Raw genomic sequence first — 57041 nt, 5'->3', positions numbered from 1 at the left:
CGGGCGCTTGAGCGAGCCGCGTAGCAGACGGAAGGCCACGTTCTGCCAGACGGGCAGGGAATCGAACAGAGCGCCGCCCTGGAACAGCATTCCGAACCGGGCCAGAAAGGCGTCTCGGTCACCGGCCTGGGCGTCCTGCCCATCGACAAAAATCTTGCCGCTGTCGGGTTTGATCAGGCCAAGGATGCATTTCAGCGCCACGGATTTTCCGGTGCCCGAACCACCGATGATCACCATGGACGTGCCTTTGGCAATCTCGAGGTTCATGCCCCTGAGAACATGGTTGTCGCCGAAGGCCTTGTGTACGTTCTCCATTCGGATCATAGCGAGAAGAACACCCCCGTGAGAACGAAGTTGGCGGCAAGGATCAGGACTGCGGCGGCCTCGACCGAGCCCTTGGTTGCGCGGCCCACGCCTTGCGCGCCGCGTCCCGAATGCATGCCGAAATAGCAGCCCATGATGGCCGCGATCATGCCGAACGCCGCCCCTTTGACCAGCGAGGACAGGATGTCGAGCGGCTCGAGGAAATCGACCGTGTTTTTCAGATAGGCCGCCGGGTTGAAGCCGAGGTTCTGCGTCGCCACGGCATAGCCGCCTGCAATGCCGATGATGTCGCCCACGGCAACCAGAACAGGCACGGTGATCAATGCGGCCAGAACGCGTGGGGCCGCCAGGTATTTCATCGGGTGGGTCGACAGGGTAACCAGGGCGTCGATCTGCTCGGTCACCTTCATTGTGGCGATCTCGGCGGCGATCGACGAGGTGACGCGCGCCGCAATCATCAGGCCGACCATGACAGGGCCCAATTCGCGGACCATGCCGATGGCGACGATCTGGGGCACCACGGCCTCGGCGTTGAAACGCGCGCCGCCGGCGTAGATCTGAAGCGCCAGCGCGCCGCCGGTGAAAATGGTCGTCAGGCCTACGACCGGCAGCGACAGCCAGCCGATGTTCAGCAGGGCCATGCCCAGTTCACGCGGGTAGAACGGCGGCCGAAAGATGTGTGACAGAGCATCCAATGCAAACAGCGCCACGCGGCCGAACGCCGCCAGCAGGTTCAGGACCGCGCGGCCCAGTTCGCCAAGCCATGCGAGTGGATTCATTCGACATAGCCCCGCGAATAGCGGCTGCCGAGTGAGGTCAGGATCTCGTACCCGATGGTGCCCGCGGCCTCGGCCAGGTCGTCCACCGTCTGATGGCCGTTCAGAATGCGCAGACGTTCGGGTGTGTGCGGCAGGTCTGTCACGTCGACGGTGATCAGATCCATCGAGATGCGTCCGACGACGGGGCACGGCAGGTCGCCGGCAAACGTGTCGATGCCGCCACCGATGGCGCGGTGCAGCCCGTCGGCATAGCCCGCTGCCACGGTTGCGATACGCGAGGGGCGTCGGGCCTTCCACGTGTTGCCGTAGCCGACGGTTTCTCCGACTGCCAGATCGCGCACCTGTATCACCGGCAGATCGACGGTGACCACAGGTTTGGCGCCCGCAAAAGGCAAGCCGCCATACAGGCCGATGCCGGGGCGACAGAAATCAAAGTGGAATTCGGGCCCCAGCAGCAGGCCACCGGTGGCCGCCAACGAACGCGGAGCCGACACGCCGTCAGTCATCTCGCGGAAGGTTTTCAGCTGTTGCCGGTTCATGGGATGGTCCGGTTCGTCCGAACAGGCCAGGTGCGACATGACCACGACAGGGTTCAGCGCCTCGGCCCGGCTGCGCAGAGCGGCCCAGTCGGAAGGCTCCAGCCCGAGGCGGTTCATGCCACTGTCCAACTGTATCCCGAACGGATGGACCGGCAGCGCCTGCAGGTGGCGTTGGAATTGCTCGGGCGAGTTGATCAGTGGCACAAGGTCGTGATCGCGCAACAGGTCGGCGTCGCCCTCCATATGGCCTGAAAAGACGCAGATCAGCGGGCCGGGGCCAATCGCTTGACGGACGGCGGCACCCTCCTCGGCAACGGCGACAAAGAACTTGCGGACGCCTTCTTCGGCCAGCGTGTTGGCCACAGGTCCGGCGCCCAGACCATAGGCGTCGGCTTTGACCACGGCGCCGGTCTCGACATCGGTTTTTGCGTCCAGCGCCCGCCAGTTACTGGCCAGCGCATGAAGGTTGATCGTCAAACGTGCAGTACTCATGACCCGTTCATGACATTGCGCCGCACGAGGTCAAGGGGGAATGCGCTGCAAACGCGCGTAAAGTCCTTGCCATGGGCGGCTTGTAGCCGGGATGCGCAGGTCCGGACGGGCTTGAAAGCGGGCAAGACAACCCGCCAGCATTGTCCGCCTATCCGGGTCAAAACCTTTGGCTGATCCAGATCGTTCATCCGTCGCATTGGGCCGCGGGATATGGATTCGGTTCTGATGAGCTTAGTAGCCCTCGATCTGGCCACCCTGTTGCCAGGGTTTTACAAGGTTGCCAAAGCGGGTGAACTGCGCCTCGAAGGACAGCTCGACCGTGCCGATGGGGCCGTGGCGCTGCTTGCCGACGATGACCTCGGCCTTGCCGTGCAGACGCTCCATCGCCTGCTTCCACTCTTCCATCTTCTCCAACTCGTGATCGCCGGGCTTTTCGCGCTCTTTGTAGTATTCTTCGCGGAACACGAACATCACCACGTCGGCGTCCTGCTCGATCGAGCCGGATTCGCGTAGGTCGGACAGCTGCGGGCGCTTGTCGTCGCGGTTCTCGACCTGACGGGACAACTGCGACAGGGCGATTACGGGAATATTCAGCTCTTTCGCGATAGCCTTCATGCCCATCGAGATCTCGGCGATCTCGTTCACGCGGTTGTCGGACATGCCACGGCACAGCTGCAGATAGTCGATGACCAGCAGGTCCAGCCCATGCGTCCGCTTGAGCCGCCGCGCCCGGGCCGCCAACTGAGAGATCGGCAGGGCCGGCGTGTCGTCGATGTAAAGCGGACAGGCTTCCAGCGCCTTGGCCGCATCGACGAAACGGCGGAACTCGTCCTCGGTCATGTCGCCTTGGCGGATCTTGTGGCTGGAGATCTCGGACGCCTCGGCCAGAACCCGTCCGGCCAGCTGCTCAGCGCTCATTTCCAGCGAGAAGAATCCGACGACGCCGCCGTCCACCGCACCCTCGGTGCCATCGGCGCGCTGACCCCGCTTATAGGCCTTGGCCACGTTGAACGCGATGTTGGTCGCCAGCGAGGTCTTACCCATCGACGGACGCCCGGCAAGGATGATCAGGTCCGACGGGTGCAACCCGCCCAGCTGTTTGTCCAGGTCGACCAGCCCGGTCGAAATCCCGGCCATGCCGCCGCCGCGCTGATAGGCCTCGTTGGTGACATTCACCGCCTCGGTCACGGCCTTGAGGAAGGATTTGAACCCCTGTTCGGTCTGGCCCTGTTCGGACAGCTTGTAGAGCTTTTGCTCGGCCTCGACGATCTGTTCCTTGGGCTCACTGGCCACTTCGACCCGCGCGGCCTTGTCCGAGATGTCGCGGCCAAGCCGGATCAGTTCGCGCCGGATCGCCAGATCATAGATCATCTGGGCATAGTCATGCACGGCGAAGGCGCTGATCGAGGCGCCGGCCAGCTTGACCAGATAGGCCGGGCCGCCGAGTTCCTTCAAACCCTCGTCCTCGGCCATGAAGGATTTCAGCGTCACCGGCGATGCCAGCGCGTTCTTGGCGATGCGCGCGGCGGCGACCTCATAGATGCGGGCATGGACCGGGTCATAGAAATGCTCGGGCCCGATGATCGAGGCGACCCGGTCATACAGGTCGTTGTTGGTCAGGATCGCGCCCAGAAGCTGCTGTTCGGCCTCGATGGAATGCGGCATGGTCTCGGCGTTCTGAATCTGCGCCGCTGCCTGCTCGATACTGCTGATCTCGTTCATTGCTGCTCTCGCTGTCCCCATGGGACAAAGGTCATATCGCGGCCCCGTGAGTCGGGGCAAATTGTATGTTTTCTGGGGATATGCTGTGCATATCTTCCGCTCCTGCATCTTGCCGCAGGGATCGGTCATTCGTCAACATCTTGTGGATAGGTAGCAAGGCTGACGGCCAGTGTTTCCTGGCCGGCAACAATGGCTTGACAGTCAGCTCTTGTTGGCGTCCTGCCAGCCGCGCGGGTCGTTCAGGAAGGCCTCGACCCCGTCCAGCGTTTCGGCGTCTAACGTGCCCTGTGCCTTGGCCTCGGCCAGAACGTCCCACCAGGTGCACAGGTGGTGCAGTTGCACACCGTGATCGCCTAGCGTCTTTTCGGTTTCGGGGAAGATGCCATAATAGAAGATCACCGCCGTATGCCCACAGGTGGCGCCGGTTTCGCGGATTGCGTCCACGAAGGACAGTTTTGAGCCGCCGTCGGTGGTCAGGTCCTCGACCAGCAGCACGCGCTGGCCTTCGGTCATGGCCCCTTCGATCCGGGCGTTGCGGCCATAGCCCTTGGGCTTCTTACGCACATAGGTCATCGGCAGGGCCATGCGCTCGGCCACCATGGCGGCAAAGGGAATGCCCGCGGTTTCACCGCCGGCGATGTTGTCGAAGGCTTCGAACCCGGCATTCCGCATGACGGTGACCGTCAGGAAATCCATCAGGGTCGACCGGATGCGCGGGTACGAGATCAGCTTGCGGCAGTCGATATACGTGGGGCTGGGCAGGCCACTGGCCAGCGTGAACGGCTCGCGCGCGTTGAAATGCACCGCCTTGATCTCCAGCAGCATCCGCGCGGTCAGGCGGGCGATTTCCGTGCTGTCGGGAAAGGAACTGGGGATCATGGCGGGACCTCGGTGCTGAAATGACGTTGCGGGCTGATAGCCTGCCGACCGGCCCGATGTCGAGAGGGGTTGGCCCAAAAGAAAAGCGGACCTCGCAAGAGGTCCGCTTGATGCCCGGATGGGCAGTCGAGCCAGCCAAGGTGGGCTTAGCTGCTCATGTCATAGGCCCGTTCGCCGTGGACCGACAGGTCGAGCCCGTTCGTCTCGGTCTCGGCATCTACGCGAAGCGGGGTGACAAGCGCAACCACCTTGATCAGCACAAATGTGACAACTGACGTAAAGACACCCACGATCACCAGCCCGCCCAGCTGCGCGGTCCAGGCGCCCAGGCCGAAGACGGCGATCATGATGGTGCCGAAAATGCCGCCCACACCGTGCACGGCGAACACGTCCAGCGTATCGTCGATGTTCAGCACATTGCGGACCACGTTCACCGCCTCCTGGCACAGGATGCCGGCGACCGCGCCGATGATCAGTGCCTGAACCGGATCGACATAGCCCGAGGCCGGAGTGATCGAGGCCAGACCCGCGATGGTTCCGGTGACCAGACCGACCAGCGATGCCTTGCCGTACTTGATCCGCTCCCACAGCGCCCAGCTGAGCGATGCGGTGGCGGCCGAGATATGCGTGACCGTCAGCGCCATGGCCGCGCCGCCATCCGCGGCCAGCTGCGAGCCGCCGTTGAAGCCGAACCAGCCGACCCACAGCATCGCGGCCCCGATCATGACGTATCCGGGGTTGTGCGGCGGGGTGGTGCGGTTCTTGCGCGGCCCCAGAACCCACGCGATGATCAGAGCGGCCAGACCGGCGGTTTCGTGCACCACGATGCCACCGGCAAAGTCTCGGACGCCGATTTCACCCAGAATGCCGCCATCGGTCAGGATGCCACCGCCCCAGATCCAATGCACCACCGGCGCGTAGCACAGCAGCATCCAAAGGCCCGAGAAGACCAGCACGAAGCCAAAGCCCACACGTTCCACATAGGCGCCGACGATCAGGGCCGGGGTGATGATGGCAAAGGTCATCTGGAAGGCAAAGAACAGCACCTCGGGCAGGGTGCCCGACAGGCTGTCGGCATCGACGCCGTTCAGAAACGCCTTGCCCAGCCCGCCCCACAGGCCTGAACCCCCGTCACCGAAGGCGATCGAATACCCGGCGACCAGCCACAGGATGCTCATCAGGCAGGCGATCGCGAAGCAGTGCATGAAAACGCTCAGCACGTTGCGGGCGCGCACCAGCCCGCCATAGAACAGGGCCAGGCCCGGCAATGTCATGAACAGGACCAGCGCCGTTGCGACGATGATCCAGGCGGTATCGGCTCCGTTCATTGGGCCGTTCTCCTCTTTCCTGAAGCTGCGCCAAGGGGCGCGGTATGAGTGACGTGCCGTGGGTTCAATCGAACGGCAGCCGAGGAAAAAAGAGGCAGGGTGCGAAAAAGGTGCCTGTTTTGGCGCCCTTTTTCCAAGTGGTGACAAAAAGTGCGCCCTATCCGGGCAAGTGCCAAAAATTTAGGCGAGTTCGGAAAGGCCGTTTTCCAGCAGTTTCAGCGCATGATCCCTCGCCGCGCGTCGGACATTGGCGCGGCCCGCGGCGCCGAACTCGACGGTTTCGGTAAGGGTAGGGCGGCCTTTGACCGCAAGGCCGAAACAGACCCGGCCCTCGGGCTTGAACTCGGACCCGCCGGGCCCCGCGATGCCGGTGATCGAGACAGCAAGCTGCGCCTGAGAATGCGCCAGCGCACCCTCGGCCATCTCGCGGGCGACCTCTTCAGAGACGGCCCCATGGGCCGCCAGGGTCCCGGCGCGCACGCCCAGCATGTCCTGCTTGGCGGCGTTGGAATAGGTGACGAAGCCTCGGTCAACCACGGCGGAACTGCCGGGAATGTCGGTCATCGCGGCGGCGACCATGCCGCCCGTGCAACTTTCGGCGGTGGCGATCATGACGTTCAGCGCCTTGGCGCGGTCGAGCAGTTCGGCGACGGTCATAGGCCCAGTACTCCATGTGCGATCCCGGCCAGGATCAGAACGCCCACGGCCGCGAACACGCCCGCAATCACGTCGTCCAGCATCACGCCCAATGGGTCGCCGCGACGGTCGGCCCAGCCGATGGGGCCGGGTTTGGTGATGTCGAACAAGCGGAACAGCAAAAACGCGGCGACCCAGCCCGGCCACAGGGCGGTGACCGCGATGTCATGCGCCCAGGCCGGATAGGACACGGCCCAGATGGCGATGAACTGGCCCGCGACCTCGTCGATGACGATCTCCGAAGGGTCGTGATCGTCCTGCCCGGCGGTGATGACGCCCGTGGCCCAGGTGCCGGCCGCAAAGACGGCGACGGTTGCGACGGCCAGCAGCGGGAAGCCGCCCAGCACGTGCAGCGCCAAGGCCAGCGGCAGTGCGGCCAGCGAGCCCCAAGTACCGGGGGCAGGGCGCAGGTACCCGACCCCGCCCACGGTTCCGATCAGGCGCGCCAGGGTCATGTCTTCACCAGACAGGCGGTCGCGAGGGCGGCGATGCCTTCCTTGCGGCCGGTAAAGCCCAGACGCTCGGACGTGGTGGCCTTGATTGACACGCGGTCGGCGTCCAGCCCCATGATTTCGCTCATTTTCTGCCGCATCGCCGCAGCGTGCGGGCCGATCTTGGGGTATTCGCAGACCAGCGTGCAGTCGACGTTCGAGATGCGAAAGCCCATGCGCGCGGCCAGATCCACCGCATGGCGCAGAAAGATCTCGCTGGCGGCGCCCTTCCATTGCGGGTCGGACGGGGGAAAGTGCTGGCCGATATCGCCCTGCGCCAACGCGCCATAGATCGCGTCGGTGACGGCGTGCATGCCCACATCCGCGTCGGAATGGCCCTGCAGCCCCCGATCATGCGGGACCTCGACGCCGCACAGGATCACGTGATCGCCCGGCCCGAACCGGTGCACGTCATATCCGTTGCCCAGCCTTACATCCATGTCTGACCTCAATATCCTTTCGGCCCGGGCAAAATCCTCGGGCCGTGTGATTTTCAGATTGTCCGCGTCGCCCGGCACGATGGCCACGTTGATCCCGGCGGCGCGGGCAACCTCGACATCATCGGCGGCCCCACCGGGATACACCGCATGCGCGGCGACGATGGCGTCATAGCGGAACCCCTGCGGCGTCTGCGCGGCAAACAGGCCCGCGCGATCTCGGGTGCCGGTAACTTGGTCGTCGGCCCCGGTCCACAGCGCATCGGTGACCGGCAGCCCCGGCGCCGCAGCGGCGTGGGTGTCGAGGGCCGCCAGCACGTCACCAATGACCCGCGCGCTGACACAGGGCCGGGCGACGTCATGGATCAGAACCTTGCTGACGCCGCGATCGGCCAGCGCCTGCAGCCCGTTGCGCACGGACTCGGCGCGGTCGGCGCCGCCGGGCGCAAGAATCAGGCCGCTGTCGGCGAATTCCGTCCAGGCCTCGGGGTCATCGGCGGACAGGACCAGCACGACCAGCGGCACCTGCGCCTTGATCCGTTCGATCGTCCAGTCGGCCACACGCCGCCCGGACAAGGGGCGCCACTGTTTGGGCTGGCCCCCTCCGGCGCGCAGGCCGCGCCCGGCGGCGACGATGATGGCGGCGGTAGTCATGTTTGAATTTCCTACCTTCGTTTGGCTTCCGTGTTTAGGCGGCGGTGAAAGCAGAGGCAATCACTCGCGGCAAGCTGATTAAAAATTAGGCATATGATGATTTTGCGGGCTTGCTGGTCGTGGATTTGTTGTTCATATGCCCCGGATTCGATATGAAAACCGCAAATGCTCAAGGATTAGGCACGTTGACGCTGCGCATTGCCGAGAAAACTTTGACCCCGCCAGTTCTGCTGGCGCCGATGGCCGGAATCACCGACCGGCCGTTTCGTGACCTCGTCCTGCGGTTTGGCGCCGGGATGGTGGTCAGCGAGATGGTCGCCAGCCAAGAGATGGTGCAGGCCAAGCCCGGCGTGCGCGAACGGGCCGAACTGTCAGCGGATGTGGAAAACACCGCCGTACAACTGGCTGGGCGCGACGCCTATTGGATGGCCGAGGCCGCGCGGCAGGTCGCCGACCGGGGCGCGCGGGTGATCGACATCAACATGGGCTGCCCGGCCAAGAAGGTGACGAACGGCTATTCCGGCTCGGCTCTGCTGAAGACGCCCGACCATGCCCTCACCCTGATCGAGGCGGTCGTGGGCGCGGTGGAGGTGCCGGTGACGCTCAAGACCCGACTGGGCTGGGACGACACGCTGCTGAACGCGCCGGACGTGGCGCGGCGGGCGCAGGAGGCCGGCGTTCAGATGGTGACGATCCACGGGCGCACGCGCTGTCAGTTCTACAAGGGCGAGGCGGATTGGGCCGCGATCCGGGCGGTCAAAGAGGCCGTCAGCATTCCGGTCGTGGCCAATGGCGACATCACCAGCCCCGAGCGTGCGCAGACAGCGCTAGGGCAGTCGGGCGCGGATGGCGTCATGGTGGGCCGTGGCGCGCAGGGCAAACCTTGGCTGCTGGCGCAGATCGCGCACGCGCTGTGGGAAACGCCGGCGCCAGAGGTTCCCGAGGGCGACGATCTGGCCGATATGGTGCGGGCGCATTATGAAGCGATGCTGGGGTTTTATGGCGCCGATCTGGGCCTGCGTGTCGCGCGCAAGCATCTGGGCTGGTACATGGACGAGGCCAGAACGCCGGCGTCCCTGCGCCGCGCGGTCCTGACCTCGCGCGATCCGGCCGAGGTTCTGCGGCTGATCGGCGACGCGTTGACGGAAAATGCCGAGGTGGCGGCATGATTTCGGATCAGGTCGTCTGGGCTTCGCTGCCGGTTCCCGCCTTCATCATCGACCCCGAGGATCGCATCGCGGATGTCAATTCCTCGGGTGAGGGGTTCCTGAACGCTTCGCGCAAATCGGTGGTCGGGCATCCGGTCTGGGACCAGATCGCCGTGGACGCGCCGCTGGAAGAGGCGTTCACGCGCGCCCGCGCGCAGGGCACGCCGTTGTTCGTGAATGACGTGGATGTGGGTTCGGGCAATCGCGCGCCGCTGCAATGCGCGCTGCAGATCGCGCCTCTGCTGGGGCATCCGGGGTCGATGATCATGATCGTCTCGCCGCGCGAACTGGCCACCCGCATGACCCGCGGCAACACGGTCAAATCGGCGGCGCAGTCGGCGATCGGCATGGCCGAGATGCTGGCGCATGAAATCAAGAACCCGCTGGCCGGGATCACCGGTGCTGCACAGTTGCTGAGCATGAATATCGGCCCGCAAGATCTTGAGTTGACAGACCTTATCGTGGCCGAGAGTCGCCGGATCGTGAAGCTGCTTGAGCAGGTCGAGCAGTTCGGAAACCTCTCGCGGCCCGAGTTCAAGCCGGTCAACATCCACGATGTATTGGACCGCGCGCGCCGCTCGGCGCTGCTGGGCTTTGGCGCGGACATGACCATCATCGAGGACTACGACCCCTCGCTGCCTCTGGCCTATGGTGACCCGGATCAGCTGTTGCAGGTGGTTCTGAACCTGCTCAAGAACGCGTCCGAGGCCGCCGGCCCCGAGGGCGGAACGATCCGCCTGCACACCTATTTTGAACATTCCTTCCGTCTGCGGCGCAGTGATGGTTCGGGCCACTCGCTGCCGCTGCAGATCGAGATCATCGATGATGGCCCGGGTCTGCCCGAGGACATCCGTGGCGATATTTTCGACCCGTTCGTTTCCGGCAAGGAAAACGGCACCGGTCTTGGCTTGGCGCTGGTCAGCAAGATCGTGTCCGACCACGACGGTTGGATCACGGCCGAGTCGGTGCCGGGGCGGACAGTCTTCCGGCTGTCGCTGCGCCGCGCGCCACGCGACGCAGGGCAGGACAAAGAATAATCAAGGAGAACACCAGATGGATGGCACGGTACTGGTTGCAGATGATGACAGAACGATCCGGACGGTTCTGACCCAGGCTCTAACGCGGGCGGGCTGCAAGGTGCATGCGACCTCGTCCCTGACGACGCTGATGCGCTGGGTCGGCGAGGGCAAGGGCGACGTGGTGATTTCGGACGTGGTCATGCCCGATGGCAACGGGTTGGAAATGCTGCCCAAAATCGCGCAGGACCGGCCGGGCCTGCCGGTGATCGTGATCTCGGCCCAGAACACGATCATGACGGCGATCCAGGCGGCCGAGGCGGATGCCTATGACTATCTGCCCAAGCCGTTCGACCTGCCGGATCTGATGAAGCGCACCGCCCGGGCTCTGGACCGCAAGCAACGTGTTCAGATCGAACCCGCGGACACATCCGAAGACCGCCCCGACGAGCTGCCATTGGTCGGCCGGACCCCGGTGATGCAAGCCCTGTACAGATTGGTCGCCCGGGTCATGAACACCGATCTTTCGGTAATGATTTCAGGTGAAAGTGGAACGGGCAAGTCTCTGATTGCGCGGGCAATTCACGATTTCTCAGACCGGCGGACACTGCCCTTTGTGACTGCTACTGCAGCAGACCTGCGCGACCTGGAGGGTCCGGCCCGGGTCATGGCACGGGTGCGCGGCGGTACGTTGCTGATCGACGAAATTGCAGACCTGGACGATGAAATCCAGGCTCGGATCGTGCGGATGATGGACACGCCCGGCGACCACGTTCCGCGCTTCATGGCGACCAGCCAGTCGGACTTGACCGAGGCGATGGAAAGCGGGCGGGTGCGGCAGGACCTTTACTACCGCCTCTGCGGTGCCACCATCCATGTGCCAGCCCTACGCGAGCGGGTCGACGACATCCTGTTGCTGGCCGAGCATTTTCTGGCCCGCGAAGAACGCGAAAACGGCACAAAGCGGCGGTTGGGCCCTGACGCGATCGAACTTGTGCGCCGGTATTCCTGGCCCGGCAACGTGCGGCAACTGGAAAACGCTATCCGGCGGCTGAGCCTGACCAGCCGATCCGACGAAATCACCAAGTCCGAGGTCGAGGCCGTCTTGGGCAGTCAGCCCGAGGCCGAACCACTGCTGAGCGGGAGCGAACGAGAGAAGCTGTCTTCGTCGGTTGCGCGGCATCTGCGGCGCTACTTTGACCTTCATGGAAACATGCTGCCGCCACCGGGTCTGTACCAGCGCATTCTGCGCGAGGTCGAGGCTCCGCTGATCGAAATCGCGCTGGATGCGACCGGAGGAAATCAGGCAAAATGTGCCGATTTGCTGGGGATAAATCGGAATACGCTGCGCAAAAAAATCACTGATCTCGATATTCAGGTGACACGTCGGCGCAAACTGATGTAATCTCGCCACACAAACCGTGGCATCCGGGCACAGCCCCGGAAAAGACCACGACATATGGCGGTACGCCGCGAAAGCGGCACATCAGGATGAGGGCAGACGGTGGTATCCCGGGCACAGAAACGGCCGGCATTATCCCTGAATCGGTGGCGTAAGTCCCGGAAACTGCGCAATTTCGGCACCTTGGGGCTGGTTGTGTTGGGGCCGGTCCTGACCCTTGCGACCTACCTTGTAATCGGGCCGTTTGACCTGGGTGCGAATGCCCCCACGCTTCGGCTGATTCTGCTGGCAGACCTTGTCTACATTCTGGTCGTGGCGGCCCTGGTTCTGGGGCAGTTGGGCAATCTTATTGCGGCGCGCCGGGCCAAATCGGCGGGCTCTCGCCTACACCTGAGGCTGATAGGTGCGTTCACGCTGTTGGCGCTGGTGCCCACGGTGACGGTTGCGATTTTTGCCGGTCTGACCGTGAATATCGGGCTTGAGGGATGGTTCTCGGACCGGGTCAGGCAGGTGGTCGGATCTTCGCTGACGGCCGCCGAGGCCTATGAACAAGAGCACGAACAGGGTCTGACGCAGGATGCCACGGTTCTTGCGCGGTTTCTTGACAATGCACGCAAGCTGGACTTCTACATCTCGGATGCCGAGCTGCGCGAGGTGCTGGCCCAGGGGCAGGCACAGATTCAGCGCGGACTGCGCGAAGCCTACGTGATTGACGGCAGTGGTGAAATCCGGGCCCGCGGAGACAGGTCTTATCTGTTCAACTACGAACCGCCGACACCCGAGCAGTTGGAGCAGGCCCGAGAAGAGGGTCTGTTGATCATCGCGGACTGGCCCAACAACGAATTTCGCGCTCTGGTGCCGCTGCGCGCCTATCTGGACCGATACCTGTATGTCAGTCGCGCCGTAGATGGCCAGTTGTTGACCCTTTTGGATGACACCAAGGAAACCGCGCAGTTCTATCAACAGTTGGAAAACGAACGGGGCAGGGTGCTGTTCGAGTTCGGGCTGCTGTATCTGGGGTTTGCGGTAATCCTCATCTTGGCGGCCGTTTCGCTGGGTATGTGGTTCGCCGAGCGGCTCTCGCGCCCGGTTGGTCGTCTGACCACCGCCGCGCAGCGGGTCGGGGCCGGTGATCTGGACGTGCAGGTCATCGAGGAGGCCAGCGACGACGAAATCGCCATGCTGGGGCGCTATTTCAACCAGATGACCCGGCAATTGAAGGCGCAGCGGGGTACGCTGCTTGAAAACACCCGCCAGATCGAAAGCCGCCGCCGACTGTTCGACTCGGTGCTCAGCTCGGTGACTTCTGGCGTTGTCGGGGTGGATCCGGATGGTCAGGTGACATTCGTCAACCGATCGGCCGAGCGCTTGCTGGACTGGAAGGGCCATGAGCAACAATTGGCAATCGGCATCGCCGTGCCCGAGTTCCTGCCTTTGTTCGAAGCGCTGAAAGAAGGCAACCAGGAAGCAATTCAGGACGAAATCAAGGTCACCCGCAAGGGACAGCTGGAAAACCTGCTGGTCCGGATGGCAACCCGGCGCGGCGAGGACGGCAGGCTGGAAGGTTACGTGGTCGCCTTTGACGACGTGACCGATCTGGTCAGCGCCCAGCGTATGGCGGCCTGGGGTGATGTGGCCCGCCGCATCGCGCATGAGATCAAGAACCCGCTGACCCCCATTCAGCTGAGCGCCGAACGCATCCGGCGGAAGTTCGCGCGGAAACTGGATGAAGAGGACAGCGCCAGCCTTGAATCCATGACCGACGTGATCGTTCGCCAGACCAGCGATCTGCGCCGGATCGTCGACGAATTCTCGAAGTTTGCCCGAATGCCCGAGCCCGACCGGCACGAGGAAGATATCGCGGGCCTGGTGCGCGAGGCGGTTCTGCTGCAGCAGGCCGGTCAGCCAGACGTTCAGATCGACGCGGAGATCCCGGACCAGCCAGTATTGGCCGATGTGGACGCGACGATGCTGAACCAGGCGCTCACAAATCTGATCAAGAACGCCGGCGAAGCCATCGAAACCCTGAAAAAGAAGGGTCCGCCCGACAACCTCAGCCCGCAGATAAAGGTGCGCCTGTCCACGGATGACGACGGAACACTGATTACCATCGCGGACAACGGCATCGGGCTGCCCGAAGACCGGGCGCGGCTGTTCGAGCCCTATGTGACGACGCGCGACGAAGGGACTGGCCTGGGCCTGCCCATCGTCAAGAAAATTATTGAAGAACACGGCGGTACGCTGACCCTTGAGGACGCGCCCGTGTTCGACGGACAGGACCATTTTGGCGCAATGGCCGTGATCCGGTTGCCGAAGGCCAACACGGCCCCGGTCGCAGCGCCGCAAAAGCAGGCAATTAAATCCAAGACACTGAAAGCAGGCCAAAGATGAGCGACATTCTGATCGTAGATGACGAGCGCGATATTCGCGAACTGGTGTCCGACATTCTGGAGGACGAAGGATATTCCACCCGGCTGGCCGGCAACTCGGACGAGTGCATGGCCGCGATCAACGCAGAACCACCCGGGTTGTTGATCCTGGACATCTGGCTCAAGGACAGCCGCATGGATGGGATCGACATTCTGAAGGCGGTCAAACGCGACAATCCGGATGTTCCGGTGGTGATCATATCGGGGCACGGGAATATCGAAATCGCCGTCGCGGCGATCAAGCAGGGGGCATATGATTTTATCGAAAAGCCCTTCAATATCGACCAGTTGATGGTGGTGATCCGCCGCGCGATGGAAACGTCGCGCCTTCGTCGCGAGAATGCCTCGCTCAAGCGCAAGGAAGTCAGCAATTCCGACATGATCGGCAAGTCGGCTGCGTTCCGCGCGATGCTGAGCCAGTTGGACAAGGTGACCAAATCCAACGGTCGGGTCATGCTGCGTGGTCCCGCCGGATCGGGCAAGGAAATCGCCGCGCGCTACATCCATGCGCATTCGAACCGGGCGAACGCGCCCTTTGTCACGGTCAACTGCGCCGGCGTCGAACCCGAGCGCATGGAAGAAGTTCTGTTCGGCCGTGAATCCGCCGAACGCGGCGTTGAATCCGGTCTGCTCGAACAGGCCCATGGCGGTGTGGTCTATTTCGACGAGGTCGCCGACATGCCGTTGGGCACGCAGTCCAAGATCTTGCGCGTTCTCGTCGATCAGCAGTTTCAGAGGGTGGGTGGCTCGGACAACGTTCGGGTCGATCTGCGCGTGATCTCTTCCACCAACCGCGACCTTGAAACCGAGATTGCCGCGGACCGGTTCCGCGAAGAGCTGTATCACCGCCTCAACGTCGTCCCGATCGCGGTGCCGTCTTTGGAAGAACGGCGCGAGGATATTCCTGTCCTCGCCAAGCATTTCATCGAGATGTGCAACGAAACCCAGGGCCTCCCCGTGCGCGAGTTGTCTGAAGAGGCCGTGGCTCTGCTGCAGACCATGAGTTGGCCTGGCAACGTGCGCCAGTTGAAGAACTTGGTCGAGCGGGTTTTGATCCTTGGTGATGGCACCGGACCGATCGAAGCGCGGGAATTACCGAATGAAGAGGAAAAGGCCGACGATTCCGGCCGGGTCGTGCTGTCGGGCGCTTTGGCAACGCTGCCACTGCGCGAGGCACGAGAGGCGTTCGAGCGTGAGTATCTGCTGACCCAGATCAATCGCTTTGGCGGCAATATCAGCCGCACGGCCAGTTTCGTTGGAATGGAACGCAGCGCCTTGCACCGCAAGCTGAAATCGCTGGGTGTAGTCACGTCGAACAAGTCGGGCGCGCGGGTGGCGCAACTAGACGAGCCTGAACCGGCGGAATAGGGGCCGAGGCAGGTCAACGGGAGGCGCCCGGCCATGACGCTATCGATGATCCAGCAGGGATTTCCCGCCTTTGGTCGTCGTCTCAAACGGCTTCGGCGGGCCACCGGAATGAAGCAGTCGGCGCTTGCACATGTGATGCGGGTCGATCAGGCCACGGTGTCGCGCTGGGAAAACGGGGTCCAGAGCCCAAGCCCCGAACAACAGGCCGCGGTTTTCACGGCGCTTTCGGATCACCGCGCCGACGATGCAGCACTGAAGCGGCTTGTCGGCAGTTCGCAAGCCTGTCTGCATCTGGTGGACGAAGCGAGCCATGTTTGTCTGGCCTATTCACCCAGCCGCGCACGGGATTGGTCAACCAGCCAGCACTCGTTGTTGGGGGTATCGCTGTGGCAGTTTGCGACCGACGAGATCCGCCAGGCCGAAATGGAGCTGACGGACGAGGGTTGGTGGGACCTGCAGGTGCCAAATCCCAAAGCATTCATTACTTCTCAGGCCGTGCACGACCAGATCACCATCAGCGCAGGCCAAATCGTATGGGAGCGGCTGTATCTGGCCGATGGAACTCCAGTGCGCCTTGTCAGCGGCACGCGCGTACGCGCCGCATAATATATGCGTTCACCTCGCCGGAGGCCGAGGGTAGAACGCGGGTGTGAATCAATCTTTTCGCATATTCCTGCAGGTGATCCTGTTATGGGTGGCCGGACTGGGCGCGGCCACGCAGTTCGCCAAGATCGCCGTTGCCTTCGACGCGGTCGGTGCATTGTACCCAGGCTATGGGGATTCGATCGGCTGGTTGTTGTCGATCATCAGTTTGATGGGCGCCGTGCTGGGAGCCATGTCAGGCGCCATTACCGCGCAGTTCGGACCGGTCCGCCTGCTGGTGTTCGGTTTGCTGCTGGGCGGCGTTGTATCGGTGTTCCAGTCCACCATGCCCGGTTTTCAAGTGATGCTGGCCAGCCGGATCATCGAAGGCGTTTCGCATCTGGCGATCGTGGTTGCCGCTCCGACGCTGATCGCACAGATCACACGCGGATCTGCGCGCAATGCCGCCATGGTGTTGTGGAGTTCTTTCTTTGGAGTTGCCTTTGCGCTGAACGCTTGGTTCGGTCTGCCGATGATCCGGCGTTTTGGATTGGCGGACTACTTCATGGGCCACGGTTGCCTGATGGCGCTGATTGCAGGACTGGTCGCCCTGTTTCCGCCAAAGATTCCGCCCATCGCGACGGAACGGCAGGGGTGGGGGCTGGGGTCCATCCTGAAGACGCATCTTGAAACCTACCGCTCGCCCCGCATGGCAGCACCGGCGATCGGATGGTTCTTCTACACTCTGACCTTCGTGTCGTTGCTGGCGATCCTGCCCGGCCGTATGCCCGAAGATCAGTCGGTTCTTGTAGCCAGTCTGATGCCGCTGGCAGGTATCGTGCTGTCGTGGATCGCGGTACCCGTGCTCTTGACGTTCCTGACCGCGGTCACGGTTGTAAATCTTGGTTTTGCGGCCGGGATGGCTGCCCTTGCCCTGCTGTTTTTCGGAGCGCCTCTGCCCGTTGTCGGCATTGCGCTGTTTGCGGTGTTGGGCCTGGTGCAGGGCGGTAGTTTCGCGGCGGTTCCTCAACTGAATGGCTCTGCCCGGGATCAGGCGCTGAGCTATGGGGCGATGGCGCAGATGGGAAATGCGGGCAACCTGCTGGGCACACCTGTTCTGCTAGCAATCCTTTGGCGCGCTGGAGAAGGCTCGATGTTCGTGGCTGTACTTGTATTCTATGCAGCCGCCATCGCAGCACATCTGTTCCTATCACTCCGCCGGCGATCGTCACCCGACGATTTGGGCTGAGGTCAGTCGGTCAGCCCGGCAACCCCGGCGTGATGATCTGGAACGACCCGTCGTCGAATTTGACGAAGCAGGACGCCGCGCCCAATGGCGGCAGGACGGTTGTTCGGGTCGGCGGAACGCCCGATTTGACCGATTGTTTGCAGGGCGGCAGGCTGATGGGGCGGTATCCCTTCTTGGCCATGCACTGCGCCTCGACCGTGTTTCGCAGCCCCTGATTTACATCTACGGTGTAAACGCGGCCCGGCTCCCACCATCCTCCGGTGCGGTAGCATCGCCCGCGCCCGTCGCAATACGTGCGGCCCGGCCAATAGGTGGGCGGGCTTTGGCGCACCTGGTTTGCAACCGGTGCATCCTTCAGCGCCTGCACTTGGCATTCGGTCGTTTCGGCCTGCATCCGCGAGACGCTTTCGCCTTCACGATAATACATAGACAACGGCCCGCATCCGGCCAGCAGGGCAAGGGGAACAAGCAATCGAAGTACTGTTTTCATTCGCTTATCTTGCATCACACAGGCCGTCATGACAATTCGATTGACCGCTCTGTGGGCATCTGTCATTCAAAACGCTCAGGCAGAAAGGCCAAAGGCATGAAGGTCATCATTTGTGGCGCCGGCCAGGTGGGCTGGCAGATTGCTCGGCACCTTTCGGGCGAGTTGAATGACGTCACCGTTGTGGACAACAACCCTGACCTGGTACGACGGGCGACCGAGACGCTGGACGTTCAGGGCATCGCCGGCTTTGCCAGCTATCCCGACGTCCTCGAGCGGGCCGGAGCCCGTGACGCCGACATGATCATCGCCGCGACCCATTCGGACGAGGTGAACATGGTCACCTGCCAGATGGCGCACTCGGTGTTCTCGATCCAGCGCAAGATCGCGCGGTTGCGGTCGAAATCCTACCTCGAAGCGATCCATCGCGACCTGTACCGCCGCGACCATCTTCCGATCGACGTGGTGATCAGCCCCGAACGTGAAGTGGCCGCCGCAGCCATGCGCCGCCTGTCGGCGCCTGCGGCTTTTGACACAGAACTGTTCATGGATGGCAAGGCGCAGCTTCTGGGCATTCGGATCGCCGAGGATTGCCCGATCGTCAACACGCCCTTGCGCCAACTGACAGACCTGTTTTCAACGCTCAGTGCCATCGTGGTGGGTATTCGCCGGGACGGAACGCTGTTCGCGCCGGAATCCGAGGACCAATTGTTCGTCGGTGACGAATGCTATGTCTTTACCAGTGTCCAAGACGTTGATCGTACGATGGAAGTCTTTGGTAAATCACAGAAAAAGCAGGATCGCGTGGTCATTGTGGGTGGCGGCAACGTCGGCCTCGAAGTCGCCCGGACGCTGGAAGAACGCGAGGGCCGCATCCGTGCAAAGGTTATCGAACGTGACCGGCGCTGTGCGGAACTGGCCGCCGAGTCACTGGAGCGTACGATTGTTCTGAACGGCGATGGTCTGGATTCCGCGCTGTTGAGCGAAGCGGGGATCGAGCGCGCGGACGCTATGCTGGCCGTCACCGATGACGACCGGACCAACATGCTGGCTGCGGTCCGGGCCAAGGCCGAAGGTTGCCCGCTGGCGATTGCGCTGATCAACGACCCCAGCATGGTGGCCCTGATGGGGCCGTTGGGGATTGACGCCTATATCAACCCGCGGGCCACGACCGTCAGTTCGATCCTGCGCCATATCCGGCATGGTCGGGTGCGACAGGTCTATTCGATCGGCGATGCCGAGGCCGAAGTGATCGAGGCTGAAGTGCTGTCGACCTCGCCAATGGCCGGGCAGAAACTGCGGGACATCGACTTTCCCGAAGGCGTCCTGGTCGGCGCGGTGCGCAAGGGCGACGAGGTCCTGCGGCCCACTGGCAGTCTGCGGATTGATGAAAAGGACGTGGTTGCGATTTTCGCAATGGCCAATGATGTACCCGAGGTCGAACGCCTGATGCAGGTTTCGATCGACTTTTTCTGATGGCTGTCGCCCGCGCACCCAAAATCAGCGTTATTCGGCGGCTGCCGCTGTTTCTGTTGATCACGGCGGTTGTGTCCCTGGCCATGTGGATCCCGGCAATCTACGCCCTTGCCTTGGATGACCACCCCACGTCGCGGTCGTTCTTCTATTCGGGTTTGGTGGGGCTGTTCCTGGTCACGATCGTTGGCCTGGCGACGGCCAGCCGGCAGCCGCGGCGCGGAACCTTGGGGCAGTTGGCGGTCCTGCTGGGCTCGCTGACGGTATTGCCGCTGTTTCTGGCCGTTCCGGTCCATGACGCGTTGGGGAACACGACCTTTCTGAACGCCTATTTTGACATGGTCAGCGCCATCACCACCACCGGAGCGGACCTGTTTCCCGATCCCGAGCGCCTGTCGGCGCCGGTTCACCTGTGGCGGGCACTCGTCGGCTGGATGGGTGGGCTGCTGATGTGGATTTCGGCGGCTGCGATCCTGGCGCCTCTGTCGTTGGGCGGGTTCGAGATTACCGCGCGCGGACAGCCGGGCCGCCCGGTTTCTGGCGTAGCCCAGAGCGAAAAGGTCGACCCGCGGGGGCGACTGCTCCGTGTGACGGCGACATTGACCCCGGTTTACGCCAGCCTCACAGCGGTAATCTGGGTCTTGCTGTTGATCGCCGGAGAAAAGGGCCTGACGGCCATCTGCCACGCAATGTCGGTGATGGCGACGTCCGGCATATCGCCAGTGGGCGGGTTGGAAGGGTCCACCGCCGGGATCACCGGCGAGGCCATCCTGTTTCTGTTCCTGTTCTTTGCCTTGTCCCGCCTGACCTTCTCAAAGGACACCGCAACAACCGGCTATTCCCGGCTGGACCACGATCCGGAATTTCGGATCGGCCTGATGATCGTCGTCGGCGTGGCGGCATTGTTGGTCTTCCGAGTGCTGGCCGGGGTTGCCGAGATCGGCGGGCAGGTGACGGGCCTGCAAACGCTGAACGTCATCTGGGGCATGTTGTTCACGGTGATGTCGTTCCTGACGACGGCCGGGTTCGAAAGCGCTTATTGGAACGACGCGCAACAGTTGTCCGGTCTGGGAACACCGGGGCTTGTGCTGATGGGGCTTGCGCTTATCGGGGGCGGAGTCGCCACCACCGCCGGCGGGGTCAAGCTGTTGCGGGTTTATGCGCTTTACCTGAATGGCGCGCGTGAACTGGACAGGCTGATCCACCCGTCATCGGTCAGCGGGGCGGGCGGTGGCAACCGCCGCATCCAAAGCCAGGGCGCGTTCATCGCGTGGGTCTTTCTGATGATGTTCGCGCTGACGCTCGCGTTACTTGATGTCGTTCTGGCTGCCGAGGGGGTTGGGTTTGAACGCGCCATGGTGCTGAGCGTCGCGGTGCTGAGCACGACCGGTCCGTTGATCGAACTGGCCACCGATCTGCCGATCCGTCTGATCGATCTGTCGGCCGGAGCCAAGCTGACCATGTGCGCCGGGATGGTGATCGGCCGGCTGGAGACTCTGGCGATCATCGCGTTGATCACTCCGGCCCTGTGGCGGGATTGAACCGGCAATTCGGGCCTTCACGTTACTGCCTGATTTTTCATCTGGAATATCTCTGCGCGTCACTCCATACTCGCGCGGAGGGAGCGCGTTGGTCCGCAGCGCGTAAGCAAGAACAACGGCGAGATAACAAAATATGGCTTCGGACAGACAGAATCTTCAGGATGCCTTCCTGAACAATGTACGGAAAGCAAAGGTTCCCGTTACAATTTTCCTGATCAACGGCGTGAAATTGCAGGGTGTCATCACCTGGTTCGACAATTTCTGCGTATTGTTGCGCCGCGACGGACAGTCGCAGCTTGTCTACAAGCACGCGATCTCGACCATCATGCCGTCGCAGCCGATCAACCTGTATGAGGGCGAAGACGCCTCTTGATGGAACATGACCGGAGGCGCACCCGGGCTTGGGTGCTGCATCCCGATATCAAGTCAGATGACCAGCGCCGCGACCCCGTTCCGGCGCTGGAAGAGGCGGTGGCTCTGGCTGCCGCCTTGCCCGATCTGGATGTGATCGGGTCCGAGATCGTGCGCCTGCCGCGGGCGCAGCCCGGCCTGCTGTTCGGCAGCGGCAAGATCGAGGAACTGGGCGCGCGTTTTGCGGAAAACGAGATCGAGCTGGTTCTGATCGACGGGCCGGTCACCCCGGTTCAGCAGCGCAACCTGGAGAAAGCGTGGAAGGTCAAGATCCTCGACCGGACGGGGTTGATTCTGGAAATCTTCTCGGACCGCGCCCGCACGCGCGAGGGTGTGCTGCAGGTCGAGATGGCCGCGCTGAGCTATCAGCGGACGCGGCTAGTGCGAGCCTGGACCCACCTGGAACGTCAGCGCGGTGGGCTGGGCTTTGTCGGCGGACCGGGGGAAACCCAGATCGAGGCCGACCGGCGTGCGATCGACGATCAACTGGTGCGGCTGCGTCGTCAGCTGCAGAAGGTCGTGAAGACACGGACGCTCCACCGGGCCGCGCGGGCCAAGGTGCCCTATCCGATCGTGGCGCTGGTCGGCTATACCAACGCGGGCAAATCTACGCTGTTCAATCGCCTGACCGGGGCTGAAGTCATGGCCAAGGACATGCTGTTTGCCACGCTGGATCCGACCATGCGCCGGATCGAACTGCCCGACGGACCCGAAGTGATCCTGTCGGACACGGTGGGGTTCATCTCGAACCTGCCGACCGAACTGGTCGCGGCCTTCCGCGCCACGCTTGAAGAGGTTCTGGCCGCCGACCTGATCGTGCATGTGCGCGACATCAGTCATGCCGAGACCGAAGAGCAGGCCGAGGATGTGCGCACGATCATGGCCTCGCTGGGTGTGGACGATACCCGCCCTCAGCTTGAAGTCTGGAACAAGATCGACCTGCTGTCCGACGAAGACCGGCAGGCCGTGCAGGCCCGGGCCGAGCGCGATCCGGCGGTGTTCCCGATCTCGGCCGTGACCGGTGAGGGCATCGATCTGCCGCTGACCGAGATCGCCACGACCCTGCGGGGCGTGCGCCGGGAGGAGATTCTGAAACTGGGGTTTGCCGACGGCAACAAACGCGCCTGGCTATTCCGGCAGGACGTGGTGCGCGGCGAAAAACAGACCGAGGACGGGTTCGAAATCACCGTTCTGTGGACCGACAAGCAGGCCAATCAGTTCGCGGGCCTCTGACGGTCAGGCCCCTTCGATCTGGCGGTGATGGTCGTCGGCATCGAACCAGCCCAACGACGACCGGATTTTGTACTCTGCATCCAGCTCCCATTCTTCCCAGCCGCGCGTGATCACCGCATTGCCGGTCCGGGCGTGGTGCCCTTCAAGGGTCCACACGAAAATGGCGTGGGGACCGGCCCATCGCAGCATGTCGCAGCGCACCTCAAGATCGGGAAAGTCGGTATGAAACCCGCGCGCCATGTCGGCGATGGCTGCCCGCCCGACAATGGGGTCGCCGCGATTGATCGTGATCTGCCCGTCCGACGTAAAGAATTCGGCCACGGCATCGGCGTCACCCGAGCTCCAGGCGATGGCATAGTCGCGGGCTAGATTGTTCAGGGTATCGCGCAAACTGGCCATGATTTTCCCCCTCGCGCTGCAGTCCGGGCGCATCGGAATGGTAGGCCAAGCCACGGGGCCGCGTCCACGGGGCGGCAAAAAAGGGGCGGGGGTCCGCCGAAAACCTGCCTATTGCGGCATCAGATGGGTGGTCCCGACGGCGGCGGCGCGGGCCAGATCCAGGTCCAGCGACATGGGAATGTACTCACCCCGGCGCCACAGTTGCGCCTGATCGTCATAATAGCGCGACAGGAAGTGGCCCGATTGCCCGGTGGCCGTGATGAAGACCGAACTGTCGGGGTCGGCAAAGTCATAGACCCCGCGATAGCCCGCGCCGTGCACGTTCTGGAACGGGTCCGGCCCTTCGCCCGAGGTGCGTCCGCGCTGCAGGGTGTTGTCGCCGCCGCTGGTCGATTGGCGGATGTTGACGAAATAGCGCAGCACCGGAACCTCGCCCAGCACCGGGTGGTCATGGGTGGCTTGGTGGGCATCGCCCCAGCGCAGGGATTCCAGTTGGCTGCCATAACGCTCGGAAATCCAGACCAGTGCATCGTCCAGGGCCAGCCGGGCCATGTCGGTGCAGCTTTCCACCGGTGCGCTCTGCCGGACGTCGCACCAGGCCGAGGCCCCGTCGATGTCGCGGAATACGCGTTCGATGAACAGTGGCTCGACATGTTTGAATTCTTTGGCCAGCGGCCCGAGGTCATCGGCGATCAGGCGTTTTTGCAGCGCGCGGACCCAGGCCGCGTAGATCAGCGGCTCGGGCAGGTGCTCGTTCATCTCGCCGTTCCATTCGGCCAGCAGGGTCAGGGCGATCTGGCGCTGGCGTTCGGGGGTGCCTTCGGGCGCGGCCTCGCCTGTAAACCACAGGTCGGCCCCGATCAGCGGCAGCAGCGACCGCGCGGTGAAGCTGACCGTGTCCAGCTGCGCCTCGATGAAGCTGTCGCGGGTGTGCACCTCGCGGGATTGCATCAGGAATTCCCAGCGATGGACGCGCTGCGTATCGCCCCATTCATAGGACACATGCAGGGGGAAGGGCCGGTCGATGATCTTGTTGTTGGTGTTGCCCAGAACGCCGCCGGCGGGGGCCACGAATTCGGGGTTGTCGGAATAGGGCAGACGCCCCTGCCAGCGGTTTGCCGCGATCCAGCCCGGGGTCGGGATGCGCCCCCGGCTCTGGTTGTTGAGGTCGCGGCTGGGCATGGCGCCGATGAGTTTCATGCCGACGGTCGTCTTGTCGACCACCGACAGGTTTTGCGACGGCGCGATGAACCGCTCGGCAGCTTCGATCGCTTCACGCACGGTATCCGCGCTCATCAGCGCCATCGACGCGCTGATCGAGGTGTCGCGCGGGCTGAGCGCCGTCCAGGACAGCGAGGCGACATGCCCCGGCGGTGTGATGGTTTCCAGGTTGTAATGGGTGCCGGGCAGGACGGGGCCGTTCTCGGTCCAGCGCAGGGTTAGGGTGATCGGGGGGGCGTCCTTGATCTCGATGATTGAGGGGCGCGACTTGAAGGGTTTGAAACCGTCGGGCGTCAGGTATTCCTCGGGGTTGTCGGGATTCACTCGTTCGATATGCACGTCCTGATCGTCCAGATAGGACGAGGTCAGGCCCCATCCCAACCGGTCACTGCGGCCGGACATAACCGCCGGAATGCCGGGGATGGTGGCGCCGATCACGCCGCCCTTGGCCAGTTCAAGACGCGCCAGATACCAGATCCCCGGCGCAGTCAGGCCCAGATGCGGATCGTTGGCCAACAGAGTTCCACCGGTGGCCGAACGCGAAGGAGCCGCAGACCATGCATTCGAGGCACCCGCCAACCCGCGCTGCGAGACCGGGTTCAGCCATGAGGCCGCGGGTTCCGAGTTGGCGGCATAGCGGGGCAGGTCGGGAAACAACGCCGCATATTCGGGCAGCGCTGCAATGCCCGCGCCAGGCACGTCGGGCAGTATATCTGACAGCCGCTGCGGATCGTTCAGCATCAACGAGGTGCGCGCCCGCAGCACTTCGTCCTGCAAATGCCCGGACAGCTGAACCGCCATCAGCTTGATCATGGCTATGCTGTCACCCGGTTGCCAAGGAGCAACCGGTGCGTTGAACAAAAACATTTCGGGCGCGCCGCGGCCCAAGGCGTTTTCGTTGATTTCGTCCAGCCGCGCATTGACACCCGCGGCATAGGCGCGAAGAGCGGCCTTGGTGTAATCGTCCTGAACCTCGAAGGACTGATGCGCCAGCCCGTAAAGATCCAGCCGACGCATGAGCTTGTCGATATGCACGGTCCGTTGGCCAAAAACCTCGGACAGGCGCCCCTGCACGGTCCGGCGCATGACCGTCATCTGCCACAACCGGTCCTGGGCATGCGCATAGCCCAGACCGAAGAACACGTCGGGGTCGGTCTGCCCCAGAATGTGAGGCACGTTGGCGGTGTCGCGCACGATCTCGACTGGGGCATTCAAGCCTTTGACCCGCAGCGTTTGGTCGTAGTCAGGCAGCGACTGGTTGGCCAGGAAATACACCAGACCGATCGCCGCGAGGGTCAGCAGGACCAGACCCGAGGCGATACGCATCAACCAGCGAAAGACGACACCCATCAGCAGCGCACCATTTGAATTTGCAGATCAGGCGAAGGTTAATTCATGGCTCTGGCGACCGAAAGAGGCCGCGCCGCGGAATCTGCGTCTGAAACGAAAAACTCCGCCACGGCATTGGCCAGTGACGGAGTTTTCTTGAGGGGGGTCAGGGGGTCAGGGAATAATGCGCGTGTATTTGATGCCCTCGACCGTTGCGCCCAATTGCAACCCAGCCTGACCGAAGACCGCCGCCAGCACGGGTTTGCGCAGGGTGGTCAGGTCGGTCGACAACTGGTCCGCTTGGTCGCTGACGACATATCCAATGTCCGCGCCGGCGGTCCATCCGCTTGAGCGGCGGAAATCGTTCAGGGCGTCCTCGGTCATGAAGAACAGGACATGGGCGTATTGCTGGGCGCCAATCTGCAGCCCGGCGGTGCCTTTGACAGCCGAGTAGTAGTCGACCGTCGCGCCATTGATGCGCAAGGCGCCTTTTCCGTAGCCACCGCCAAAGACGAAGCCCGCCTCGGTGATCAGCGGCATGACCAGCATCCCGTTGGCCTTGTTGGCGATTTCCTGGGTGTTCGGGTAGCGGGTATACATCTCGGTCAGCGTGGCATCGACGCGGGCATCGATCGTTGCCGCGTTCGAGTTTCCGACGCCGTTGCCGCAAGCGGCGGTCAGGGTCAGTCCGGCCATGCCAAAGGCAAAGCCGCGACGGCTCAGTCGTGGTGTGTTGGAACTGCTCATGTTTCTTTTTCTCTGTCGATGTGCCTGAAAAGCCGGGTGGTCCCGGTCTTGTGTGCAAGAATACGCCGAACGGCGTCGGGTGTCACGGGAAAACCGGCAGGCCAAGGCCGGCCGATCGGCGAAAAATCGCGGAGTCCCGCGGGATTAGCCGTGCAGAAGCCGGGCGACCTGCGGTGCGAAATAGGTCAGGATGCCGTCACAGCCTGCGCGTTTGAAGGCCAGCAGGCTTTCCAGCATCACCTTTTCGCCGTCGATCCACCCGTTCTGCGCTGCGGCCTGGATCATCGCGTATTCACCCGACACCTGATAGGCATAGGTGGGTGCGCCGAACGTGTCTTTGACCCGCCTGCAGATGTCCAGATAGGGCATGCCGGGCTTGATCATAACCATGTCGGCGCCCTCGGTCAGGTCGCGTTCGATCACGCGCAGCGCCTCGTTCGAGTTGGCCGGGTCCATCTGATAGGTCTTCTTGTCGCCGGTCAACGCGCCCGAGGCGCCCACCGCATCGCGGAAAGGTCCGTAGAAGGCGCTGGCATACTTCGCGGCATAGCTGAGGATCATGACGTCGTGATGGCCGGCGGCCTCGAGTGCCTGGCGCATCGCGCCGATCCGGCCGTCCATCATGTCGGACGGGCCGATGATGTTGGCTCCGGCCTCGGCCTGGGCCAGCGTCATCTTGACCAGCGCCTCGACCGTTTCGTCATTCACGATCTTGCCGTCCACCACGTATCCGTCGTGGCCGTTGATGTTGTAGGGGTCCAGCGCCACGTCGGTCATCACCGCGATCTCGGGCGCGGCCTGCTTGATCGCGCGGATGGCGCGGTTCGACAGGTTGTCGGGGTTCCACGCCTCGGCACAATCCTGCGTCTTGAGGCTGGGATCGGTGTAGGGAAACAGGCAGATCGCCGGGATGCCCATAGCCTGCGCCTCGGCTGCGGCCCTGGCGATCAGATCGACCGAGCGGCGCACCACGCCGGGCATCGAGGGCACGGGCTCTTCGATGCCCTCGCCGTCGCGCACGAAAACCGGCCAGATCAGGTCATCCACGGTCAGGGTGTTCTCGCGCACCAAGCCCCGGATCGCCTCGGACTGGCGGGCGCGACGAAAGCGGCCGTGGGGGTAGGGAGCGATTGTCGGTTTCATGGCGCGTTCTCCTTGAACAGTCGCGCATTGGGTGGCATGAATTTGCGCAGGTCTCAAGGGTACCAATGGCCGCGCCGTTGCGATAGAACCGCCTGAGAATTTTGAACAATGAGGCAAGTTTGGACTGGTACTCCACGATCTTCGAGCTCATCGACATGCGCAGTTTCTCGAATCTGTGGTACTGGATCGCGCTTGCGGTGCTGTGGTCGACAGCCAGCCATTGGGTGATGGGCGTTCCCTATGATCTGGTCGTGCGCGCCCGCCGCGTCGGAGGCCAGGCCGAGACCGACCTGCTGGACATCGTGCGGATCAACACCAATCGCATCCTCTACATTGCCGACGTTTCGGGGGTCGTAATCTTGGCGCTGTGCTGTTTCCTGTTCGCAGGGCTGGCGACGCTTGGGTTTTACTATCAGGTCGAGTTCGCCCAGGCCGTGTTCCTGCTGTTGTTCCCGATGGTTCTTGTCGGCGCAAACAGCCTGCGGGTGGCCCGGAACCTGCGGCGGCAGGAGTTGACGATTGAAGCTGTGTCCAAGGCGCTGCATCGATGCCGGCTGGCGACGCAGGTCATCGGCATGTTTGCGATACTGGTCACTTCAATGTGGGGCATGTATCAGAACCTTTCGATAGGCGTTCTAGGATAGCAGATTCAGAAAGGCAGCGTAATGAAGGCTCCGAACCACGTGACAGTCGGCGGCGCCCCCGAGGGGTTTGACGCGCAGCTGGTGCTGAACGAGGTTGCCCGCTCGGGCGGGCCGGTTCTGCATGTGGCGCGCGACGACAAACGTGCCGAGGCGATGCGCGCCGCGCTGCGTTTCTTTGCGCCCGACATGCCGGTGATCCTGTTTCCCGGCTGGGATTGTCTGCCTTTTGACCGGGTGTCGCCCAACCCCGACATCGCGGCGGCGCGGGTGGCGACCCTGGCGGCACTGGTGCACCAGATGCCCGAGCGGTTCGTTCTGCTGACCACGCTGAACGCGGCCACCCAGCGCGTGCCGGCGCGCGACGTGCTGCGGCAGGCGGCGTTCACCGCTCGGGTCGGCCAGCGCATCGACGAGGCCGCGCTGCGCGATTTTCTGGTGCGTATGGGTTTCAGCCAAAGCCCCACGGTGATGGAGCCCGGCGACTATGCCGTGCGCGGCGGGATCATCGACATCTTCCCGCCGGGCGAGGCAGGGCCGGTGCGGCTGGACCTGTTCGGAGACGTGCTGGACGGCGCGCGCCGGTTCGATCCGGCCACTCAGCGCACCACCGAAAAGCTTGATCTGGTCGAATTGGCCCCGGTTTCCGAGGTGATCCTGGACGAGGCCGCCATCACCCGGTTCCGTCAGAACTATCGCATCGAATTCGGTGCGGCCGGCACGGATGATCCGCTGTACGAGGCGGTCAGCGCCGGGCGCAAGCATCAGGGCATGGAGCACTGGCTGCCCCTGTTCCACGAAAAGCTGGAAACGTTGTTCGACTACCTGCCGGACGCGACGATCACGCTGGACGATCAGGTCACGCCCGCCCGTCTGGCCCGGTGGGACAGCATCGCCGATCAATACGAAACCCGGCGTCTGGCGCTCGAGAACCGCTCGCGGATGGATTCGGTCTATAAACCCACGCCGCCGGGCCTGCTGTATCTGGATGATGACGCCTGGACCCAGGCGGTGGCGCAGCGGCGGGTGCTGCAGTTCAGCCCCCTTCCGCAGGCCAGTGGCCCGGGGGTGATCGATGCGGGCGGTCGGATCGGGCGCAACTTTGCCCCCGAGCGGCAGCAGGAAAGCATCAGCCTGTTCGGCGCGCTGGCCAGCCACATCAAGAACAAGCTGGAGAAGGGGCCGGTTCTGGTCGCGTCCTATTCCGAGGGCGCGCGCGAACGCCTGACCGGATTGATCGAGGATGAGGGCTTGGCCGAGGCGATTCATGTGCCCGACGGCTCGCGCATCGGCAAGCGCGGTTTACACCTTGCGGTTTGGGCGCTGGAGCACGGCTTCGAGACGCCCGACATGACGGTGATTTCGGAACAGGATGTGCTGGGCGACCGGCTGATCCGCCAACCCAAGAAACGCCGCAAGGCCGAGAATTTCCTGACCGAGACCCAATCGCTCAGCCCCGGCGATCTGGTGGTGCATGTCGATCACGGCATCGGCCGTTATATGGGCATGGAAGTCGTGACCGCCCTCGGCGCCGCGCATGAATGCCTGCTGCTGGAATATGCCGAAGGCGCCAAGCTGTACCTGCCGGTCGAAAACATCGAGCTGCTGTCGAAATACGGGCACGAGGAAGGTTTGCTCGACAAGCTGGGCGGTGGCGCGTGGCAGGCCAAGAAGGCCAAGCTCAAGGAACGCATCCGCGAGATGGCCGACCGGCTGATCCGCATTGCCGCCGAACGTGCCTTGCGCAAGGCCCCGATCATGGACCCGCCGCCCCACGCGTGGGAGGAGTTCAGCGCCCGCTTTCCCTATCAGGAGACCGAGGACCAGTTGCGCGCCATCGCCGACGTGATGGAGGACCTGCACTCGGGCACGCCGATGGATCGCCTGATCTGCGGCGATGTAGGCTTTGGCAAGACCGAGGTTGCCATGCGTGCGGCCTTTGTTGCGACCATGTCCGGCCTGCAGGTGGCGGTGATTGCTCCCACAACATTGCTGGCGCGCCAGCACGCCGCCAGCTTCAAGGACCGGTTCCGGGGCTTCCCGCTGGAAGTCCGGCAATTGTCGCGCTTCGTCTCGGCCAAAGAGGCGCAGCAGACCCGCGAGGGGCTGGCCAGGGGCACGGTCGATATCGTGATCGGCACCCATGCGCTGCTGGCCAAGGGCATCCGGTTCCAGAACCTCGGGCTGTTGATCATCGACGAAGAACAACATTTCGGCGTGGCCCACAAGGAACGGCTGAAGCAGTTGCGCTCGGACGTGCATGTGCTGACGCTGACCGCTACGCCGATCCCGCGCACGCTGCAACTGAGCCTGACCGGCGTGCGCGACCTGTCGATCATCGGCACACCGCCCGTCGATCGCCTGGCGATCCGCACCTATGTCAGCGAGTTCGACGCCGTCACCATCCGCGAGGCGCTGCTGCGCGAGCACTATCGCGGCGGGCAGAGTTTCTATGTGGTGCCGCGCATCTCAGACCTGCCCGAGATCGAGGAATTCCTGAAAGAACAGCTGCCCGAACTGACCTATGTGGTGGCCCACGGCCAGATGGCGGCGGGCGAGTTGGACGACCGGATGAATGCCTTCTACGACGGCAAGTATGACATCCTGCTGGCCACCACGATCGTCGAAAGCGGGCTGGACATTCCCACCGCCAACACGATGGTCGTGCACCGGGCCGATATGTTCGGGCTGGCGCAGCTTTATCAGATCCGGGGCCGGGTGGGGCGGTCCAAGACCCGCGCCTATGCCTATCTGACCACCAAGCCGCGCGCGCGGCTGACGCCGGCCGCCGAAAAGCGGCTGCGGGTTCTGGGTTCGCTCGATACGCTGGGGGCGGGGTTCACGCTGGCCAGCCAGGACCTGGACATTCGCGGCGCGGGCAACCTGCTGGGCGAGGAACAGTCGGGCCAGATGCGCGACGTGGGTTATGAACTGTATCAGTCGATGCTGGAAGAGGCGATCGCCAAGATCAAGGCCGGCGAGATGGAGGGGCTGAGCGAGGCCGACGACCAATGGGCGCCGCAGATCAACCTGGGCGTTCCGGTGCTGATTCCCGAAGACTATGTGCCCGATCTGGACGTGCGGCTGGGCCTCTATCGCCGCCTGTCGTCATTGTCGACCAAGGTCGAGCTCGAGGGCTTTGCCGCCGAACTGATCGACCGGTTCGGCCCTCTGCCGAAAGAGGTGAACACGCTGCTTTTGGTCGTGCGGATCAAGGCCATGTGCAAACGCGCCGGCATTGCCAAGCTGGACGGCGGACCGAAAGGGGCGACGATCCAGTTCCACAATGACAAGTTTGCCTCGCCGCAAGGTCTGGTCGAGTTCATCCAGAACCAGCGCGGGCTGGCCAAGGTCAAGGACAACAAGATCGTGGTGCGGCGCGACTGGAAGAAGGACAGCGACAAGATCAAGGGCGCCTTTGCCATCGCCCGCGATCTGGCCGAGAAGGTCGCCGCCGAGAAAAAGAAGAAGGCCAGCGCCTGAGGGCGCGGCCTAGTCCCCGGCCACGAATGTACACAGCTGCCAGTTGCCGCTGTCCGATTTCACGAAGGCCGCGCGATAGCCGACCATCGACCACAGGAAATCGGAATAGATATAGCCGCGCGTTCCGTCGGTCAGGATGACGCCCTGATATTCGGCCTCTTCCAGATAGTCGGGAACGATCACCACCTCGTGGCTGATCAGGTCCAGATTGGGCGCGCCGCGGTTGGGGGCCTGGCGCAGGGTGACATCCTGACCGGTCACGAAATAGGCGGTGAACGGATCCAGCTTCGCTGGCAGGGTAAGCCGCCACTGGTGCGGCATCCAGAATTCGCCATCCTCGTCGAAATAGCCGGGCTGGGCCAGCGTGGTCTCGAGGTCGCGCCAGTAGTCCGCGCGCATTATGTCAGCGTGGCGGCGGTCGGATTCGGGCAGGGTCTCGGGATCGACCGTCAGGTTGGCGCGGAACGTCTCGGGGCCGTCCTCGTCGCTGTGGCTGGTGTAGATCTCGGGGCAGGTGGCGGCCATCACGCCCTCGAGGTCGCGGGCGGCGACCTTGGCGCGCAGGTCCGCACGAAAGGCTTCAAGCGCCGGGTCCTGGCTGGCCTCGTCCACAGGCGGAAAGGTCTGACGGTCGGCCCAGGCGGGACCGCAGCACAGCGCGATCAGCGCAGCGTTCAACAGTTTCATTCAGCGGCTCTCATCGCGGCCTGGGCGCAGAAGCACGAGGCGCCGACGCTGCGGTCGGCCCTCGCCAGGGCCAAGTCAAGTCGTTGTCGGATCAGCTGCAATTCCTCTACCGCGCCACGCGCCTTGAGGCAATCGTGCAAACCCTTGAGGCTCCAGACATTGTCGGGATGGATCGAGGCGCGGCTGAGGGTGCCGCCCAGACCCAGATCCTCGCGATAGACAGCTTCGGCCTCCGCCACGTGGCCCTGTTCGAACAGCAGCGCCCCCAGCGCGTGACGGGTGGGCTGCATCCAGCCCCAGGGCTCGTCATAGGGCAGATTGTCGTCCAACTCGACCGAGCGGCGCAGGTGGGCGAAGGCCGAGTCGAAATTGCCTTTGCGGTACTCGATCTCGCCCCGCAGCATCTCGCGCGCGATCTCCAGCAAGTCGATCACGCGGTTGTTGTGCAGCAGGCGGGTTTCCGGCACGCGGTCTTTGGCGGCGAGGAACAGCCGTTCTTCGGCCTCGGCCGCGACCACGTCGCCTGTGGCGGCATGGGCGATGGCGCGGGCGTAATGCGTGGTGGCCGTCACCGTCAGATACAGGTCGGGATCGGGGGGCAATGGCAGGGCCTTGGCTTCTTCCCACCGGCCAAAGCGGATCAGGATATGCGGCCCCATGGCCATGTAGCTTTCGAAGTAATCCGCCATCGGCGGGCTTTCGATGCGCAGCATTTCCTCGGGCGTGGTGTCCCACAGGCCCTTGTTGGCGCGCAGGGCGGGCTCCATCTGGCCCAGGAACAACGCGCCATAGATGACGAAGTGGTAATTGTGCTGGCGATAGCCGGTATAGATGTTGAACGCGCCTTCGCGCTGGTAATATTTCAGATCGGCGATTACCGCCTGTTCGTTCCAGTGGACGACGTTCTGATAGTGGCCGCACAGCACGTCGATATGGGTGGGCATGTGCACCAGATGCCCGGCATCCGGCACCAACGTGCGCAGCACGTCACCAGCCTTCAGCGCCTTTTCCGGCGTGGGCGACATCTCCATCAGGTGCACATAAAGGTGCAGCAGGCCCGGATGCGACATCGCCGCCGGATCGTTGGCCATGGCCCATTCCAACGCCTCCTGCGCCTCAGGCGTGGCGGCGCCCTCGGCGGGCTGGCCTGTCCTGAGGTCCCACATCTGCCAGGGGGTCAGATTCAGCAGCGACTCGACATAGATGGTGCGCAGGTCCAGATGGTCGGGCTGGGCCGCGAAGGCGGCGCGCATGGCGTCGGCGAAGTCGTGGTCCCAGCTGTGCATGTCGGGCGCCGGGTCGCGCTGGGGATAGCGGGCAGGCAGGGCCCGTATCAGTTCGCGTTCGACGGGCGTGCAGCGATCCAGCAGGGCCAGTGCGCACTGGGTTGCGTCATAGGCGCAGTTCAGGGCCTTGGACTTACCGCGGTCGTCCAGCAGATCCCAGGGCAGGTTGTAGTTGGGCCCGGCAGCATAGGCCACGCCCCAATGGGCCATGGCGCAGTCCGGGTCATGCTCCAGCGCGCGCTGGAAGCACACGACCGCCTCTTCGTGGTTGTAGCCGTAGGTCCAGACAAGGCCCCGGTTGAACCAAAGCTGCGCCTGATCCGAGGACGTGGTGACGGGGCAGCCATGCGTGCCCAGATCGTAATAGTCGCTCATGCCGAACCCTCCCTGACTGGGGTGAGCCTAGCGCAGTTCGGGTGCGCTGCACAGGTCAGGCGGGGACGCGGTCTTCGATCCGGCCCATGTGGACCATAAGTCCGAAGGCCAGCACGCACATGGTCAGGATGCCGATGGTCAACGGCCCCAGCGTACCGTCGAACAGCAGCCCCACCGGTGCGGCGATCGCGGCGGCCAGCACGGTCGAGATCGACCCGATGACCGAGGCCGCCATGCCCGCGATATGGCCCATCGGCTCCATCGCGATGGCATTCAGGTTGCCCATGGTGACCCCGGCCATGAAAAAGACCGTGGTCTGCCAGAACACGAACAGCGCAAACGAGGCCTGCGACGACAGGTTCGACATGTTGAGGGCAATCACCAGAGAGGTGATCAGGATCTGTCCGGCCAGCGCCCAGGTCACCATCCGGCGCATCCCCACGCGCACCACGACGGCCGCGTTCAGCAAGCTGGCCGAGCCGGACATCAGCGCTACGAACCCGAACCAGAAAGGGAAGCTGTCGGCGCGGTCGTGGATCACGTCATAGACCGGCTGCACCATGGTCAGCATGGTGAACAGCATGCCCATGCACAGGGTCTGAACAAAGATCGACAGGCGCACGGTGGGGTGGGCGAACATCTCTTTCACGGCACCGACCATCAGCGGCAGGCGGAACGGGCGGCGATTTTCTGGCGCGAGGGACTCCGGCAGTCGGAACCCCATCCAGACAATGATGACCAGCGCGAACAGGATGAACGACATGAACACGCCGCGCCAACCGGCAAAGGCGATCACGGCGGCTCCGGCCATGGGCGCGATGGCGGGCACCAGGGTGAAGATCATCATCGCGATGGACACGATCCGCGCCATTTCCCGGCCCGAGAACAGATCGCGGATGATCGCCATCGCGACCACGCGGGGCCCGGCGGCCCCCAGTCCCTGAACCACCCGGGCAGCCAGAACCAACTCCAGCGATGAACTGGCCCAGGCCACGGCCGATGCCAGAATATAGACTGCTGCTCCGGCAAAGATCACTGGCCTGCGCCCTACGGCATCCGAGATCGGGCCGGTGAAGAACGTTCCGATCCCCATTCCCAGAACAAAGCTGGTCAGGATCAACTGCGCCCGGTTCACGTCATCAGGGCTGAGCTGCGCGCCGATCTCGGGCAGGGCAGGCAGCATTGAATCAATCGAAAATGCGATCGTGGCAAACATCATCGCGATCAGCGCGATGAATTCGGCCTTGGAAATACGGTCAGCCATGCGGGGACTCCTTGCCCAAACGCGCTAACACGACAGGGCAAGGTGGGCTAGGTGCAATCGCGCACAGAACTCTGTGCTATTCTGCAGAGGAAGGCTCAAGCTGAGACATGATTTCGCCGATCACTTGCGCCCACAATTCCGGTGGTTGCGCCCCAGGGACCGCGTGCTGGTTGTCGACGATGAAGGTGGGGACCGAGTTTACGCCCTTCTCACGCGAGTGCGTATCCCGCTGACGAATGTCGTCCCGGTCGGCGTCGGATTTCAGCAGCTTCAGAACAACTGCGGCGTCCATGCCCACGCTGTCGGCGATGTCGGCCAAAACCTCGTGGTCGCCGATGTCGCGGCCCTGCACGAAATACGCAGTGAACAGCGCATCCACCACCTGGTTCTGCTTGCCCTCGATCCCTGCCCAATGGATCAGGCGATGGGCGTCCAGCGTGTTCGGAGTGCGTTTCATGGCCTCGAAATCGATGTTCAGGCCGGCCTTTTCGGCATGCTCCACCACCGGCGCATAGGCTTTGACCGCACCTTCCTTGCCACCGAACTTGCGTTCCAGATATTCGCGCCGGTCCATGCCGCCTTCGGGCATGTCGGGGTTCAGCTGAAACGGATGCCACTCGATCACGAAAGGATGGTCCGGGACCGAGGCCAGCGCCTTGTCCAGGTTGGTCTTGCCGATATAGCACCACGGGCAGATCGGGTCGGACAGGATATCAAGCTTGACGGTCTGGGTCATTCTTCGGGTGCCTTGAAATAGGCCGGCAATGCGCGGCGCAGGAGTTTTCCGTTGCCCCCGGTGGGCAGTTCGGGAAGATGGATGAAGGCGCGGGGCTGCTTGTAGCGCGCCAGGTTGGCCTCGACATAAGCGCGCAGGGCGGTTTCGTCCAGTTTTTCCGGCCCGGAATAGAAGGCGGCGATCACGAAAGTGTCCGGTTTGACCTCGACCGCCGCCGCGCCGACCTGAGAGATTCCGGGAAAGCGCGACAAAACGGATTCGACCTCAACCGGGGACACGCGATAGCCGCCGGCATTCATCATGTCGTCGTCGCGCCCCAGATAGGTGATCTGCCCATCCACGGCCATCGCCCCCTGATCGCCGGTCAGGAACCAGTCGCCCTGCATGCGCGCGCGGGCCTCGTCCGGGGCGTTGAGGTAGGTCAGCATCAGCCCCGGGTCTGAGCGGTGAATGGCGATGGTGCCTTCCTGCCCCTGCGGAACCGGCCCGTCAGGCCCAAGGATCTCCACGCGGCGCCCCGGTTGCGGCTGGCCCAGCGCATCGCCGCGCGCGGGGTGGGATGGGCTGGATGAGATGAAGGTCGAACATTCCGACATGCCGTAGGCCTCGTACAGCTCGGTCCCGGTGGCCTGAACCCAGCGTTCGTGCAGGGCGCGCGACAGTTTCTCGCCGGCGCTCAGGCCGTGGCGCAGATCGGGCAGGGGCAGCGTGTCCGCCGCGTTCAGCATCTTGCGGTACACGCCGGGGGCGGCCGCAAAGATCGAGGCGCGGTGGCGGCGCAGCAATCCGGGCAGGGCGGCCGGGTCGGTTCCGGGTTCGGGGATCAGCGCGGTGGCGCCGATGGTCCACGGGTCCATCAGGCCGGTGCCCAGCGTGTAGGTCCAGTTGAACGCGCCCGCGTGGCACAGGCGGTCGGCCTCACGCAGGCCGTACCAGCCATCGACCATCATCTGCCGCGCCCAGATCGCCCGATGCGCATGGGCCACGGCGCGTGGTTTGCCCGAGGTGCCCGAGGTATAGACGACATAGGCCATGCGTTCCGGATCGCCCATGTCGAACGACGCGGGCGGCAGGTTGCGCATGGCGGCAAGGTCGGTCAGGCCGATCTGGTTGGGATGCGTGGCGCAGTTCACGGACGGATCGCGCAGAATGGCGGCTGGAGACAGTTCCCGGATCATCCGCTCCGTTTCCGGCTCGGTCAGTTGCGAGGAGGTCGGCACCGGGACCAGCCCGACCGCGATCGCGCCCAGATAGGCGATGGGAAAATCGACCGTATTGCCCAGACGCATCAGAACGATGTCGCCGGGCACGAGCCCCGCGCGCAGCAGCCCGGTTCCGGTGCCCAGAACCGCGGATTTCAGTTGCGCATAGCTCCAGTCGTCCGAGCCGTCGGCGCGCAGCACGGACAGCGCCACCTTGTCCGGAGTGGCATCGGCGCGGCGCAGTACGTGGGCGGCCAGGTTGAACGGCGCGGGGCAGGGCGGCGGCGGCCCCTGATCGAAGATCGACAACATGCGCCTTGGCTATTGCCCTTTGTCACGCGTTGCAAGCGCGCGGCGCTGGCCCTATAGAATGACGCATGACGAGCAAAGACCACAAATCCATCGTACGCATCGCCCGCGACAACGGTTCCCGCACCGAACTGGAACCGGTGGATCTAGGTGCCCGCGTGCGTGAACTGCGCAAGGCACGGAAATGGACCCTCGAGCAGGCGGCGAACCAGGCCGGGTTGGCTCGGTCCACGCTCAGCAAGATCGAGAATGGCCAAATGTCGCCGACCTATGACGCGCTAAAGAAGCTGGCGATCGGTCTCGAAATCTCTGTGCCGCAGTTGTTCACCCCGCCCGAGCGGGATCAGGTTATCGGTCGCATGGCAGTGACCAAGATGGGTGAAGGCACCGCGCACGCCACAACGACCTACGAGCACGAGTTGCTGGCCGAAACGCTGACCAAGAAGCAGATGCTGCCCTATCGGGCCCGCGTGCGCGCCCGGTCAATGGACGAGTTCGACGGCTGGGTGCGTCACGATGGCGAAGAATTCCTGTATGTGTTGACCGGCGTGATCCGCCTGTACACCGAGTTTTATGAACCGGTTGAGATGCGTCGGGGCGACAGCGCCTATTACGACGGCAGCATGGGGCACAACGTGATCTCGGTAAGCGATGAGGACGCGACCATCCTGTGGGTCACGTCGCTGGCCTAACGCCGGGCAAGCTCGCGGTTCAGGCCTTCGGTGTAAAGGAAATCCTCGACCTCTTCATGGGCCTCGTTCACCGTCAGGTGGTGCCGCTCGGCCAGATAGGCCTCAAAGCGTTTCCTGTCCGTCCTCACGCGCGCCATATCCTGATCGCGCAGGTTCGGAAAACGGCGCTTGGCACGTGCGTAGGACGCGCTCCAGTCTTGTGTCAAATCAGTCCAGTTCAACATCTGCGAGCCTTCCGTGGTTCGGGTTTCAGGACTGCTCTTCCCCATACCAGCGTACGGAGCGCGCAGCCCGCGCGAAGACATGACAAAATGTCGCAGGTCAGGGCGCTGGAAAATCAAAGCGGTTTTTCACGCCGTGCTCGGCTCGTTTTCCCACTCTCTGTCGGTTTTGGCGATCGTTCAAATTCTCGCACTCTGGACTGCGTGGAATACAGGGCTTTGATCTATCTAAGAAATCTTTTTTCGGTGCGGGTGTCCGTTGCGTCGATCGTCACTTGGATTGCGAGATGTTGTGGTGACAAGCGCTCCACCCGCAACAAGTAGTCAGGTGCTCTAGAAATAGCGGGCAGCGGGATGGTTTGATCGCTTTTTGGTGTTTGGTCACATGTGCCGAAAATTGCCGACGCCCGCGCGGCGTCCGATCCGTGAAGTGCTTCTCTTGAAATGGGCAGGGGCACAAGCCCCTGCCGGTTGCCTGCTACTCCTCGTACCACCAGACGTCGGGCATGAACTGCGGTCCGTCACCATAGATTGGCAAGATCTGAGGATGCTTCATTTCCTTCACATGGGCGATGCGGCCAACATCAAAGCTCCAGATTGGAATGACATACCGTCCGGCGGTCAGAACCCTGTCAAGCGCGCGGGTGGCGGCCACGAAATCCTCACGGCTTTCCGAGGCCAGCATCGCATCGATCAGCCCATCCACTGCCGGAGAGGTGACCCCCATCAGGTTGCGTGTCCCTGAAGCATCCGCGCCTTCGCTGCCCCAGTAGAGGCGTTGTTCGTTGCCCGGCGACAGCGACAGCGCGCGGCGGAACGGGGTCATGTCGAAATCCAGCTCGGACACCCGCTGGGTGTATTGTGCGTCATCCACCTTGTCGACGGTCAGCTCGATCCCCAGCCGTTCCAGCGCGCGGGCATACATCTCGGCGATCGCATCCACGTTCTGAACCACATTCAAGCTTCCCTGACTGATGACCAGGGTTATCTTGAGGGGCTCTCCCGCTGCGTTCTTCAGCACGCCGTCCTGGATTGTCCATCCGGCTTGCTCCAGCAGATCAGCCGCCTTGCGGATGTCCCTTCGGTTGCGAACCGAGTCGTCGCCCTCGGGCAGAACATACCCTTCCAAGGTTCCCGGCAGCAGATCAGCCGCGTAGGGTTGCAACATCTCAGCCACCCGACCGGTTGCCGGTCCGGGTTGCATCGCCAGTTCAGACCCCGAGAAATACGAGGTGATCCGAGGCTGAGCACCGCCCGTGATCGTGCCGTTGATGAATTCAAAATTGAACGCAAGGGTCAGCGCCTCGCGCACGCGCCAATCGTCAAAAGGCGCTTTGCGCGTGTTCATGACCAGACCTGTCATGCCCGAGGGCTTTTTATGCGGAATCTCGGTTTTGATGACATCGCCGCGCTGAACGGCCGGGAAATCGTATTGCGTGGCCCATTTGTCGGCGTTGAACTCGCGGACGGCCGACAGCGCGCCGGCCTTGAAGGCCTCGAACAGAACCGTCTGGTCGCCGTAGAACTCCAACCGCATCTCGTCGAAATTCATGGTACCCCGGCGGAACGGGACATCGTTGCCCCAATAATCCGGATTGCGTTTGAGGTTCACGAAACGCCCGGCCTCGTAGTCATCGATGACATAGGGGCCGGTGCCGATCGGGACATCTTGCAGCGCTGCCTCGGCGAAATCCTTGCCCTCCCATTGGGCCTTCTTGAGGATCGGCCGCAGCCCTGCGATCAGGGCCAGCTCGCGGTCTGGCTCGTTGAAGATGATCCGGACCGAGCGTGGTCCGGTCTGCTGAATGCTGTCGATCTTGGACCACAAACCGCGATAGCGCAGATGCCCCTGCGTTCCGAGGGTCTCGTAAGACCAGATCACATCATCAACCGTGACCGGCGATCCGTCAGAGAATCGGGCAGTCTCGCGCAGGGTGAATTCGACCCAGGATCGGTCCGGTGCGGTGTCGATTGATTCGGCCAAAAGCCCGTAAAGAGTGAAAGGTTCGTCCCAGGAACGGCCCATCAACCCCTCGTGGGTCCAAAATCTCAGCTGCCACGGGGCGGTGCCTTTTTGCACAAACGGGTTAAGACTGTTATAGCCGCCGGTGTTGCCGAACACGACCTTGCCGCCCTTCGGCGCGTCGGGGTTGGCATAAGGCAGCGACACAAAATCCGGTGGTAGGGCCGGGTCTCCATACATAGCTATGCCATGGGTCGATTCTGCTTGCGCTAACGTGGCGACAACCGAGGCAGCGATTCCCGCGATCAACGGGCGGATGGGACGGAGAATATCGGGGCTCATTTTGGAAACAATCCTGCTCTGGCCTTATTTTGTTGGGATTCACCGTACCGATGATTTTTCTTATTATCAAACTTTTAGCTTGGATGACGGCGCGGAATTGCTTATAAAGGTTCCACTGCTCGATAGGTTTCTTGCCTGTATGAAACCTGCCTCAATAACTTAACGCCCGCTTCGTGCGGGCGTTTTTTTCTGCCTCGAGCTCCGTGATTCCAGCCCATAAATCGACCGTATCCGCAACCGGGTCTTTCCCGTTTATTTTGCAGGTGCAGCATGGCACTGTGTCTCCAAATCATGAGTCTGTGGGAGACCCCAAATGAACCTGTCGGGAAAAACAGCAATCATCACCGGATCGAACTCGGGCATCGGGTTGGGCATCGCGCGCGAATTGGCCAAGGCGGGGGCCGACGTGGTTCTGAACTCGTTCACTGATCGCGATGAAGATCATGCGCTGGCGGCCGAGATCAGCAAGGAAACCGGAACCAACGCGCGCTACATCAAGGCCGACATGTCCAAGGGCGAGGAGTGCCGCGCGCTGATCGAACAGGCCGGAGCCTGCGACATCCTGGTCAACAACGCAGGCATTCAGCACGTCGCGCCGATCGACCAGTTCCCGGTCGAGAAATGGGACGCGATCATCGCCATCAACATGAATTCGGCCTTTCACACGATGGCGGCGGCGCTCCCGATGATGCGCAAGGCCGGGTGGGGGCGGATCGTCAATATCGCCTCGGCGCATGGGCTGACTGCATCGCCCTACAAGGCGGCTTATGTGGCGGCCAAGCACGGGGTCGTCGGCATGACCAAGACCGTTGCGCTGGAAACCGCGCAGGAGCCGATCACCTGCAACGCCATCTGTCCGGGCTATGTGCTGACACCGCTGGTCGAGGCGCAGATCCCCGACACGATGAAGGAATACAACATGAGCCGCGAGGACGTAATCAAGAACGTCATGCTCGAACGGCAACCCTCGAAAGAGTTCGCGACCGTCGAACAGCTGGGCGGAACCACCGTGTTCCTGTGCTCGGACGCCGCGGCCCAGATCACCGGCACCACGATCTCGGTCGACGGCGGCTGGACCGCGTTGTGATCCGCGGCGCGCGCCGGGGCCGGCCGATATGGTGAAGCGCATCAATCTGGCCCTGCAGGGCGGCGGCGCGCATGGCGCATTTACGTGGGGCGTGCTGGACCGTCTGCTCGACGACGAAGACATCGAGGTTGCGGCGATCACCGGAACCTCGGCCGGGGCGCTGAACGGAGCCGCGTTCAAGGCCGGCATGGTTCATGCCGGTCGCGATGGCGCGCGCGAGACCCTGAACGCCCTGTGGGAGAGGATGGGTGCCGTGGGCGACATGCGCATCGCCAACTGGCTGGCCGGGATGGAACCCGCCCAGATCGCGCATGCGATGGAGTATTCCCTGCCGTTCTCGGTGGCCGATACCTGGTCGCGGATGGTATCGCCCTATGCCTATGGGCCGTTCTACCGCAATCCGCTGGCCCCGGTGGTCCAGGCGTTTGATTTTGGCGAGGTCTGCGCCGATCAGGGGCCGCGTCTGTTCGTCTGCGCCACCTGCGTGCGCAGCGGCAAGATCCGGGTGTTCACGGGCGATGAGGTGACGACTGATGCGATCCTCGCCTCGGCCTGCCTGCCGAACCTGTTCCAAGCGGTTGAAATCCACGACCCCGAATCCGACCGGACCGAAGCCTATTGGGATGGCGGCTATACCGGCAACCCGGCGCTGTTTCCGCTGTTCAACGCGGGCCTGCCCGAGGATGTGGTGATCGTGAACATCAACCCGTTGGAGCGGGACGAGGTTCCCAAGACCCCGCAGCAGATTCAGAACCGGATCAACGAGATCAGCTTCAATTCGTCCCTTCTGCGCGAGCTGCGGGCGATCAACTTCGTGCAGCGCCTGCTGGCCGACGGCAAGTTGAAAGCGGGCGAGATGAGCCGGGTTTTCGTGCACATGATTGCAGATGACGCGCTGATGAACAGCCTGTCGGTGGCGACCAAGACAGTGCCCAACCCGGTGGTTCTGCACAGCCTGAAACAGGCGGGACGGGCCGCGGCCGACCAGTTTCTGGCCGATCACAAACCCGATCTGGGTGCGCGAAGCTCCGTTGATCTACCCGCGATGTTCGGCTGATCACTCGGGCGGCTGCGTGGGGTCTTTCTGGTTCGGATAGACCAGCCCGGCCGAGATCACCAGTTTGGCGGCATCCTCGATCGTCATGTCCAGCAGGATCACGTCTTCCTCGGGGAAGAACAGCAGAAAACCCGAGGTTGGGTTCGGCGTGGTTGGGATGAACACGCTCAGCAGGCCGCCGCCGGTTTCGGCGCGTTTGTTGATCTCGCCCTTTGCCTCGGTCGAGACGAAGCCGATGGCCCAGATGCCCCGGCGAGGATACTGGACCAGGCAGGCCTTCTCGAACGACCGCTCGGTCTGGGCAAAGACGGTTTCCGATATCTGCTTGATCCCGGAATAGATCGACCGGACGACGGGCATCCGGTTGACCAGGCTTTCGGCAAAATGGATCAGTGACCGGCCCAGGATACCTTTGGCGATCCAGCCGACCAGAACCGTGAAGATCAGGAAGAACAGGACGCCCACGCCGCGCAGGTTGATACCCACATATTGTTCGGGGCGGAACTGGTGCGGGATCAGGGGCAGGACCGCGCTGTCGATCCAGCCGACCACCGACAGGATCAGCCACAGCGTCAGCCAGACCGGTGCGATGACGACGATACCCGTCAGAAACGACGCGCGTAGCCGCGACAGCAGGCCGGGGCGGCGGTGGGGTTCTTCATCAAACGGTGTGTTCATCGCGGTTCCGAGCGGTTTGCCGGACTAGTTAATCAGTCCGGCGCCTTGGTACAATAGGTCCGTTTGACGCTTAGTCAGCCTGAGCCTTCAAAGACTTGGCTATACCAGCCGCAAGGCGCGCATTGTTGCGCACCAGGGCGATATTGGCGATCAGGGATCGGCCCTCGGTCCGCTCGTAGATGCGCTGCAGCAGATAGGGCGTGACGGCCTTGCCGGTAATGCGATGCGCTTCGGCGTCCTGCTGGGCCGAGGCGATGATCGGGTCAAGTTCCTCGGACGGGATCTGATCGGCCAACGGGATCGGATTGGCCACCAGCTGCCCGCCTGGCAAACCCAGAGCGCGGCGCGTCGCATGGGCCTTGGCGATCTGCTCGGCCGTGTCCATCCGCAAGGGCGCGGCGAAGGGCGACTTGGCCGACCAGAAGGCCGGGAATTCATCCTGGGCATGGGCGATGACCGGCACGCCCAGCGTCTCCAGCACTTCGAGCGTTTTTGCGAGATCAAGGATCGCCTTGGCCCCGGCGGCCACGACTGTGACCGGGGTCTGCGCCAGTTCGTGCAGGTCGGCCGAGATGTCAAAGCTGGTTTCCGCGCCGCGATGCACCCCGCCGATGCCGCCGGTGGCAAAGACCTCGATCCCTGCGAAATGGGCGGCGATCATCGTGGCGGCAACGGTGGTGGCCCCGGTCCCGCCCGAAGCGATGCAGGCTGCCATATCCGCGCGCGAAATCTTGGCCACGCCCTGCGCCTGTCCCAAATCCTTCAACTGATCGGGTTCCAGCCCCACATGCAGCCGGCCGTCGATCACCGCGATCGTTGCCGGAACGGCGCCCGCGTCGCGGATGTCCTGCTCGACCTGGGCCGCCACCTCGATGTTCTGAGGGTAGGGCATGCCGTGGGTGATGATGGTGCTTTCCAGGGCAACGATGGGGGATCCGTCGTCCTTGGCCGCGCGGACTTCGGCGGAATACTGGATGTCGATCACAGGGGGGTCTCTCCGGATACATAGGTTGCGGCGGCATGCAAGGCGCGGGTCAGCGCCTCGTCAATGCTGGCGCCATTGGCTTCGGCGGCGATATGGGCCGCCATGAACGTGTCGCCCGCACCGGTCACGCGCGTGACCAGAACCGACGGGGGTTTCTGGGTGATCACCGCCTGGGCACTGGCCACGGTGGCCGAGTTGCCCCCGTCGGTCACCAGCGCACGCAGCGCGCCCCGGTCCAGCAGAGCGCGGGCGGCGGTTTCGGAATCGGCGAACTCGCGCTGGCACAGCAGCCCGGCTTCTTCGAGGTTCACATACAGCGTGGCCCGGCCGTGCTTGAGGAAAGGCAGCAGCCGCTCGGCCTTACCGGGCGACGCCGGGGCCACGCGCAGGTCGGCACGGGCGAAGGCCGGGCTGACGGCGATTTCTTCCAGAAGGTCCAGCGTCAGGTTGCCGTCCAGTGCGATCTGCCCTTCGAACGGGGTGTTTTCATACCCCAGCGGGCCATGGATCAGCGGGCGCAGGATCTTGGCACCGGCAGCCTCGAGAGAATGGGCGTCGGCGATAGCGGCGATCAGGCCGTTTGCGCCTTCGACCGCCATGTAACGGTCGGTGGGCAGGTCCTGCGAGCGGTAGACATGTGTCGTGTTCATGCCCAGCCGCTTGCAGGCATGAACCAGCTCGTCGCCCTCGGGGTCGCTGCCGATTGCGGTCAGCAGGGTCGGGGTCATGCCAAAGCGCACAAGGGTCATGGCGATGTTCATCGCCACGCCACCGGGCAGGCGCGTGATACGGCCGGGCACGTCCGAACCCTGCCGCATGTGGCTGGCGGATCGTCCGATCACGTCCCACAGGACGGACCCGATACACAGGATGTCGCTGTTCTGAGTCATTTCCTCGTCATGCCGCAGGTGCAGGGCGCGCGCAAGCCGGAAGCTGCCCGGGCTGGGTCCACGTCGGCGATTTGGCTTGCCAATTGTTTGGAAGGACGAAACACTCGGACCCAGTGTTTTTTGGTTCTTTTGGATATTTTCGGATGGGTCTCAATATCCGTTTGCTGACCTTCCTGCGGTTTCGCGCCTGGATCATTGCGCCATTACTGGCATGTATTTTTTTGGCAATGCCAGCATGGGCGCAACAGAGCGGACGGACAATCGTTGACTTTCAGGTCCGGGACGGTCGGCTTCTGGTCGAAATCGCTCTGAACGCCGAGGCCGTTCTGTCCGGGGTCGATCCGCAAGAGGTCGCGAAGGGCGGCGACGGCGGGAGCGCGCAATACGCGCAGTTGCGCCGTCTGGTCTCTTCCGAGCTTGAGGAACACGTCCACGATTTTGTAACGGATTGGAAGCAATCCTTGCAGATCGACGTGAACGGGCCGGTTGCATTGTCCTATGAAGGCGCAAGTATTCCAGTGGTCGGCAACCCGGACGTGCCGCGGATTTCCCGAGTGCTGTTGGCCGGTCCTCTGCCACCCGATGCAAGCAGTCTGCGCCTGACCTGGCCTGAAGGAATCGGCCCCGTGGTCTTGCGCCAGCAAGGGGTCGAGGCGCCTTATACCGGGTTTCTGAGCGGCGGCGAGGTCAGTCCTCGCATTCCCTTGGCAGGCGGGGCCGGGCTGGGGGCGCAGCAAGCGGCCGAGGCTTTTTTCCGGGCCGGGCTGCTGCATGTCGCGGGCGCGGGGGCACAGCTTCTGGCGCTGGCCTCGGTGCTGGTTTTCTTGTCACTGAAGTTGCGCCCGGTCCTTGTTCAACTTGCCGCGCTGGGGCTGGGCGTTCTGGTGACGCTGCCGCTTGGGATGTTCGACGTGTTGAGTGCGAGGCCGTTCCTGCCGTGGCCGGTCGTGCCGGCTGCCATCGCCTTGTTGGCGCTTTGGAACCTCGTCACCGACCGGTTGGGGGTCTGGCGCGTGCTGTTCCTTTTGGCGGCCGGTGCAGTCCTTGGCCTGACACTGTCAGCAGCATCGTCGCACCTTGGTGTGCCGCCGCACCATGTCGCGCCGGCAGTGCTGGGTTTTGCCGCTGGCATCCTGTTGGCGCTGAGCGGAGTCGCGATCCTGATCCTCGCCACCCTGACCGTGCTCTTGCCGGATTCGCCCAGGCTGCGCGGCCGTATTTCCACAGTCGCCTCGCTGTTGTTGGCGGGCTTGGGTCTGTACTGGGCGGTTATGTCCTAACCGCCGGTATTCATCGGCGCGATCAGCGTGTTCAGGGCGCTTAGCGGGTCCTCTGCGGCCCAGATCTCGTCTCCGATACCGAAGAAGTCGGTACATTCAGCCAGTTCGGCAACCAGTTCGGGTGTCAGGCCGCCTTCGGCGACAACCGGAACCTCGATCATCTCGGACCACCATTGGAACAGATCACGCTCGGCGCGGGTCCCTTTGCCCAACGACACGTCCCCCACGGGCCCAAAGGCCACATAGTCGGCCCCGGCTTCGCCCGCGGTCATCCCGTCATGGCGCGAGGTTTCGCAGAAGCTGCCGACGATGGCATCCGCACCCAGCTCTTTGCGCGCGGCCCGGACCGAGCGGGCCGCATCCTCCAGATGCACCCCGTCCAGCCCCAGCCGTTGCGCCAGCAGGACATGGTTCGAGATCACCAGCGCCACGTCGCGCGCATGGGCCACCTCGCGGCAGGCGTCGGCCGCGCGGGCGATGGCGTCCTCGTCGCTGCCGGCCAGCGCCAGCCGGATGCAGGCGATCTCGGTCCCGTCCAGAACGCGGGCCAGCCGGTCGGGAAAGGTGGCCGGGTCGATGGTCGGCGGGGTGATCAGATAGATCTGAGGCTGCTCGGGGGTGTCCATTGGCGGATCCTTCGCGGTTGGTCTTTGGCGCGGTTTAGCCGATTGCGGCGGCGAAGCAAACTTTATTGCCCGCAGACCGCGTGATTTGCAATCGGGCAGGGCGGCCGGGCTTGCCCTGTGCCAGCGGCGGCAGTATGGCAGGCGCAACTTTCGGAGATCAGGATGCCCAGCGACAGACCCCAGCCCTCATTCGTGCTTGTCCGCCCGCAGATGGGCGAAAACATCGGCGCCGCGGCGCGGGCGATGTGGAATTTCGGTCTGGACCGTATGCGCATCGTCGCCCCGCGCGACGGCTGGCCCAACCCCAAGGCCGTGGCCATGTCGAGCGGTGCCGGGCGGCTGCTGGACGAGGCGCAGCTGTTCGACGATCTGGCCGGCGCGTTGGGCGACCGCACATATGTGTTTGCCACCACCGCCCGTCAGCGCGGCCTGACCAAACCCGTCTACAGCCCCGAACGCGCCATGCAGATCGCGGCCCAGAAGGTGGCGGCGGGCGAAAAGGTGGCCGTGCTGTTCGGGCCCGAGCGGGCCGGTTTGGAGAATGAAGACATCGCCAAGGCCAATGCGATCATCTCGGTGCCTGTGAACCCCGAGTACGCCTCGCTGAACCTGGGGCAGTGCGTGTTGCTGACCGCATATGAGTGGATGCGCCAGACCGGCGACGTGGTGCACGCGGCCACCGATCTGGGCAAAGGCGACTGGGCCACGGGAATCGAAGTCGAGAAGCTGGTCGAACACTACGAACAGCGGCTGGACGAGGCCGGGTTCTTCTACCCGCCGGAAAAGGCCGAAGGGATGAAGGTGAACCTGCGCAACCTGTGGTCGCGCATGCGCATGACGCGGGCCGATGTGCAGATGCTGCACGGGATCATGCGTCAGATGGTCCGCTGGAAGGACAAGGGCTGAGGCTGGACCTTCCCGGGCACTGGCCCTAGCTTGCGGGAAAATCAAGGACATGAGGACGGCATGAGCGGCAAGCGCAGCATCTTCGAAGAAGTCTCGGGTGAACAAAAGCAGGAAACGGTCCAGCCAGGCATGATCGACCGCGGCCGGGGCGGCGCACGCAAGGCCATCCGTGTCTGGCTGATGATCCTGTTCGTGCTTGTCGTCGTGATGATCGCGGTGGGCGGGCTGACCCGCCTGACCGACAGCGGCCTGTCGATCACCGAATGGCGCCCGGTCACCGGGGCGATCCCGCCGATGTCCGAGGCGGACTGGCAGGCCGAGTTCGACAAGTACAAACAGATCGACCAGTGGCGGATCATGAACCAGTGGATGGAGTTGGAGGACTTCAAAACCATCTACTGGTGGGAATGGGGTCACCGGCAGCTGGGCCGTGTGATCGGCCTGGTCTGGGCGCTTGGGTTCTTTGGCTTTCTGGTGCTTCGCAAGATCCCCGCAGGCTGGACCGGGCGCCTTGCGATCCCCGGACTGCTGGGCGGCGTTCAGGGCGCCGTCGGTTGGTGGATGGTGGCCTCGGGCGTGACGCAGGGCGAGGGGATGACCGCCGTTGCCAGCTATCGCCTGGCCACCCATCTTGGCCTCGCGTTCGTGATCCTGGGCTTTCTGGCCTGGTACATCTTCATGCTGGGGCGCGAGGAACGCGACCTGATGCAGGCCCGCCGCGCGAAAGAGGCGCGGCTGTTCTCCCTGTCGACCGGGCTGCTGCACTTTGCCTTTCTGCAGATTCTGATCGGCGCATTGGTGGCGGGCATCGACGCCGGCCGGTCCTATACCGACTGGCCGCTAATCGGCGGGCAACTGCTGCCGCCGGACGCCACCGCGCTTGAACCGATGTGGCGCAACTTTTTCGAAAGTCCGGGGCTGGTGCAGTTCATCCACCGCTGCGTTGGCTATGTACTGTTCGCCTTTGGCATCTTCGTCTGGCGGCGCGGCAGCAGCAGCGCCCACCCGCAGACCCGGTTCGCCTTCAACGCCATGTTCGCGGCGCTGTCGCTGCAGGTGGTCGTGGGCATCCTCACCGTGGTCTATGGCGCGCCCTGGCAGATCGCCATCTTCCACCAGTTCATGGCCGTGGTCGTCTGGACCCTGATCCTGCGCGCCCGATTCCTGACCGCCTATCCCATCGCAACCTCGCTGCGCGGAGCTTGACCCAATGACTGCATTCAACGACCTGATGGCCTTTCAGCGCGAAACCTCGGCACTGGCACAGATCGCCGGGCGCCTGGGCTGGGATCAGGAGACTGTCATGCCGCGCGGGGCCGGCAACCAGCGCGCCGAGGAGATGGCCGCAATCGAATCCGTCCTGCATGCGCGCCGTTCGGATCCGCGCGTGGCCGAGTGGCTTGAGAACGCCCATGCCGACACCGAGGTTGATCAGGCGCAGCTGCGCGAAATCCGTCGCACATACGAGCGCACGGTCAAGGTGCCCGCTGATCTGGCCACGGCCATCGCCCGCGTGACATCGGCCGCGCAGGGTAAGTGGGCACAGGCCCGCGCCGACGAGGATGTTGCCGCGTTTCTTCCGGTTTTGGAGGAAGTCGTGGCTCTGCGGCGCGAGGAAGGGGCGGCTCTGGCGCAAGGCGGCGATGTCTATGACGCGCTGGTCGAGGATTACGAGCCCTACACGACCGCTGCACAGATCGGTGCGATCTTCGACGCCATGCGCCCACGCCTGGTTGCGCTGCGTGCGGCTGTTCTGGACCGGCCGTCCCCGGCGGGGGTAACCGGCACGTTCGACGAAGCGGCGCAGATGAAGTTGACGCAAAAGCTGGCGGAGACTTTCGGCTACGACTTGAACCGGGGGCGGGTGGACAAGGCCGTACACCCGTTCTGTTCCGGCAGCAGCGATGACGTGCGCGTCACCACGCGGACCAGCGAAACCGACCCGTTCAACTGTTTCTATTCGACCATCCATGAGGTCGGGCACGCCTGCTATGAGCAGGGCATCGACCCGGCCTACGCGCTGACACCGCTGGGCCAGGGCGTGTCAATGGGCGTTCATGAAAGCCAGAGCCGCATCTATGAAAATCAGCTGGGCCGCTCGCGCGCCTTCACGGGCTGGCTGTTCCGGCAGATGATGGACACCTTCGGTGATTTCGGCATAGCAGATGAAGATGCCTTCTATGCCGCCGTAAACCGGGTGCACAACGGATACATCCGAACCGAAGCGGACGAGGTTCAGTACAATCTGCACGTAATGCTGCGGTTCGATCTGGAGCGCGCACTTATGTCGGGCGAACTGCAGGTGAAGGACCTCGAGGCCGCGTGGAACGACCGCTTCCATGCCGATTTCGGCTATGCGGTCGACAAGCCTTCGAACGGGTGTCTGCAGGACGTGCATTGGTCGGTCGGTCTGTTTGGCTACTTCCCGACCTATTCGCTGGGCAATGTGTACGCAGGCTGTCTGTATCAGGCTCTCCGAGCGGCAGTTCCAAGCTTGGACGATCAACTGGCGCAGGGCGATACCGCCACTGCAACCGGCTGGCTGCGCGAGCATGTTCAGCAGCATGGCGGTCTGTATGCCCCACGCGACGTCATCCGCCGCGCCAGCGGCATGGAGCCCGGACCCGAGCCGTTGTTGGCTTATCTCGAAGACAAATTCGGCACGCTCTACGGTCTATGACCTGGAAAGATGACCGCTATGGGTATGATAGGGGTCATCTAGCTGCGGTGTGCATCAGGCACCCAGTCTTCCAGAGGCCGGTTCCAGAACCGGTTCGGGTTGTCTTCGTCCTGCCCGCGGATGTGCAGCGTTCGAAAACACGGGTGCAGAAGGATCACCGGTTCTTCATAGGGATGGGCCGCGTAGATTGCGCGCAGCACCTTCGAACGCACGCCGTCCGACACATCCAGAAAGAACGAGACTTCGACGCAGGGAACATCCACCGTGTCGCAGGTGACGGCATTGCGTCCGGTCCCGAGTGACCGAAAGCTCTGCGTTCCGGGCGTCGACCGGAAGGTGACGTGATCATAGTCCCCGTAAACCAGGTTGGCTTCGGCCAGAACAGCATCAATCACCGCCTGCGCGCGGTCCTCGGGAACCTGAACGATCACGCGCCAACCTTCGTCTGTCAGATATCGTTCGGTGTCCTGTGGTTTTTGGGTCATTCCAGTCTCCTAACCAAGCAACGTCAGAATGACCGGGTTTGCATCTTAAGTGTGACTTATCGCTTCGCCATCGACCGAACCGACGACCCGAGGCAATCAAGCGCGGAGTCCGACAAGCCGAAATGGCGAGTCAGTGCGATCTTGCCTTCCGGCGTGATGGTCAGGGCGCGACTGGACCTTTGGCGCGTCAGCCATTTGTCTTTCAGAGCTTTTTCCAGAATCGCGATTCCCAAGGAACCTGAGATGTGATTTCGGCGTTCCGTCCAGTCCAGACAGAATTTGGCGACCGGCCGGTGGGCGCTGACCCGCGGTGGGTCCAGGTCGAGATCGGTCAGAAACGCGTGATATCGCGGACCCGGCGCCAGTGCCCCATGTGCCAGTTGCAGAACGCCCGTATCCAGCAGGTTGTCCGTGATCCACACACCGAGACGCCCGGCAAGATGGTTATAGCAGCAACGGGCCAACAGAACGCCCGAGTCCGGTTTCGCGGCCCGCCGGACATGATCGCTGGGGGTTAGCGTGGACAGCTTTTCCAAAGCCGATGCGACCTGTGCGCTTGCGATCCGGTGATAGACATGCCTGCCGCTGCGTATCGAAGTGGTCAGGCCGGCCCGCTCCAACTGCTTGAGATGGGCCGTTGCAGTTGGTGGCGTTATGTTGGCTGCGCAGGACAACTCTTTGTTGGTGAACGCCCGCCCGTCCATCAGTTCGCACAGGATGCGTGCGCGGGTTGGGTCGGCGAGGGCGGCGCCGATGATGTCCAGTCTGGGTTCGGGTCTCATTGGATGAGCCTATCGCAAAACCCGGCTTGACCCCAGAAAGAACGCTTCGACATTCGCCGAAACGAAAAGGAGCGGCTGCTGTTGCAGAGCCGCTCCGTCGTCGTTGAAATGAGGGCCGCCGATCAGAGGCGGCCATCCTTACGTTTCGCTATCGTCTTCCTCGTCACCCTGGTCTGCGATCCAAGCGACGCTGACGACTTCCTCGCCTTTGCCGGTGTTGAACACCTTGACCCCGCCCGCACTGCGGGACCGGAACGATATACCGTCGACCGGAACCCGGATCGACTGCCCCTTGGACGTGGCCAGCATGATCTGGTCGTCGATTTCGACGGGGAACGAGGCCACCAGCGGGCCGCCCCGCATCGCCTTGTCCATCGCCATCACGCCCATTCCACCGCGGCCGCGCACCGGGTAGTCATGCGACGAGCTGAGCTTGCCCGACCCGCCGGCCGTGATAGTCAGGATAAGGTTTTCCGCCGCAGACATCTCGGCATAGCGCTCCTGAGGCAGGATGCTGTCTGCGTTGCCTTCGTCTTCGTCGGTTTCGGTCTCTTCGGTGACGCCTGCCATCAGGCGGCGCATCTTCAGGTAGGCGGCGCGCTCGTCTGCCGTGGCCTCGAAGTGGCGAATGACGGACATCGAGACGACTCGATCGCCATTCGTCAGTTTGATGCCGCGCACACCGGTCGATTTGCGGCCCTTGAACACGCGCACGGCAGTGGTCGGGAAGCGGATTGCCCGGCCGGAATTGGTGACCAGCATCACGTCGTCATCCTCGGAACAGATGCGCGCGTTGACCAGTTCCACACCCTCGGGCAGATCCATCGCGATCTTGCCGTTGCGCTTGACGTTGGTGAAATCGCTCAGCGCGTTTCGGCGCACGTCACCGGCACTGGTGGCGAAGACGATCTGCAGGTTTTCCCATTCTTCATCCGGCACATCGACCGGCATGATCGCCGCAATCGAAACACCCGTGGGAATCGGCAGGATGTTGACGATGGCCTTGCCCTTGCCGGTTCGCCCAGATTGAGGCAAGCGCCATGTCTTGAGCTTGTAGACCATCCCATCGGTGGTGAAGAACAGCAGTTGCGTATGCGTGTTCGCCACGAACAGATTGGTTACGACGTCCTCTTCCTTGGTCTGCATCCCCGACAGACCCTTGCCGCCGCGCTTCTGCGCGCGGAAGTCGGCCAGCGGCGTACGCTTGATGTAGCCGCCCGAGGTCACGGTGACGACCATGTCCTCGCGTTCGATCAGGTCCTCGTCTTCCATATCGCCGGACCAGTCGACGATTTCAGTGCGGCGCGGCACTGCGAACTGCTCTCGAACCTCGCGCAGCTCGTCGGCGATGATGCTCATGATGCGCTCGCGCGAGGACAGAATGTCCAGGTATTCCTTGATCTTGGCGGCCAGGTCTTCCAGCTCGTCCGTGACCTCTTTGACACCAATCTGGGTCAGGCGTTGCAGGCGCAGATCAAGGATCGCGCGGGCCTGAACCTCGGTCAGGTTGTAGGTGCCGTCGTCGTTCATCTTTGACAGCGGATCGTCGATCAGCCGCAGATAGCTCTCGATCTCGGCTGCGGGCCAGCGGCGGGTCATCAGCTTTTCGCGCGCCTCTGCCGCGTCGGCCGAAGACCGGATCGTGGCAACGACCTCGTCCACGTTCGAGACCGCCACGGCCAGACCGCACAGGATATGGCTGCGTTCCCGTGCCTTGCGCAGGTCGTATGCGGTGCGGCGGGCAACGACATCTTCGCGGAAGTCGATGAAGCTGGTCAGGAACCGGCGCAGGGTCAGCTGCTCGGGGCGGCCGCCATTCAGCGCCAGCATGTTGCAGCCGAACGAGGTCTGCATCGGCGTGAACCGGTACAGCTGGTTCAGCACCACCTCGGGCGTTGCGTCGCGCTTCAGCTCGACCACCACCCGCACGCCGTTGCGGTCGGATTCGTCCTGAACGTGGCTGACGCCTTCGATGCGCTTTTCGCGCACGGCTTCGGCGATCTTCTCGATCATCGAGGCCTTGTTCACCTGATAGGGGATCTCGTCCACGATGATGGCATAGCGGTCCTTGCGCAATTCCTCGACGCGGGTCTTGGCGCGGATGATGACGCTGCCACGGCCTTCCAGATAGGCCTTGCGCGCGCCGGACCGGCCCAGCATCACCCCGCCGGTGGGGAAATCCGGGCCGGGGATGTATTCGATCAGCTGTTCGCTGGTCAGGTCCGGGTCTTCGATCAGCGCCAGCGTCGCGTCGACCACTTCACCCAGGTTATGCGGCGGGATGTTGGTGGCCATACCCACCGCGATGCCGCCGGCACCGTTGACCAGCATGTTCGGGAACCGCGCGGGCAGGACGGTTGGCTCCTTGTCCTTGCCGTCGTAGTTGTCCTGGAAATCTACCGTCTCTTTCTCAATATCCGCCAGCAGCGCGGCGGCGGGCTTGTCCATGCGGACTTCGGTGTAGCGCATGGCCGCCGGGTTGTCGCCGTCCATCGAACCGAAGTTGCCCTGACCATCCAGCAGCGGCAGCGACATCGAGAAATCCTGCGCCATCCGCACCAGCGCGTCATAGATCGCGCTGTCCCCGTGCGGGTGGTATTTACCCATGACGTCGCCCACCGGACGGGCCGATTTGCGGTAAGCTTTGTCGTGGGTGTTTCCGGTCTCGTGCATCGCATAGAGGATGCGCCGATGCACCGGTTTCAAGCCGTCGCGCAGATCGGGGATCGCACGGGACACGATGACCGACATGGCATAGTCCAGATAGGACGTCCGCATCTCGGATTCGATGGATACCGTCGGGCCGTCGTAAACCGGGCGCTCGGGCGGGGTTTCATCCATGTTTTCGGGGATTTCTGGCGTATCGCTCACGTAAACTGCCCGTTTATTGTGCTGGGTCTATATCTTGTGGATGCATCTTATCAGACCCGGCACATAGGGTGCAAGCAAGCAACCCGGAAGTGGCCAGAAACCGCGGTGTTTTTCGGGTAACACATTGTTTTAATACGGATTGAAAAGGAATCATGTTACCCTGAAGGGACCTTTGAGGAAATCTGGAGGTCTGAATGGAGAAAAACGAAACTGAATTGATGCTGAAGGGGTATGGCCTGACAACGGCTGAAATCTTCTATCGCATGCCGGATTACATCCATGTTCTGAACACGTTCATCTGGCAGGATTACGACTTGGCGCCGGATCATCCCAAGCTGTTCAATTTCATCGAGTTCTGGCAGCGCGAAATCGAAGGTCCGCTGCATTCGGTGCGCTTTACCCACCGCAAGATGATCGCGCCCGGAGAATGGCGAAATGTCGTCGGAGAATACCGGCTGAACTAGTGTTTCGGCCCGGTTGCGCTCAAGGCCAATGCGCCTTGATCCGGCCCATGGATCATCGAAGGAATGCCGACCTGCGTTTCGGCGCAGGTTACTCACTCTCATAATTTCAAAACACAACCAGATCTTGGCAATCCGTTGACGGTGGACGCGCTGAGCGGTTGAATATTCTTGTGCGTTTCGGTGGCGGTCCGGTGCGGCGCACACGATTGGTACAGATTGGAAAACCAGAGAAAGTCCACGATATGATTGCGCTAACATTGGACATGCCGGCGCTGGCGCGTTAAGGACGGCTCATGGTTTCTCGCGTTATACCCGTCGACCCATTTGATCTGGTCATTTTTGGTGGCACCGGGGATCTGGCGCAGCGCAAGATTTTGCCTGCCTTGTTTCGCCGTTATTGCGCGGGACAGTGGAATGACGATGTTCGGATAATCGCCGCAGCAAGGTCCGCACATGATCAGGCGGGCTATCGTGCGATCGTGGCCGAGTCGCTGGCCCAGCACGCACCTCGTCAAGCGTCGGATCCCGGCAACCTTGATGGGTTCCTGAACCGGCTGCAGTATCTGCGGTTGGATGCCAGCTCTGATGATGGGTGGAAAAACCTTTCAGGTCAGTTGACGGATTCGCGGATCCGCGCCTTCTATTTCTCGGTCGGACCCGGATTGTTCGCCCCGTTGGCGGAGAAAATCCGCCAGCACGGTCTGGCTAACGAGCAGACGAGGATCGTCGTCGAAAAGCCGTTCGGTCACGACCTGGACAGCGCGCGGGCATTGAATTCCACGCTGGCCTCGTATTTCAGCGAAAACCAAGTCTACCGGATCGATCATTATCTGGGCAAGGAAACCGTCCAGAACCTGATGGCCGTCCGGTTCGGCAACATGCTGTTCGAGCCGCTGTGGAACAGCCAGTATGTCGACCATATCCAGATCACCGTCGCCGAGACCGTCGGCGTGGATGGTCGCGAAGAGTATTACGAGCGCGCGGGGGCCATGCGCGACATGGTGCAAAACCATCTGATGCAGCTGTTATGCCTGATCGCGATGGAACCGCCTGCCAAGTTCGATTCGGACGCCGTGCGCGATGAAAAGCTCAAGGTAATCCGCGCGCTGGACCCGGTGCAGCCGCACCATATCGTGCGTGGGCAGTATTCGGGTGGTCCCGACGGGCCGGGCTACCGCGAAGCGGTGGGCAATCCGCGCTCGACCACCGAAAGCTATGTTGCGCTGCGTGCGCATGTCAGCAATTGGCGGTGGGCGGGAACTCCGTTCTACCTGCGCACCGGCAAGCGGTTGGTGGCCCGGTCCTCGGTCATCAACGTGATCTTCAAGGACGCTCCGCATTCGATCTTCGGGGCCGAGGCCGGGCGGCATGCCAACACGCTGTCGATCCGGCTGCAGCCGAACGAAGGCATCACGCTGAAAGTCACGATCAAAGAGCCGGGGCAGGGCGGAATGCGTTTGATCGACGTCC

The 57041-nt window shown here is 63.0% G+C and carries 50 protein-coding genes (2 of these 50 only partly in view); 22 read left to right on the top strand and 28 right to left on the bottom strand.

What is annotated here, in order from left to right:
* The 9 genes from ACR0EF_RS06765 to ACR0EF_RS06725 all read right to left on the bottom strand — a co-directional run.
* Positions 1–324 carry the start of an ABC transporter ATP-binding protein gene (locus ACR0EF_RS06765; protein WP_170372445.1) on the bottom strand. It extends 423 nt beyond the left edge of the window, so the window shows 324 of its 747 coding nt (coding positions 1–324); it begins with the start codon at positions 322–324; its stop codon lies beyond the left edge, outside the window.
* On the bottom strand, positions 321–1103 hold the full coding sequence (locus ACR0EF_RS06760) for an MlaE family ABC transporter permease (RefSeq protein ID WP_170338351.1): 783 nt from the start codon (positions 1101–1103) through the stop codon (positions 321–323). The genes ACR0EF_RS06765 and ACR0EF_RS06760 overlap by 4 nt, the downstream gene beginning before the upstream one ends.
* Positions 1100–2134, bottom strand: a complete 1035-nt coding sequence (gene alr, locus ACR0EF_RS06755; protein ID WP_170372447.1) for an alanine racemase — start codon at positions 2132–2134, stop codon at positions 1100–1102. Before alr ends, ACR0EF_RS06760 begins: the two co-directional genes overlap by 4 nt.
* Positions 2135–2365: 231 nt before the next feature.
* A complete protein-coding gene (locus ACR0EF_RS06750; protein ID WP_170338856.1) occupies positions 2366–3856 on the bottom strand; it encodes a replicative DNA helicase in 1491 nt (496 codons plus the stop codon).
* A 201-nt stretch (positions 3857–4057) separates the two neighbouring features.
* Positions 4058–4735 carry an orotate phosphoribosyltransferase gene (locus ACR0EF_RS06745; RefSeq protein WP_170372449.1) on the bottom strand — a complete coding sequence of 226 codons (678 nt, stop codon included), beginning with the start codon at positions 4733–4735 and terminating at the stop codon, positions 4058–4060.
* Between the two features lie 146 nt (positions 4736–4881).
* Positions 4882–6063, bottom strand: coding sequence for an ammonium transporter (locus tag ACR0EF_RS06740; protein ID WP_170372451.1), 1182 nt, complete (start codon positions 6061–6063; stop codon positions 4882–4884).
* 180 nt (positions 6064–6243) lie between these two features.
* Positions 6244–6720 carry a CinA family protein gene (locus ACR0EF_RS06735; protein WP_170372453.1) on the bottom strand — a complete coding sequence of 159 codons (477 nt, stop codon included), beginning with the start codon at positions 6718–6720 and terminating at the stop codon, positions 6244–6246.
* Entirely contained in the window at positions 6717–7214 is a 498-nt protein-coding gene (locus ACR0EF_RS06730; protein WP_093962244.1) for a phosphatidylglycerophosphatase A family protein, read from the bottom strand. The genes ACR0EF_RS06735 and ACR0EF_RS06730 overlap by 4 nt, the downstream gene beginning before the upstream one ends.
* Positions 7211–8341, bottom strand: coding sequence for a bifunctional 2-C-methyl-D-erythritol 4-phosphate cytidylyltransferase/2-C-methyl-D-erythritol 2,4-cyclodiphosphate synthase (locus ACR0EF_RS06725; protein ID WP_170372454.1), 1131 nt, complete (start codon positions 8339–8341; stop codon positions 7211–7213). The genes ACR0EF_RS06730 and ACR0EF_RS06725 overlap by 4 nt, the downstream gene beginning before the upstream one ends.
* Before the next feature lie 152 nt (positions 8342–8493).
* Between ACR0EF_RS06725 and dusB the strand changes: the two genes are divergently transcribed.
* The 7 genes from dusB (at position 8494) to ACR0EF_RS06690 (ending at position 17595) form a co-directional block, all read left to right on the top strand.
* On the top strand, positions 8494–9510 hold the full coding sequence (dusB, locus tag ACR0EF_RS06720; protein ID WP_170372456.1) for a tRNA dihydrouridine synthase DusB: 1017 nt from the start codon (positions 8494–8496) through the stop codon (positions 9508–9510).
* Positions 9507–10586, top strand: coding sequence for a two-component system sensor histidine kinase NtrB (locus tag ACR0EF_RS06715; protein ID WP_170370567.1), 1080 nt, complete (start codon positions 9507–9509; stop codon positions 10584–10586). Before dusB ends, ACR0EF_RS06715 begins: the two co-directional genes overlap by 4 nt.
* Positions 10587–10602: 16 nt before the next feature.
* Positions 10603–11970, top strand: coding sequence for a response regulator (locus tag ACR0EF_RS06710; RefSeq protein ID WP_170338872.1), 1368 nt, complete (start codon positions 10603–10605; stop codon positions 11968–11970).
* 99 nt (positions 11971–12069) lie between these two features.
* Positions 12070–14358 (top strand): sensor histidine kinase NtrY-like, encoded by a 2289-nt coding sequence (locus ACR0EF_RS06705; RefSeq protein WP_170372458.1) that lies wholly within the window; start codon positions 12070–12072, stop codon positions 14356–14358.
* The gene (ntrX, locus tag ACR0EF_RS06700) at positions 14355–15764 is read left to right on the top strand and encodes a nitrogen assimilation response regulator NtrX (protein ID WP_170338876.1); all 1410 of its coding nucleotides are present in this window, start codon (positions 14355–14357) and stop codon (positions 15762–15764) included. Before ACR0EF_RS06705 ends, ntrX begins: the two co-directional genes overlap by 4 nt.
* 33 nt (positions 15765–15797) lie before the next feature.
* Entirely contained in the window at positions 15798–16370 is a 573-nt protein-coding gene (locus ACR0EF_RS06695) for a helix-turn-helix domain-containing protein (RefSeq protein WP_254433953.1), read from the top strand.
* A 43-nt stretch (positions 16371–16413) separates the two neighbouring features.
* On the top strand, positions 16414–17595 hold the full coding sequence (locus tag ACR0EF_RS06690) for an MFS transporter (RefSeq protein ID WP_170370565.1): 1182 nt from the start codon (positions 16414–16416) through the stop codon (positions 17593–17595).
* A gap of 10 nt (positions 17596–17605) precedes the next feature.
* On the opposite strand, the gene ACR0EF_RS06685 is transcribed toward ACR0EF_RS06690, so the two are convergent.
* Positions 17606–18085, bottom strand: a complete 480-nt coding sequence (locus ACR0EF_RS06685) for a hypothetical protein (RefSeq protein WP_170372460.1) — start codon at positions 18083–18085, stop codon at positions 17606–17608.
* A gap of 96 nt (positions 18086–18181) precedes the next feature.
* On the opposite strand from ACR0EF_RS06685, the gene trkA reads away from it, so the two are divergent.
* The 4 genes from trkA (at position 18182) to hflX (ending at position 22740) form a co-directional block, all read left to right on the top strand.
* Positions 18182–19558 carry a Trk system potassium transporter TrkA gene (trkA, locus tag ACR0EF_RS06680; protein WP_093962234.1) on the top strand — a complete coding sequence of 459 codons (1377 nt, stop codon included), beginning with the start codon at positions 18182–18184 and terminating at the stop codon, positions 19556–19558.
* On the top strand, positions 19558–21096 hold the full coding sequence (locus tag ACR0EF_RS06675; protein ID WP_170359012.1) for a TrkH family potassium uptake protein: 1539 nt from the start codon (positions 19558–19560) through the stop codon (positions 21094–21096). The genes trkA and ACR0EF_RS06675 overlap by 1 nt, the downstream gene beginning before the upstream one ends.
* A 133-nt stretch (positions 21097–21229) precedes the next feature.
* On the top strand, positions 21230–21469 hold the full coding sequence (gene hfq / locus ACR0EF_RS06670) for an RNA chaperone Hfq (RefSeq protein ID WP_005982826.1): 240 nt from the start codon (positions 21230–21232) through the stop codon (positions 21467–21469).
* Entirely contained in the window at positions 21469–22740 is a 1272-nt protein-coding gene (hflX, locus tag ACR0EF_RS06665) for a GTPase HflX (protein WP_170372462.1), read from the top strand. The genes hfq and hflX overlap by 1 nt, the downstream gene beginning before the upstream one ends.
* Before the next feature lie 3 nt (positions 22741–22743).
* Here the strand turns inward: hflX and ACR0EF_RS06660 are convergent, their stop codons facing one another.
* From ACR0EF_RS06660 to hemB, 4 genes are all read right to left on the bottom strand, one after another.
* Positions 22744–23139 (bottom strand): nuclear transport factor 2 family protein, encoded by a 396-nt coding sequence (locus ACR0EF_RS06660; RefSeq protein ID WP_170370563.1) that lies wholly within the window; start codon positions 23137–23139, stop codon positions 22744–22746.
* Between the two features lie 108 nt (positions 23140–23247).
* Positions 23248–25710 carry a penicillin acylase family protein gene (locus ACR0EF_RS06655; RefSeq protein WP_170370562.1) on the bottom strand — a complete coding sequence of 821 codons (2463 nt, stop codon included), beginning with the start codon at positions 25708–25710 and terminating at the stop codon, positions 23248–23250.
* A gap of 153 nt (positions 25711–25863) precedes the next feature.
* Positions 25864–26436 (bottom strand): lipid-binding SYLF domain-containing protein, encoded by a 573-nt coding sequence (locus ACR0EF_RS06650; protein WP_093962230.1) that lies wholly within the window; start codon positions 26434–26436, stop codon positions 25864–25866.
* Between the two features lie 144 nt (positions 26437–26580).
* On the bottom strand, positions 26581–27579 hold the full coding sequence (gene hemB, locus ACR0EF_RS06645; protein WP_170372464.1) for a porphobilinogen synthase: 999 nt from the start codon (positions 27577–27579) through the stop codon (positions 26581–26583).
* A gap of 119 nt (positions 27580–27698) precedes the next feature.
* On the opposite strand from hemB, the gene ACR0EF_RS06640 reads away from it, so the two are divergent.
* Both ACR0EF_RS06640 and mfd read left to right on the top strand, forming a co-directional pair.
* The gene (locus ACR0EF_RS06640; protein ID WP_170338382.1) at positions 27699–28223 is read left to right on the top strand and encodes a component of SufBCD complex; all 525 of its coding nucleotides are present in this window, start codon (positions 27699–27701) and stop codon (positions 28221–28223) included.
* A 21-nt stretch (positions 28224–28244) separates the two neighbouring features.
* The gene (gene mfd, locus ACR0EF_RS06635) at positions 28245–31703 is read left to right on the top strand and encodes a transcription-repair coupling factor (protein WP_170372466.1); all 3459 of its coding nucleotides are present in this window, start codon (positions 28245–28247) and stop codon (positions 31701–31703) included.
* A gap of 9 nt (positions 31704–31712) precedes the next feature.
* Here mfd and ACR0EF_RS06630 read toward each other — a convergent pair whose 3' ends face one another.
* From ACR0EF_RS06630 to ACR0EF_RS06610, 5 genes are all read right to left on the bottom strand, one after another.
* Complete coding sequence (locus ACR0EF_RS06630; protein WP_170372468.1) at positions 31713–32390, bottom strand: SH3 domain-containing protein; 678 nt, start codon at positions 32388–32390, stop codon at positions 31713–31715.
* On the bottom strand, positions 32387–34051 hold the full coding sequence (locus tag ACR0EF_RS06625; protein ID WP_170372470.1) for a tetratricopeptide repeat protein: 1665 nt from the start codon (positions 34049–34051) through the stop codon (positions 32387–32389). Before ACR0EF_RS06625 ends, ACR0EF_RS06630 begins: the two co-directional genes overlap by 4 nt.
* Positions 34052–34106: 55 nt before the next feature.
* Positions 34107–35315, bottom strand: coding sequence for a multidrug effflux MFS transporter (locus ACR0EF_RS06620; RefSeq protein ID WP_170366080.1), 1209 nt, complete (start codon positions 35313–35315; stop codon positions 34107–34109).
* A gap of 76 nt (positions 35316–35391) precedes the next feature.
* The gene (locus tag ACR0EF_RS06615; protein ID WP_170370557.1) at positions 35392–36051 is read right to left on the bottom strand and encodes a DsbA family oxidoreductase; all 660 of its coding nucleotides are present in this window, start codon (positions 36049–36051) and stop codon (positions 35392–35394) included.
* The gene (locus tag ACR0EF_RS06610; protein WP_170338907.1) at positions 36048–37565 is read right to left on the bottom strand and encodes a class I adenylate-forming enzyme family protein; all 1518 of its coding nucleotides are present in this window, start codon (positions 37563–37565) and stop codon (positions 36048–36050) included. Before ACR0EF_RS06610 ends, ACR0EF_RS06615 begins: the two co-directional genes overlap by 4 nt.
* Before the next feature lie 65 nt (positions 37566–37630).
* On the opposite strand from ACR0EF_RS06610, the gene ACR0EF_RS06605 reads away from it, so the two are divergent.
* Entirely contained in the window at positions 37631–38254 is a 624-nt protein-coding gene (locus ACR0EF_RS06605) for a helix-turn-helix domain-containing protein (protein ID WP_093962221.1), read from the top strand.
* Here ACR0EF_RS06605 and ACR0EF_RS06600 read toward each other — a convergent pair.
* Both ACR0EF_RS06600 and ACR0EF_RS06595 read right to left on the bottom strand, forming a co-directional pair.
* Positions 38251–38523, bottom strand: coding sequence for a hypothetical protein (locus ACR0EF_RS06600; protein WP_480771321.1), 273 nt, complete (start codon positions 38521–38523; stop codon positions 38251–38253). The two genes, ACR0EF_RS06605 and ACR0EF_RS06600, sit on opposite strands and share 4 nt — an antisense overlap.
* 430 nt (positions 38524–38953) lie before the next feature.
* Positions 38954–40780 carry an extracellular solute-binding protein gene (locus tag ACR0EF_RS06595; protein ID WP_170372472.1) on the bottom strand — a complete coding sequence of 609 codons (1827 nt, stop codon included), beginning with the start codon at positions 40778–40780 and terminating at the stop codon, positions 38954–38956.
* A gap of 313 nt (positions 40781–41093) precedes the next feature.
* On the opposite strand from ACR0EF_RS06595, the gene ACR0EF_RS06590 reads away from it, so the two are divergent.
* Both ACR0EF_RS06590 and ACR0EF_RS06585 read left to right on the top strand, forming a co-directional pair.
* Positions 41094–41867 carry a 3-hydroxybutyrate dehydrogenase gene (locus tag ACR0EF_RS06590; RefSeq protein ID WP_170363363.1) on the top strand — a complete coding sequence of 258 codons (774 nt, stop codon included), beginning with the start codon at positions 41094–41096 and terminating at the stop codon, positions 41865–41867.
* Positions 41868–41895: 28 nt separating this feature from the next.
* The gene (locus ACR0EF_RS06585) at positions 41896–42924 is read left to right on the top strand and encodes a patatin-like phospholipase family protein (protein ID WP_170372476.1); all 1029 of its coding nucleotides are present in this window, start codon (positions 41896–41898) and stop codon (positions 42922–42924) included.
* Here ACR0EF_RS06585 and ACR0EF_RS06580 read toward each other — a convergent pair whose 3' ends face one another.
* From ACR0EF_RS06580 to ACR0EF_RS06570, 3 genes are all read right to left on the bottom strand, one after another.
* Positions 42925–43602, bottom strand: a complete 678-nt coding sequence (locus tag ACR0EF_RS06580) for a DUF502 domain-containing protein (RefSeq protein WP_149774457.1) — start codon at positions 43600–43602, stop codon at positions 42925–42927. It abuts the gene before it with no gap.
* Positions 43603–43672: 70 nt separating this feature from the next.
* Positions 43673–44587, bottom strand: coding sequence for a pseudouridine-5'-phosphate glycosidase (locus ACR0EF_RS06575; RefSeq protein ID WP_170372478.1), 915 nt, complete (start codon positions 44585–44587; stop codon positions 43673–43675).
* Positions 44584–45477 carry a PfkB family carbohydrate kinase gene (locus ACR0EF_RS06570; RefSeq protein WP_170370550.1) on the bottom strand — a complete coding sequence of 298 codons (894 nt, stop codon included), beginning with the start codon at positions 45475–45477 and terminating at the stop codon, positions 44584–44586. The genes ACR0EF_RS06575 and ACR0EF_RS06570 overlap by 4 nt, the downstream gene beginning before the upstream one ends.
* A gap of 227 nt (positions 45478–45704) precedes the next feature.
* Here ACR0EF_RS06570 and ACR0EF_RS06565 point away from each other — a divergent pair, with 227 nt between their 5' ends.
* Positions 45705–46757 carry a HupE/UreJ family protein gene (locus ACR0EF_RS06565; protein WP_170372479.1) on the top strand — a complete coding sequence of 351 codons (1053 nt, stop codon included), beginning with the start codon at positions 45705–45707 and terminating at the stop codon, positions 46755–46757.
* Here ACR0EF_RS06565 and ACR0EF_RS06560 read toward each other — a convergent pair.
* Positions 46754–47383, bottom strand: a complete 630-nt coding sequence (locus ACR0EF_RS06560) for a thiamine phosphate synthase (RefSeq protein ID WP_170366065.1) — start codon at positions 47381–47383, stop codon at positions 46754–46756. The genes ACR0EF_RS06565 and ACR0EF_RS06560 overlap by 4 nt on opposite strands.
* Positions 47384–47545: 162 nt before the next feature.
* On the opposite strand from ACR0EF_RS06560, the gene ACR0EF_RS06555 reads away from it, so the two are divergent.
* The 3 genes from ACR0EF_RS06555 to ACR0EF_RS06545 are packed head-to-tail and all read left to right on the top strand — an operon-like array spanning position 47546 to position 50969.
* Positions 47546–48289 (top strand): RNA methyltransferase, encoded by a 744-nt coding sequence (locus ACR0EF_RS06555; protein ID WP_170370548.1) that lies wholly within the window; start codon positions 47546–47548, stop codon positions 48287–48289.
* Positions 48290–48349: 60 nt separating this feature from the next.
* Entirely contained in the window at positions 48350–49495 is a 1146-nt protein-coding gene (gene ctaA / locus ACR0EF_RS06550; RefSeq protein ID WP_170372484.1) for a heme A synthase, read from the top strand.
* A 4-nt stretch (positions 49496–49499) separates the two neighbouring features.
* Positions 49500–50969 carry a carboxypeptidase M32 gene (locus ACR0EF_RS06545; RefSeq protein WP_170372486.1) on the top strand — a complete coding sequence of 490 codons (1470 nt, stop codon included), beginning with the start codon at positions 49500–49502 and terminating at the stop codon, positions 50967–50969.
* Positions 50970–51007: 38 nt separating this feature from the next.
* Here ACR0EF_RS06545 and ACR0EF_RS06540 read toward each other — a convergent pair whose 3' ends face one another.
* The 3 genes from ACR0EF_RS06540 to gyrA form a co-directional block, all read right to left on the bottom strand.
* Positions 51008–51454 (bottom strand): YqfO family protein, encoded by a 447-nt coding sequence (locus ACR0EF_RS06540; RefSeq protein ID WP_170372488.1) that lies wholly within the window; start codon positions 51452–51454, stop codon positions 51008–51010.
* A gap of 56 nt (positions 51455–51510) precedes the next feature.
* Positions 51511–52236, bottom strand: a complete 726-nt coding sequence (locus ACR0EF_RS06535) for an ArsR/SmtB family transcription factor (RefSeq protein WP_170372490.1) — start codon at positions 52234–52236, stop codon at positions 51511–51513.
* A gap of 138 nt (positions 52237–52374) precedes the next feature.
* A complete protein-coding gene (gene gyrA, locus ACR0EF_RS06530; protein WP_170370970.1) occupies positions 52375–55077 on the bottom strand; it encodes a DNA gyrase subunit A in 2703 nt (900 codons plus the stop codon).
* Between the two features lie 224 nt (positions 55078–55301).
* On the opposite strand from gyrA, the gene ACR0EF_RS06525 reads away from it, so the two are divergent.
* Entirely contained in the window at positions 55302–55571 is a 270-nt protein-coding gene (locus tag ACR0EF_RS06525; RefSeq protein ID WP_093962206.1) for an usg protein, read from the top strand.
* A gap of 293 nt (positions 55572–55864) precedes the next feature.
* Positions 55865–57041, top strand: partial view of a glucose-6-phosphate dehydrogenase gene (zwf, locus tag ACR0EF_RS06520; RefSeq protein ID WP_170372492.1) — the 5' portion only. It continues 278 nt past the right edge of the window; 1177 of the gene's 1455 nt are visible here — the first part of the coding sequence; it begins with the start codon at positions 55865–55867; its stop codon lies off the right edge, out of view.

It is taken from the genome of Ruegeria sp. CG8, from assembly GCF_056537165.1.
Note: the sequence above shows the minus strand (reverse complement) of the source record. Positions and strands in the feature narration are given on the sequence as shown.

What these genes read in the sequence shown, in the direction of transcription:
- ACR0EF_RS06760 (WP_170338351.1), bottom strand. Translation starts at nt 1,103, where the DNA reads ATGAATCCACTCGCATGGCTTGGCGAACTGGGCCGCGCGGTCCTGAAC.
- alr (WP_170372447.1), bottom strand. Translation starts at nt 2,134, where the DNA reads ATGAGTACTGCACGTTTGACGATCAACCTTCATGCGCTGGCCAGTAAC.
- ACR0EF_RS06750 (WP_170338856.1), bottom strand. Translation starts at nt 3,856, where the DNA reads ATGAACGAGATCAGCAGTATCGAGCAGGCAGCGGCGCAGATTCAGAAC.
- ACR0EF_RS06745 (WP_170372449.1), bottom strand. Translation starts at nt 4,735, where the DNA reads ATGATCCCCAGTTCCTTTCCCGACAGCACGGAAATCGCCCGCCTGACC.
- ACR0EF_RS06740 (WP_170372451.1), bottom strand. Translation starts at nt 6,063, where the DNA reads ATGAACGGAGCCGATACCGCCTGGATCATCGTCGCAACGGCGCTGGTC.
- ACR0EF_RS06735 (WP_170372453.1), bottom strand. Translation starts at nt 6,720, where the DNA reads ATGACCGTCGCCGAACTGCTCGACCGCGCCAAGGCGCTGAACGTCATG.
- ACR0EF_RS06730 (WP_093962244.1), bottom strand. Translation starts at nt 7,214, where the DNA reads ATGACCCTGGCGCGCCTGATCGGAACCGTGGGCGGGGTCGGGTACCTG.
- ACR0EF_RS06725 (WP_170372454.1), bottom strand. Translation starts at nt 8,341, where the DNA reads ATGACTACCGCCGCCATCATCGTCGCCGCCGGGCGCGGCCTGCGCGCC.
- dusB (WP_170372456.1), top strand. Translation starts at nt 8,494, where the DNA reads ATGAAAACCGCAAATGCTCAAGGATTAGGCACGTTGACGCTGCGCATT.
- ACR0EF_RS06715 (WP_170370567.1), top strand. Translation starts at nt 9,507, where the DNA reads ATGATTTCGGATCAGGTCGTCTGGGCTTCGCTGCCGGTTCCCGCCTTC.
- ACR0EF_RS06710 (WP_170338872.1), top strand. Translation starts at nt 10,603, where the DNA reads ATGGATGGCACGGTACTGGTTGCAGATGATGACAGAACGATCCGGACG.
- ntrX (WP_170338876.1), top strand. Translation starts at nt 14,355, where the DNA reads ATGAGCGACATTCTGATCGTAGATGACGAGCGCGATATTCGCGAACTG.
- ACR0EF_RS06695 (WP_254433953.1), top strand. Translation starts at nt 15,798, where the DNA reads ATGACGCTATCGATGATCCAGCAGGGATTTCCCGCCTTTGGTCGTCGT.
- ACR0EF_RS06685 (WP_170372460.1), bottom strand. Translation starts at nt 18,085, where the DNA reads ATGAAAACAGTACTTCGATTGCTTGTTCCCCTTGCCCTGCTGGCCGGA.
- trkA (WP_093962234.1), top strand. Translation starts at nt 18,182, where the DNA reads ATGAAGGTCATCATTTGTGGCGCCGGCCAGGTGGGCTGGCAGATTGCT.
- ACR0EF_RS06675 (WP_170359012.1), top strand. Translation starts at nt 19,558, where the DNA reads ATGGCTGTCGCCCGCGCACCCAAAATCAGCGTTATTCGGCGGCTGCCG.
- hfq (WP_005982826.1), top strand. Translation starts at nt 21,230, where the DNA reads ATGGCTTCGGACAGACAGAATCTTCAGGATGCCTTCCTGAACAATGTA.
- hflX (WP_170372462.1), top strand. Translation starts at nt 21,469, where the DNA reads ATGGAACATGACCGGAGGCGCACCCGGGCTTGGGTGCTGCATCCCGAT.
- ACR0EF_RS06660 (WP_170370563.1), bottom strand. Translation starts at nt 23,139, where the DNA reads ATGGCCAGTTTGCGCGATACCCTGAACAATCTAGCCCGCGACTATGCC.
- ACR0EF_RS06655 (WP_170370562.1), bottom strand. Translation starts at nt 25,710, where the DNA reads ATGGGTGTCGTCTTTCGCTGGTTGATGCGTATCGCCTCGGGTCTGGTC.
- ACR0EF_RS06650 (WP_093962230.1), bottom strand. Translation starts at nt 26,436, where the DNA reads ATGAGCAGTTCCAACACACCACGACTGAGCCGTCGCGGCTTTGCCTTT.
- hemB (WP_170372464.1), bottom strand. Translation starts at nt 27,579, where the DNA reads ATGAAACCGACAATCGCTCCCTACCCCCACGGCCGCTTTCGTCGCGCC.
- mfd (WP_170372466.1), top strand. Translation starts at nt 28,245, where the DNA reads ATGAAGGCTCCGAACCACGTGACAGTCGGCGGCGCCCCCGAGGGGTTT.
- ACR0EF_RS06630 (WP_170372468.1), bottom strand. Translation starts at nt 32,390, where the DNA reads ATGAAACTGTTGAACGCTGCGCTGATCGCGCTGTGCTGCGGTCCCGCC.
- ACR0EF_RS06625 (WP_170372470.1), bottom strand. Translation starts at nt 34,051, where the DNA reads ATGAGCGACTATTACGATCTGGGCACGCATGGCTGCCCCGTCACCACG.
- ACR0EF_RS06620 (WP_170366080.1), bottom strand. Translation starts at nt 35,315, where the DNA reads ATGGCTGACCGTATTTCCAAGGCCGAATTCATCGCGCTGATCGCGATG.
- ACR0EF_RS06615 (WP_170370557.1), bottom strand. Translation starts at nt 36,051, where the DNA reads ATGACCCAGACCGTCAAGCTTGATATCCTGTCCGACCCGATCTGCCCG.
- ACR0EF_RS06610 (WP_170338907.1), bottom strand. Translation starts at nt 37,565, where the DNA reads ATGTTGTCGATCTTCGATCAGGGGCCGCCGCCGCCCTGCCCCGCGCCG.
- ACR0EF_RS06605 (WP_093962221.1), top strand. Translation starts at nt 37,631, where the DNA reads ATGACGAGCAAAGACCACAAATCCATCGTACGCATCGCCCGCGACAAC.
- ACR0EF_RS06600 (WP_480771321.1), bottom strand. Translation starts at nt 38,523, where the DNA reads ATGGGGAAGAGCAGTCCTGAAACCCGAACCACGGAAGGCTCGCAGATG.
- ACR0EF_RS06595 (WP_170372472.1), bottom strand. Translation starts at nt 40,780, where the DNA reads ATGAGCCCCGATATTCTCCGTCCCATCCGCCCGTTGATCGCGGGAATC.
- ACR0EF_RS06590 (WP_170363363.1), top strand. Translation starts at nt 41,094, where the DNA reads ATGAACCTGTCGGGAAAAACAGCAATCATCACCGGATCGAACTCGGGC.
- ACR0EF_RS06585 (WP_170372476.1), top strand. Translation starts at nt 41,896, where the DNA reads ATGGTGAAGCGCATCAATCTGGCCCTGCAGGGCGGCGGCGCGCATGGC.
- ACR0EF_RS06580 (WP_149774457.1), bottom strand. Translation starts at nt 43,602, where the DNA reads ATGAACACACCGTTTGATGAAGAACCCCACCGCCGCCCCGGCCTGCTG.
- ACR0EF_RS06570 (WP_170370550.1), bottom strand. Translation starts at nt 45,477, where the DNA reads ATGACTCAGAACAGCGACATCCTGTGTATCGGGTCCGTCCTGTGGGAC.
- ACR0EF_RS06565 (WP_170372479.1), top strand. Translation starts at nt 45,705, where the DNA reads ATGCCAGCATGGGCGCAACAGAGCGGACGGACAATCGTTGACTTTCAG.
- ACR0EF_RS06560 (WP_170366065.1), bottom strand. Translation starts at nt 47,383, where the DNA reads ATGGACACCCCCGAGCAGCCTCAGATCTATCTGATCACCCCGCCGACC.
- ACR0EF_RS06555 (WP_170370548.1), top strand. Translation starts at nt 47,546, where the DNA reads ATGCCCAGCGACAGACCCCAGCCCTCATTCGTGCTTGTCCGCCCGCAG.
- ctaA (WP_170372484.1), top strand. Translation starts at nt 48,350, where the DNA reads ATGAGCGGCAAGCGCAGCATCTTCGAAGAAGTCTCGGGTGAACAAAAG.
- ACR0EF_RS06545 (WP_170372486.1), top strand. Translation starts at nt 49,500, where the DNA reads ATGACTGCATTCAACGACCTGATGGCCTTTCAGCGCGAAACCTCGGCA.
- ACR0EF_RS06540 (WP_170372488.1), bottom strand. Translation starts at nt 51,454, where the DNA reads ATGACCCAAAAACCACAGGACACCGAACGATATCTGACAGACGAAGGT.
- ACR0EF_RS06535 (WP_170372490.1), bottom strand. Translation starts at nt 52,236, where the DNA reads ATGAGACCCGAACCCAGACTGGACATCATCGGCGCCGCCCTCGCCGAC.
- gyrA (WP_170370970.1), bottom strand. Translation starts at nt 55,077, where the DNA reads ATGGATGAAACCCCGCCCGAGCGCCCGGTTTACGACGGCCCGACGGTA.
- ACR0EF_RS06525 (WP_093962206.1), top strand. Translation starts at nt 55,302, where the DNA reads ATGGAGAAAAACGAAACTGAATTGATGCTGAAGGGGTATGGCCTGACA.